Below are 57671 nucleotides of genomic sequence, written 5' to 3' on the forward strand. Positions count from 1 at the left end.
GATTAACCTCAATTTGAAATCGGAAATGATGAAAAGAGTTTTAAAATCATTAAACATCAAAGCTTTTTGGCGCAAAGATTATATTTAAACTTTACATTTTTAGAAGGCAAAGGCAAATAAATTTGCTTCGCAAAGCTTAAAAAAAATATAAAATTTCATCAGCTTCACATACTTTACTTAATTGTTTCAAAACACTACCATTTTATAAACAACAAAGCCTTTCCGAATAAGAAAGGCTTTGTTTATATCTTAAAAAAATTAATCTCTATTTTTCAGAAGAATCCATCCGGATTTTAACTCCAGTTTTTTACTTGCCGGGTTTTCCCATTGTACGCGGTACCAATACGTTCCTGTTGGTAAATTAATACCCTTTAAAGAACCATTCCATCTGGTATTTGATTTGTCTGCTTTAAATAATTCGGCGCCATATCTATCAAATATTGAAGCGGCAAAATTCTTATAGTCTATAATTCCGTTAAAATCAATATAGTCATTCGACCCATCATTATTCGGAGTAATGGCATTATTTAAAACAAAAGTGAAAAACTGTAATGTTGTACTACATTTTGCACCTTGTATTCTTACTACTAAATTATAATTGGTATTTTTCAATACATTATAAAATATATTTGAAGTTTGCCAATTTACACCTCCATCAATAGAATATTCTAAAACTCCACCAGCAGGATTTGAAGCCGAAATGGTAAGCATTTCTTTATCGTAAACTACATTGGTAAACTGTGGAAGATTAGGGTTAATAATCTGTGCGGTAAACAATCTAGAACATGTACCATTGCTTATTTCCACAGAATAAGATCCCGGAACATTCGTCGTGATTGTTTGTGTAGTTGCACCGGTACTCCAAAGATAAGTGTAGTTTGGCCCAGCACCCGCATCCAATGTGGCAGGATCTCCTGCACAAACATTAATATCTGCTAATGTAGAAACAATGGCCGGAACGACCTCAATGGTAATTTTTGCAGGTGTACTTGATACACAACCATTGCCTCCTAATGCAAAAACTTCGTATGTTGTAGTCACTGTCGGAGTTACGATTTGTGTATTTCCGTTTCCGGTAAGACCTGTCCAGTTATAAGTGAATCCCCCGCTTGCTGTTAATGTCACAGACTCACCTGCACAGATTTTTCCTTTAGAAGCTGCTATAAAAGCTATTGGTGGGCCTACAATGATTGTAATTGTTGCCGGAGCTGCAGATACACATCCATTTGCTCCTGTAGCAGTAACAGAATATACTGTTGTAGTTGCTGGTGAAACAACCTGCGTATTGCCTGTACCCGTTAAAGTTGCCCAAGTATAAGTTACTCCACCTGCAGCAGTAAGTGTTACAGATTCACCCGGACATATTTGTGCAAACGTAGAAGTTAGGGTGACTACCGGTAAAACTTTATCTTCAATTACATTTACTGTTGCCGTAAAAGTACATGTTAAATTTCCTGGTTGAGTAACATTTGTTACTGTTAATGTATAAGCTCCTCCTGCATTAACTACAGGGCTTAAAGTATTAGCTCCTGAAACAATGTTTCCTCCTGCGGTTGTCCACAAAATCGTTGATCCTACCGGAACCGTAGATGCAGCAGCAATAAGTGTGATTTGAGGAAGTGCACAAGTAATGGTTTGCGGAGCTGCAATTGTTAGATTGGTAACCGCTGTAGTTAGCAACTGTAAAGTTACCACATAGCTACATCCTCCATTTTTAACTAATACATAAATCGTTTGGTTACCCGCACTTGGGAATGTTGTAGGAGCAGCAATTGTATTTCCATTTCCTGCGTTGGCATCTGCCTGAAGTACATAATAAGCAAAAGTTGCTGTTCCCACTGTAGTCATTTGTGATTGTGCAGACGTTAAATCATAAATAATATTTCCTTGCTGATAACATTTCAGTAGTGTTGCATTCTGTACAGTGATTGGCTGTGAAACCTCAATCGTTATTGTTGCAGGTGCTGCAGAAGTACATCCGTTTGCTCCTTGTGCAATAACCGTATAAGTAGTGGTTGTAGCAGGAGTAACTGTTTGTGTATTTCCTGTTCCGGTAAGCCCCGTCCAAGTATAAGTTGTACCTCCTGCTGCGGTAAGTGTTACCGTTTCACCTGCACAAATCAAAATTTTACTTGCCGTAAGTGTTGTCGTTGGCGGTGTACTATTTCCCGAAACTGTTACATTAGCCGTTCCCGTACAAACAACAGTTCCCGGTTGATATGTATTTGAAATGGTTAAAGTATACGTTCCTGCTGTATTAACAATGGGATTTAGGGTATTTCCACCAGATACGATATTACCTCCTGTAGTTGTCCATGCAAATGTAGACCCTGCCGGATAAACCGATGCCGAAGCATTAAGCGTTACTTGGGGGTTGGTACAGGTTAAAGCTGTTGGTGTTGCAATAGTTGCCGTAATCTGTGGAGCTTTTACCAATTGTAGCTGCGCCACTTTAGAACAGAAACCATTTTTCACCAATACATAAATGGTCTGACCTCCGGCACTTGAAAATGTGGTAGGAGTTCCAATTGTACTTGTATTTCCTGCATTTGCATCTGCCTGATTAACATAGTATGAAAAACTAACTCCCGGAGTCGTACTGATGCTTGCTTCAGCTGATGTTAAATTAAAATTGACATTACCTGGGCCATAACAACTCGTTAATGTTGCGTTTTGCACTGTGGGAGACGTTCCTCCAACAATTGTTATAGTAGCAGACCCTGGACATGAATTCCCAGGAAGAGTCACCTCAACTTTATAAACTCCTGGTTGTGTAGCAGTGTAAGAAGCACTGGTTGCACCAAGAATAACTCCAGTATTAAAATACCAAACATAGGTTGCTCCAGGAACCTGCGTAGAAGCTGTAAAAGTCTGCGGTGCATTATCACAAACATTAATGGATGCAGGAAGCTGTACCCCTCCCGGTCCTAAAATCTGTACCCCGATATCAAAAGAGCCTGCTTCTAAAAAGACTCCTGAATCAAATTGAGAATCCTGATTATCTGCTAAAACCATTTTAAAATGATAAGACTGCCCTGGAACTACTGTCGCTTGTGCTGTCAATGGAATAGTTCTCCCACTAAAATTAGTTTCTATACTGGATGTATTATAGCCTCCAAAATATGGAGCGTTCAAAGCTCCACAAGCCAATGGAAGACCATTGAATCTTGTTGCAGGACGAATGTTTTTAACACTCACAGGACCTGCGCCACCTGGTAGAATAGCTAAGTTTGTATAAGTGGAGCCAGCTGTATTAGGCTTTAATAATAATGCAAAACCATCTGTAAAATCACAAGGATAATTATCAAAATATTCTTCGGATGCAAATAGATAATTAAATTTAATTTCAGGTGCTGTCGGAATAAAGTCAAACTCTATATAACTGGCATCTTTTAACACACTATTAGAAATTCCTAATGCATTTGCTAAATCAATGTCGCCTTGTGTTGGAAGTGCATCACTTAATTCGCCTTGTATAAAAGAATTCCCTGCTTTTCTAGCTTGTCCTGTAGTCAGTACAATACCTTTTGCAAAAGGGAAATTGGTAGTTCCTTTATTGAAAAAGCCCCAACTTCTTGTTTGATCACCTGCTGAGAGATTGGGAGAAACTACTACATTAGAAACATTTGCCGTAGAACAAGCAGAACCTCCGGAAATAAGTACATCTTTTACCAATTGTGTAATATTGAAAGAAGATTCTGGGTAACTTGCTGTATTGACATCAATAAATGCTCCTGCTTTCATCGTGAGATTTGATGGCTTGTTGGTATTCTTACTTATTTTTCTCTGTTGAGAAAAAGTAAAATTACCAAGAAGCATCAAAACAAGAAGCAAATATTGTAATCTACCATTTAACATTTTAAACTATTTTTAACAAAAATACTATTTTTTTTGATTAAAATTTAACCAAAATTCATTTACATTAGTTTTAACACAATTCCATAAAGTTCAGGTTTTCAGTTTCATTCGTTACTAAAACAAAAAAAGACCGACAAAATCGGTCTTTTTAAAATATTTGGATTGAATATTATTCAAAATTCTTAAGTAAAATCCAGCCTGTTTTTAAAGTAAGCTGCTTGCTTGCAGGATCTTCGAATGTTACCTGATACCAGTAAGAAGCAGTCGGCAGTTTTTTACCCTGGAAATAACCATCCCAGAAAGGTCTTGTTTTTTCTGCTTTAAATACTACCTTACCATATCGGTCTGAAATAGCTGCTTGGAATTTATTATAATCACTCACGCCTCTGAAATCAATCATATCATTTACATTATCTCCATTTGGAGTAATTACATTCTGCATGATAAAAGTAAAATACTCTAAAGTTCCAACACAACTGGTTTTTTTCACTCGAACTCTAATAGAGATTATTTTATTGTTCGGAATATTATTAAATACATTAGAACCTTGCCAAGTTACTCCGCCATCTGCAGAATATTCAAGTATACCATTACTCAGATTAGAAGCAGTAACAACCAAAGTACCACTCGGGCTGTAATCTACATTGATGATTTCCGGAACAATCGCCAGTTTTACTTCGGTTGTATATCTTTTAGAACAAACTCCATTGCTAATATCCACAAAATAAATCCCTGGGGTTTCAGCTACAACAGTTTGTGTAGTAGCACCATTACTCCAAATATATGAATAATTGGGCCCTGCCCCTGCATCTAAAGTAATTCTATCTCCTGCGCAAATAAATCCGCCTGAAAGATTAGATGTGATAGCAGGTACAACTTCTACTTTAACCATTGCAGGCTGTAACGATTTACATCCCTGAGCACCAATCGCATATACTGTATAAGTTGTAGTTTGCGTTGGTGAAAGTGTTTGCACTGCAGTAGTTATTGTAGAATTACTCCATTGATAGGTAACTCCTCCTGAAGCAGTTAAAGTAATAGATTCTCCTACACAAATTTTCAATTTTGTAGTGACAAGTTCAGCAACCGGAGTCGCTTCTTTACGCAATGTTAAAGTAACTAGTTTACTACAGAAAGCTCCGTTTGAAACAACAACATGCAAGACTTGACCATCAGTTCCATTATATGAAGCTAAATTTGCATTAGGAATAAAGTTAGCATTTTGAGCCTGAGCATCTGCTTGATCTGTGTAGAAACGAAATACCGCACTCGCTGTTGTACTAATCTGTGGTTTAGCATCATTTAAATTAAAATTACTAACAGTGGGAGTTGTACAAAGTTTTAAAATTGCATTTTGTGCTGTCGGAGTTGTACCTCCTACAATCGTTATTTTTGCTTCAACTGGACAAGTATTTCCAGGAATCGTAACAACTACCGTATAAACTCCCGGTGATGTAGCAATGTAAGTGGCATTTGTTGCTCCCGGTATTAATACACCATCTTTATACCATTGATAAGTTGCTCCTGTAATCCCAGAAAGCTGAGCGACCAAAGTCTGAGGTGCATTATCGCACACATTCAAACTTGCAGGCAATGTAGCTCCAGTTCCATCAACAAGCTTAATTCCTATATCAAAAGATCCTCCTTCAAGAAATACTGCAGAATCAAAAATATTATCTCTAAAATCAGCCAAAACCATTTTAAAATGATAAGCCTGCCCAGGAACAACAGTTGCAATAGCAGTTAATGGCACTGTTCTTCCTTCAAAATTGGTTACTATATTAGAAGCTGAATTGTAACCCCCAAAATAAATTTCATTAGAAGGGCCGCATGTTAAAGGTGTTCCATTTGACTGATTAGCAGGATGTATATTAATCATATTCACAGGGCCAGCTCCACCAGGTAATATTGCAACATTTACATAAGGGCCACCTGAAACAGGTTTAATTAATAATGCAAATACATCTGCAAATTCACAAGGATAAGTACTTGTATATTCTTCTGATGCGAAAAGATAGTTGAATTTCACCTGATTAGAATTCGGTACAAAATCAAATTCCAGCATTACATTATCTCTATAATGATCGCTAGGATCAGTACTAGGATTAGGTACTGCAGCTAAAAGATCCGCATCATCTATTCCTGCTCCTGTAATGGTAGCATTTTGGGCTGATGCTACATTACCCGCCTGTCTTGCATATCCTGTCGTTAAAACGATACCATCAGTAAAAGGAAAGTTTGTAGTCCCCTTGTGAAAGTATCCCCAAAACCTATTATTATTAGTCTCTGATTGAGTGGGAGTAACCGTTACATTAGATACATTAGGTACCGAACAAGTAGTACCTCCACTAATCAAAACATTCTTAACAAGTTGCTCTATAGTGTAAGCAGATGGCGCATATCCTGCAGCATTTACATCAATAAATACTCCTGCTTTTTTATTGGTTTCATCGACTATGTTTTTCGGTGGTTGCCTTTTTTGGGCAGAAGTAGACACCGATATAAACAATACTGCGAAAAGAAAAAGGTAATTTTTTAGTCTATAATTTAACATTTTGTAATTGTTTGCCCAAAAATACCAAATTTATTCGATTTAAAACACACAATAACTCTTATTATTAGCAACAATATATTAATTTACTTAAATTCTAATGAAATTTTAATTTAATTCTAATCTTAAAGCAAAAAAGACCAATCACGAGGATCAGTCTTCTTCTTTATATTTTATTAGAATGTTTTTTCTAAAATCAATCTTTTTTCAATTCATCAATTTTATGTTGAAGCTCAGCGATTTTATCTTTTAAAAACCTGATTTCATTTTTATTCGTATTGACATTGTTTTTAAGAATTACTTTTTTCGCTCTTTCATTATGATCTTCATCATCTTCATCTTCATTAATTTCTTCAATATCTTCCTGAATATCTTCAATATCTTCACTAATTTCTTCTAAGTCTTCACTCATCTCTTCAATATCTTCGCTAATTTCCTCGATATCTTCCTGAATATCTTCAATATCCTCCTGAATATCTTCAATTTTTTCGTGACTTTTATTAACTGACATCTGAATAAGAATGGAAAGATAAATGGCTTCTAATGACAAAACCGTTGTTAAAACAAGCAACATTTTGTCTACATCTACAATACCAAATACTGGTAATAAAAATGAGGTTATAAAAAGTAATGTATGAATAATGAGAGAAGGAATAGAACCAATCCACGAGGTGATTCCATCCGCCATTTTTTCAAGAAATTCTATTTTTTCGTATGATGTTTTCATTATTTTTTGTTTAAAATAATTCTTTCGTTACGCCCAGTCCAAATAAAGCAAAATCGTATTTTGCAGGATCGTTTCCGTCAAATTTTCTGATGACCAGGTCTAATTCTTCAACAGTTTTCCAGTCATTCTGCGTTCTTGAAATCAATCCCAGTTTTCTAGATATATTCCCAGTGTGTACATCTAAAGGAATTGATAAAAATTTCTGGTCAATATTCTCCCAGATTCCAAAATCTACACCACGATTATCTTCCCGAATCATCCATCTCAAAAACATAATAATCCTTTTTGAAGATGAATTTTTGTACGGTGAACTTACATGTTTATGCGTTCTATGTTTTTCAACACCTAAAAATTTTTGTCTGAATCTTTCTATAGAATGATAAAAATTATTTTCATTCTTATAAATTAAAAACAGATTTTCAAGACTTTCATGTTCCTTATAAATTTCATTAAACTGTTTAATAAAATAGGCAAAATCTTCGCCATTAAAAGTTCTGTGAATGCTTTTGTCTTTAATCTTATCTAAATCTTTTTCAGAATAATTCATCACAAAATCATAAGGAGAATTCCCCATGATATCCAATATTTTTTCAGCTGATTTAATAATCGATTTTCTGTTTCCCCAGGAAATCGTTGAAGCCAAAAATCCGGCAATCTCAACATCCTGCTTCAACGAAAAGCGATGCGGAATCTGAATCGGATCATCCTGAATAAATTCAAGATTATTGTAAATATCCGCTTTCTCATCAAGAAATTCTTTTAATTCTGAAAAATTCATCACTCTTTTAAATTTTCACGCACTCCAAAGCCTTTGGAAGATAAGAATTTGGAAAAACAGTTCGCGCTTCATCTGTAAATACCGTCAAATCACCATATCGATTAGAAAAATGTCCTAAAATTAATTTTCCCACTTCTGCTTTTTTAGCTATCGTTGCTGCTTCCAAAGCTGTTGCATGCCCTGTATAATCTGCCATTTCTTTCAAATCGTGCAAAAATGTAGACTCATGATACAGAACCGTTACATTTTTGATAATTGGGATTACAGATTCTAAATATCTTGTATCGCTACAAAATGCATAAGAAACAGACGGAGCCGGAGTGGTTGTAAGAATTTCATTTTTAAGAACATATCCGTCACTCAAAACAAAATCTTTTCCTGCTTTCAAATTATGATAATCACAAGTCTCAATTTCAGAATATTTTGAGACCTCTTCCATATTGATATGTCGCTCTTTTGGCTTTTCTTTAAAAAGATATCCGTTACAGTAAATCCTATGATCCAAAGGAATAGTAAATACTTCTACCCTATTATCTTCATAAATCTTTTCTGAATAATCTTTGCCCAGTTCATGATATACCAACTCAAAACCTCGATGTGTTTCGGTAATGCTAAAAATCGTTTCCAGCATTTTTTTTATTCCTTTCGGACCGTAAACATGCAGTGGAGTTTCTCTTCCCAAAAGTCGAAAAGAAGCTATTAAACCAGGCAGACCAAAACAATGATCGCCATGAAGATGCGATATAAAAATATGATTGATTTTTGAAAATCTTGCCTTTGCTTTTCTCAGTTGTACCTGCGTTCCTTCACCACAATCAATTAGAAAACATCTCTCCTCCATTTCCAGAAGCTGAGCTGTAGGTGAAGTATTAATCGTAGGTATCGCCGAATTAAAGCCTAATATCGTTAAATAAGTACTCAAATCAATAGTTTATTAAAACAAATGTACAACAAAAGGTTGAAGTTGGGGTTAAGACTGAGGTTGTGCCTAAACTTTAAACTAAATTTAAAATAAGAAACAAATTAAGTTTTAACCTACAAAACTTTTGCAACCTTAACCTTAACCTAATCTTTCAAAAAATCAAGAAACATATCTAATGCCTGTTTTCTGTGACTTATTTTATTTTTATCTTCAGGATCCATTTCTGCAAAAGTAATTTTGTATCCTTCAGGCACAAAAATAGGATCGTAACCAAAACCTTGATGTCCTTTATTTTCTGTCAATAAATTTCCGTGCACTCTTCCATCAAAATACTGCGCACCGTTTGCATCATAATAACATAATACCGTGATGAAATAAGCTTTTCTGTTTTCAACATTTTCCATTTCGCTTAAAACTTTTTCAATGTTTTTAGCAAAATCATGATCTCCGGCATATCTTGCGGAAAAAATTCCGGGTCTTCCGTCTAAAGATTCTACGACTAAACCACTGTCGTCTCCCAAACTTGGAATACCTGTTTTTTCGAAGCAATATTTCGCTTTAATCAAAGCATTGGCGTTGAAAGAATCTCCGTCTTCCACAATTTCGTCATGAAGGTCGTAATCGCTAAGACTTTTTACAACAAAACTGTTTCCTAAGATTTGCTGAATTTCTTCTTTTTTATGGAGGTTGTGTGTAGCAACTAATATTTCCATTTTTATTTTTTATATGTTTATTTAAACACAAAATGCACAAATATTATTCTCAGACACACAAAAATCGTTGTATAATTTGCGAGAACATTTGTATAATTTGTATTTTTAAATTGAATTTAAATTTCAGAATAACGTACTTTATTTCTAAATGTGAATAGATAGAAAAACACAGAGAACAATACAATTCCGATTGCCAGAATCATCCATTCTTGCAATTCAAAAGCTTCTGCAAAACTTTCTTTTTGAGTATAAAATATCAAGATTGCTGAGCAAAGATTATTAAAACCATGCAAAAGCATTGGTAAAAGCAGTGATTTTGTTTTATAATACACCAATCCTAAGACCGTTCCCAACAAAGTTGCACCGACAAACTGCCACGGATTTCCGTGTATCACACCAAAAAGAATACTTGCCAAAAGTATCGCTTTCCAAGGTTTCACTCCGTTATTAATCATTCCTTTCTGGATAATTCCGCGGAAAATAATTTCTTCAAAAATCGGTGCCATAATCACTGCTGTAATAACCATCACTACAGGGTCATCGGTAAGACCTGCCATCAGATTTTCAAAAAATTCATAAAAATCTCCAAAAAAAGGTCCGGTAGTAGGTATTTGTGACGTGATAAATTCTCCGACAAACATCATTCCAAGCATCATTGGGAAAATTAATAAATAGGTATAAAAATTAGTTGGCGAAAAGTTGAAATTTAATTTTTTCCCTATTTTTTGACGTACCATTAAAAAATCAAACGCTGCAATCATCATACAGAAAACCACTGCATTGGCAAGCATCATAAACCAAGGCTTCTGCATAAAATCTAATTTAAACATAAATTTTCCTGCAATACCAACAACCCCGACAAACATACTGCCAAAAATATAACCTGCAAAAAGGATGAGACCTCCCATCCAGTCAAATATATATTTTGGGTATTTTGAGTTTTCCATGACCAATGAATTTTAAGAGGAACAAAGATAATTGAAATTATATGAAATGAAAATCCACATAAAAGTTCTGATGTTTTTACAGTATGACAAATCTTATCTTTTTTTTAACCTTTGAGACCAAATGTGAAAAATAATATCGCTGTATCTTTGCAGCTTAATTTTTTTCATCCCATGGACAGTTCAATAAATCCACCCAAAAATATCAATGCTCAACTTATTTCTTATGTATCTTTTACTTTTATAGGATATTTTATTATAGGTCTTTCACTTTCCGTTCTGCCGATATTCATCAGCAAAAGTTTAGGATACAGTCTTTTAGTTGCGGGAATCGTAATTAGTTTACAATATATTTCAACTTTTTTCTTGAGAGCATACTCGGGAAAAGTCATTGATGGAAAAGGTCCGAAACCAGCCGTTTTATTTAGCATGATTGGTTTTTCATTAACCGGAATTTTTCTTATTCTTGCTTACTATTTTAAATTTTCACCAATACTAAGCCTTGCATTTTTGGTTATTACCAGACTTTTAACGGGTTGTGCCGAAGGTATGGTTGGTGCAAGCCCAATTAACTGGGCAATTATGGCTTTAGGCGAAAAACATACAGCAAAAATTATCTCTTACAATGGTGTTGCCTGTTATGGAGCTTTGGCAATCGGAGCTTCTTTAGGAATTGTAATTGAACAGAAATTTGGTCTTTATGGCATTGGAATTCTGTCTATCGTATTGGGAATCATTGGTTTTTTCTATGCTAAAACGAAGGAAAACAAGACCAACACGAATCCACAAGAAAATCAGTCGTTTTGGAAAGTCCTGGGAAAAGTGGCTCCTTTTGGAGTTTGTTTAGCTTTAGGTGGAATCGGTTTCGCAAGCATTTCTACATTTATCACGTTATATTACAATTATTTTCATTGGAATAATGGTGCTTTGTGTTTAAGTATTTTCGGAGGACTATTTGTTGCCGGAAGATTGATTTTCAGCAATGTTATCAATAATTACGGCGGAATAAAAGTTGCGATTGCCTGTCTTTTTGTAGAAACTATCGGTCTTTTAATTATCGCATTTGCAACCAACGCTCAAATGGCATTGGTGGGAGCTGGTGTTACAGGATTAGGATTTTCTTTAATATTTCCGGCTTTAGGGGTGATGGCGATCAAAAGCGTTTCACCATCAAGTCAAGGTTCTGCTTTGGCAGGTTACGGACTTTTTATTGATATTTCTTTAGGTGTTGCAGGTCCGATAATCGGGAGTGTTGCCGATTTTTTCGGAATGCAGTTTATTTTCCCGTTCAGTGCAGCAATGGTTTTCATCGGATTAGGACTGGCTTATTTTCTGAAGAAAAAATCAAACTTAAAGAAATTGAGCGAAGCTTAAGTTTAAACTGAATTGGGTTTAATAAGATTATTATTTTGCTGTATAAACAAAGCAACCGGCTTCGCTTGGATGGTCTAAAACCAAATCTTCAGGGTTTTCATTTTTTAAAATCATTAAAATCATAAAATCTCCTGCAGCTCCCATGATAAAGAAAATCCCGAAGCACAACAGATAAAAATTTCCGGTAACGATTGCCCAAACTGAAGGAAGAAAACCCAGAATAATTGCCGGCATTAGAACTCCAATTCTATAATATTTTAATTTCAAAGCCTCTTTGCAATGACAGTAAGGGGTAAGATATTGCTTCAGAAAACCAAACTTTATTGATTTAAAACCGTTTTTACAAAAAGGTAAAAAAGTAAGTCCATGAATAAACTCATGCAAAACAATTCCCAAAACGATAAAAAACAAGGGGATAAATCCACTTAAAAAAGTATATTTTTCTATAAGCCTCTTAAAAGTTGAACTCAAATGCTCGAAACTGAATTGATATTGCCAAAGAAAAATATAAGGAATTAGAAAAACAACGCACGAATAAAGCAATATTTTCAATGAATAAATATTTGCTTTCTTTAAATCAATTGTCAATTTTTTCTCGGTGTAATTTTCCATCAATCAAACATTTTAGGTCTAAAAATAATTAAATTAAACAAGAAAGGCTGCAAAAAAAAATTGCAGCCTTCTCTATTCTTAATTAAGACTTATTATTGTCCCATTAATTCTCTGATACGTTCCTGCATCAATTCTTGATCTGAAAGTGCATCCCATCCGAAAGTAGCAATCATCCCAATATTTAAAACAAGATAAAGTGCACTAAGTATCAAACCAATAATACAAAGAATTCTTCCTGTATTAAGGTTATTGTAATCAGAATATAAAGTTGGATTACTTTGATAAAGAGCATTGTCTTTTTTGTAAAGTACAAGTCCGATAATTCCAGCAATTAGCCCTAAAACACCGTAACAACAGCACCCGACGATAGAAACAATTCCTAAAACAAGTACTGCCGTAGCATTAGGTAATTTTTGTTGATTCATAATTTGTTTTTTTAATGTTTAGTTTAAATGAATAATAAAATGTTTATAAAAGTAAGAAAAAACCATGATCAGTGAATTAATTATTGCTAAAAAAATTAAAATCTGTCCGTAATTTCTTTTTTTGTCGATAAAATTGATCCCTACAAAGCAGAAAAAAAGCAATAAGGTGTAAACTGCCGGAAACATATGAAAGGCCTCAGAAAATTTTCCCTCAAAAACCATCAATATTGCCCGCTGAGATCCACATCCGAAACACTCGATTCCCAAAAACTTTTTGCTGGGACAAGGAAGCATAAAATCTTCTATATGCATTGCTGTCTTTTAAATTCGTTCCTAAAATTAAGAAGAAATTTTCGCTCTAAGGTATTGATGTGGAAAAAAAGATTCTTCTTTCATTTCAAAAGAACCCTGAACTGCCAAATAAGGGTTTCGCAAAATTTCTCTCGCTACAAATATTAAATCAGCTTCGTTGTTTTGTAAAATTTCTTCTGCCTGTGCGGTATTCGTAATCAACCCTACTGCTCCGGTTTTCACATGTGCCTGATTTTTCACAGTCGAAGAAAACGGTACTTGGTAACCATCAAAAACAGAAATTTTGGCGGCGGGAATATTACCGCCACTTGAAACGTCTACCAAATCAACATGATGGTCTTTTAAAATTTTAGACAACTCTACACTTTCATCAATACCCCAACCATTTTCAGCATATTCCGTTCCTGAAATTCGTACAAATAACGCTACATTCTCATTGAGCTCTTCATTAACAGCATCTACAATTTCCAGTAAAAATCTAATTCTGTTTTCGAAACTTCCACCGTATTCATCGGTTCTCACATTAGAAAGTGGAGACAAAAACTGATGAATTAAATACCCGTGAGCTGCGTGAATTTCAACAACATCAAAACCTGCATTTACTGCTCTTTTTGCTGCATTTTTAAAATTTTGAACCTGCTCTTTTATTTCTTCTATAGTCAAAACGTGCGGAATTCTTTCTGTCGGATGATACGGAATCGCACTTGGTGCAAGTGTTTCCCAACCTTCTTCCAAAGAGATCTGTTTATTTTCCCAGGTAGAACCCTTTCTTCCCGCATGAGCGATCTGAATTCCTATTTTGCTTTCAGAATTTTTATGGACGAATTCTACAATTTTCTGAAGTGCATTTGCTTGCTCGTCATTCCAGATTCCCATGCAATGATTGGTAATTCGACCTTTCGGCTCTACACCGCTTGCTTCTACAATGAGAAGTCCGGTTCCGCCTTGAGCACGGCTTCCGTAATGCACAAAATGAAAATCATTGGCAACCCCATTTTCTGAGGAATACATACACATTGGAGACATTACCCAACGGTTCTTAAGCTCTACATTTCTGAATTTTATTGGAGAATATAACATTGAATTATTTTTTTAAGAACTAAAAATACAAAATTTAGCCTGATTATAGCATATTGTCCACGTCGCTAAAAAGCTTTACTTTTATGCCCCTTTTTTACGAAGAAAGAAAATGAAAAAAGATATAAAAATCAGTTACGAACATTTCAAAGGCAGGAACGAACTTTCAGAGATTGAAAACCGTCTTTTTGAACAGGCAATTCAGGCGAGAGAAAACGCTTACGCACCCTACTCTAATTTTTTTGTAGGTTGTGCAGTTTTGCTGGAGAATGGTGAAGTTTTCTCAGGAAACAATCAGGAAAATGCAGCCTTTCCTTCCGGGCTTTGTGCAGAACGAACCGCTTTGTTCTGGATCGGCGCGAATTTTCCTGACCAAATAGTTAAAAAAATATTTATTGTAGGCGGACCAAAAGAGTTTTCAGAGAAAAACCCTCCAATTCCTCCGTGTGGAGCTTGCCGACAAAGTATTATAGAATACGAGACCAAGCAAAACAAAAATATCGAACTCTATTTTTCTAATCTTAATGATGAAGTGATTAAAGTAGGTTCTATAAAAGATTTGCTTCCTTTTTATTTTGATGGAACATTTTTGTAGAAACCTCCCACGGATTACACAAATCAACACAGATTATTAAAAATATAATCTGTGTTTTTTTTGCCATAAAGAAATGAGTTAAAAGGAAATATAAAGAATGTGAAACTGTTATTTTCTTAACTTTTGGAAATAATAAAGTCTAAAAATCTTTTATTTCTTTTACAGTGAAAATCTTTTAATTTAAATCAATTATAACGGTTTTATCTTAGCTTTAATAAAATTTAATCTTTCTTTTCAAAAAAACTATATTTGCAAAAAATTTTGGTTTCCAATAGATTGGAACTAAGAGGGAATTGGGTGAAACTCCCAAGCTGTCCCCGCAACTGTAAATCGCATTCAAAAATTGTTACAAAAACCACTGCCAAAACGGGAAGGTGTGGCAAAGCGAAAGTCAGGAGACCTGCCGGAATTTTAATATTAATAATAGAATTGCTTTCGGAGGAAAGGCAGATATGATATGATTTTAAAAAGAGCATTTACCCTACTTTCTGTGTCTTCTTGTCTGACAATTTATTATGGTCAGGAAAAAAACATTGACACTGTTTTTGTATTCGACAGTCAAATGAAAAAAGTAAAACTTTTTCATTCTTTGACGACATTATCTCCTGCAGATATTCAAAAAAACTCTTCGAATCTTTCTGAGGTCCTGAGATTTCAATCGCCTGTTTACATTAAAGAAAACGGTCGTGGTGCGGTTTCTTCACCTTCATTTAGAGGAACAACAGCACAACAGACTGCTTTTGTATGGAATGGTATCAATATCAATTCTCCGTTTTTGGGACAGGGTGATATTAATAATATTGCACTTTTCGGATATGACCAAATGGAAATAAAATCTGGTGGCGGAAGTGTCATTTACGGAAGCGGTGCGATTGGAGGAAGTATCCATTTAAATAATGATTTAAGTTTTAACCAAGGTTTTAAAGGATTATTTAATTCTGAAGTTGCTTCTTTCGGAACTTATAATAATTTTTTGAAAGCAGCTTACAGTAACGATAAATTTAGTTTTAAGGCTTCAGGAAATTATTCAATTAGTGAAAATAATTACGAAGTTCCGGAAAAAAATTACATCAATAGAAACGGAAAATTTCACAATACAACCTTTAATATAGGTACAGCATATAAAATTGCAAAAAACCAGACGATTTCTTGGCAAAGTCAGTTTTATGATGCGACTCAGAACTATAGAATTCTTGCGGAAAATGTGGATAAAACCAGCTATCAAGCACAGACTTTTAGAAGTTTAGTTTCTTGGGACATTGATCATTCTAAGCTATCCAACAGTTTAAAAGCAGCCTACACAGAAGATAATTTCAAGTATTTCGGAATTTATAATGCTCCTTTTACGAGTGGTGGAATTAGTAAGAACTACATTTTTAAAAATGATTTCAATTACTTCATTATTCCTAAACTTAATATCAACATCATCGGAGAGTTTCAACAAAATCAGGGAGAAGGTTTAGGAACTTCAGAACTCAAAGATGTCAGTAGAAATGTAGGTTCAGTTGCAGGTTTATTAAGGTATTTCGCAACGCCAAATCTTCGTTTTGAAGCCGGAATCAAGCAGAATTTTATAGAAGACATTAGTTCTCCTCTCCTCTACTCTTTTTCAGGAAAATGGAAAGCCAATAATTGGTATCAGGTTAATTTAAATTTGTCAAAAAACTTCAGATTCCCTTCATTTAATGATCTGTATTGGGAACTTGGAGGAAATGTTAATTTGAAATCAGAAACTTCAGTTCAGGCAGATTTAAATCAGGAATTTAGTTTGAGTGGATTTAAGCTGAGCATAACTCCTTATTATATTAAAATTGATAATATGATTCGTTGGGTTCCGACAGCATTTGGATATTGGGCAGCTTCTAATGTAGAAAAAGTAGAGTCTTATGGTTTGGAATCTCAGCTTAGTTACCAAAAAAGCTTTAATGAAAATCATGCTGTAAAATTCATTGCCGGATATGCTTACACAAAATCTGTTGATTTAGAAAACCAAAAACAACTGATGTACGTTCCGTTGCATAAGTTTACGTCGAATGTAGATTATCAGTACAAGTTTTTGAATTTCTTTGCACAAGGAATGTTTAACGGATTAACGTATACCACTTCCGATGAGAGTAAAAAATATGCAATCTACCCGTATTTTGTAATGAATGCCGGAATTTCTGCCACAATTTTTAAAAAATATACTTTAGGATTTAAGGTTAACAATATTACAGATACTGTTTATGAAACAGTGGAATATTATCCTTTACCTAAAAGAAATTACAGTATTAACGCAACAATAAATTTTTAAATCAATAATATTATGAAATTAAACAGACTCTTACAGTTTATTTTTGGATTCGTTCTTTTATTTTCGATTTCGTGTACATCAGATTACGAAGAAGTTATCCCGGAAATAACCTATCAAAACGGACTTTTCATTACCAATGAAGGTAAATTCCAAACTCCGAATGCAGACGTTACTTTTCTTACAAAAGATTTAAGCTTAATGCAAAATGACATCTACAAAGCAAAAAATAATAACGAAAATTTAGGAGACGTTCTTCAAACAATGGTTTTGAATGGAGATAAAGCTTATCTTTTGTTGAATAACTCTAATAAAATCACTGTTGTAGACCGTGTAACATTCAAAAAAACAGGAGAAATCACAGCTCAGCTAAGCAAGCCTCGTTATATGGCGATTGCAAACGGAAATCTTTACGTTTCAAACGACCAATATGGAGGAGGGAAATATGTAAATGTTTATAAATTATCAGACAACTCTTTTGTAAAGAAAATTGATTTTGCTTCAACAAGTACTGTTGAGAACGTGGTAGAAGCTGGAGGAACAATTTTCGTACAAAATGCTTCTTACGGATTTGGAAATACTTTTACAAAAATCAACACAACAACCAACACGATTGATGGGGCTGCAATCCCGGTTCCAAACGGAAATATTACCAAAACAATCTCATCGAGCGGAAATGTTTACATCATTGCAGGAACTGCTACAGACTCTTACATCTACCAAATTTCACCTGCAGGAGCGATAACAAAAACAACCACCCTTACTGGTATTGGAAATGGTAGAAACTTACAGATTGATGGCGGAAGATATTATTTCAGCTCTTTGAACAAAATCTACTCTATGGATGTGAATGCTACTACAGTTCCAAGTCCACTTTTCAGTACTGCTGAGACCGATCCAAACTTTGCTGTTTACGGATTTAGCGTTATAGACGGAAGAATCTTTGTTTCTGATGTAAAAAAATTCACTGCAGCTAGCGAAATTACAGTTTACACTACTGCCGGAACACCAATTACCAAATTCACAGCAGGAATAGGAGCTACATCGGTTTATAAAAACTATTAATCTCTTATTTTTCAAAAATAAAAAATGCGGTTTCTTTTGAGACCGCATTTTTTTGTTTTATAATATTAAGTTTTAAGCTAAAGTTAATCCAAGTTTCTCAGCTTCTGCAATCACAAAGTTTTTCGCCTCTTCATGATCATTTCCAATCTCGCCTTCCAAAATTGCTTCTTTTACTTTTTCCTTTAAAATCCCAATTTCACGGCCAGGTTTAAGGTTAAACATTTCCATAATTTCTTCTCCCGAGATTGGAGGTTGAAAATTCCTTACTTGGTCTTTTTCCTCAACTTCTTTTATCTTTACCGCAACGTATTGAAAGTTCTTTTTAAACCTCTCTTGCTTTCTCGAATTTTTTGTCGTGATATCAGCTTTACAAAGTGTGAACAATTCTTCTATATTTTCTCCGGCATCGAATAAAAGCCTTCTCAGTGCAGAATCAGATGCATCATCGGTAATCAAAGCAATCGGGCGTGACGACAGCTTCACCATCTTCTGAACGTATTTCATATCAGCATTCAACGGTAATTTCAGCTTTTGAAAAAGTGTTTTTACCATTTTTGAACCTAAAAACTCATGCCCATGAAAAGTCCAGCCTGTTCCTTCGACGAATTTTTTTGTCGGTGCTTTTCCGATGTCGTGAAGCAAAGCTGCCCAGCGAAGCCATAAATTTTCGGTATTTTCAGAAATATTGTCTACCACTTCCAAAGTATGGTAAAAATTATCTTTATGGGTTTGTCCTTCTACTTCTTCTACGCCTTTCAGGTCAATTAACTCAGGAATAATAAGCTTCATTAAGCCCGTTTCTTCCATCAATTTCAAACCAACAGAAGGCTTTTTTGACAACATGATTTTATTAAACTCAACCATGATTCTTTCCATAGAAACGATCTTGATTCTTTCTACTTCTTGTTTAATTGCATTTAAAGAATTTTCTTCAATTGTAAAATTTAAAGTCGATGCAAAACGCACTGCTCTCATCATTCTCAAAGGATCATCGGAATACGTTTGAGCTGGTTCTAATGGCGTTCTCAGAATTTCTTTTTCTAGATCACCAATCCCATCAAAAGGATCTATTAATTCTCCAAAATTATCTTTATTCAAAGAGATCGCCATTGCATTGATGGTAAAATCTCTTCTTTTTTGATCGTCTTCTATTGTTCCACCTTCTACATCGGGTTTACGGCTATCTTCAGTATAACTTTCCTTTCTTGCTCCTACAAACTCCAATTCAAGGTCTTTGTATCTGATCATCGCCGTTCCGTAGGTTTTAAAAACTGAAACTTTCATTTTAGGATCAATTTCTTTCCCCACATTTTGGGCAAGCTCAATTCCACTTTGTTCGGTCACAAAATCAATATCGGTAGATGCTTTTCTTTTCATTAAAAGATCACGCACAAAACCACCCACGATGTACACCGACTGATTGTTTGCCGCTGCCACTTCAGAAATAATTTTGAAAAGTTTTAGATTTTTATTTTGATTGAGGTTGATGAACATTTTTTTAATAGATGTTAGATATTAGATGTTAGATATTAGACTTACAACTATATGCTTTATAATTGTTCACTTATATCTAATGTAAAACCACTAAGAGACCAGATTTTAAGTTTAAAAATTAAATTTCTGACTTATTAATGGTTAAATGATTTTGCAAAGATAAGGATTTACTGAAAAAAGGATTGGTTTAACCCCGAAAGTCACAAAAGATTTCATGAGCCAATTTAAAGTATTCGATTTTGATGCTTTAAATTAAATTCAAAGATTTTTGAAAACCTGTATGATTTGCAGGATAACTTTAACACATTAGTCACAAATTTTTCAGTTTAAATGTTTTAGCATATTTTAGAACACATCAATTTGAAAATCAAAGACTTTCAATATAATTCAAAATTTAAACCTGTGGAAATCTATGATATCTGTGGGAATTAAATCACTCTCTTAAAACTTTTATTCTGTTGTCACTCCAGATTTTAATGACTGAAGATCCTGAATATTTTGAAACCACTTCTCTGTTTTCTTCCACTGCATAATCTACTAAGTCAATAATTTCAGGAGAAATATCAGAAAATTTCAACGGACTTTTATCTCCACTAAAATTAGCTGAAGTTGAAACCAATGGTTTATTTAATTTTGTAATGAGTTTTTTACAGAAATCATTTTTCACCAAACGAATTCCGATACTTCCGTCTTCTGCCAATAATTCTTTCGGCAAACCTTTTGGATTTTCGTAAACGATAGTCACTGGTTTTTCGCTCAAATCGATAATTTCCCACGCCATTTCCGGAACGTCGACCAAATCCTGCAATCTCTTTTCAGACTCCACCAAAATGATCATCGATTTGTTTTTCTCACGCTTCTTGATGTCGAAAATTTTGTTGATAGCGTCAATATTTGTTGCGTCACAACCAATTCCCCAGATGGTGTCTGTTGGATATAAAATTGTTCCGCCGGATTTTAAAATTTGTATGATGTTTTCCATATTCAATAGGGACGAACTTTAGTCCGTCTTCAAAATTAAGCATTCATTCGGCTTTAGCCAAAGCCTATTTAAAATTATATTTCTCGATAAATTCTTGATATTCGTCTGCAAACGATTTTTTCATATGATGTATCTCTTGATTTTTAATATAATTTCGAACTGATTCAATCATAGATTCTGACACGGAAACTGCAAAATATTCATCCTGCCAAGCAAATTTGTCTTTAGTCAATTGATTTTTATTAATCCAAAAAGAAGATTCTCCTTTTATAAGTTGATTTATTTTTTCAATATTTTGATTTGAACCTAAAGAAATTAAACAATGACAATGGTCTGAATAACCATTAATCATATCTAAATAAATTCCTTTGCTAGATGCGTTTTCTTTTATATGTTTCCAAACTTTCACTCGTAATTCTGTCGAGTTTAAAAGTGGAATTCTGTTTAGAGTAGAAAAGACAATATGAACATAAATTTTGATAAAAGATATTTGTGTTATTTTTAACAAAATTATAAAATTTTTAGATATTGGCTAAAGCCAATATAGGAATTTAAAACATAAAACGGGCTAAAACCCGTTTCTATTGATATTAATTAAGTTCTTTGATAAAGAAATATTATTCTCTTTTAAATATTTACAACTTCGGCAAATATCTTTCCTCAATCACATTCAAATGATGAATATTATGTCCGATAATCAATTTCCCGATTGTTTCTGCAGAGATTTGATTACCGTTCGCTGTTCCCATGTTATTTAAAACCGATGGGTTCATTGTTTCCAATAAGATCTGAGAAGATTGTCTCCCCAATTGATATTCCTCTAACAAAGAATTTAAGCTTCTTTCGTTCGCAAAAGAGTTTTGAGCATATAATTCTTCATCAAAACCGGGTAAATTCTTTTCTTCACCTCTTGCAATCGCCAAAGTTCTGTATTGAAAAACCCTTTCCGTATCTGATAGATGAAGAAGCACTTCTTTCAATGTCCATTTTCCTTCTGCATAAGCAAATTTCGATTGCTCTTCAGTTAAAAATGAAAACAAAGAAACGGTTTTCTCGCCTACAGATATAAATTCTTCCAGCCAGTTTTCAGATGGAATTAAATCTAAATATCGTTGAATATATTTTTGAAAATCAGTCATTTTAATATGAGTAATAAGTAATTGGTAATGATTAATAATATAAGCGATAAGTGTTAAATGATTAATGATAATTTCAGAACTGCAAGTATCATTTATGATTTATCAATAATCATTTATAAATCTTTATTTGTCCATTCATAGAAATTTACTTCATCGTAAATTTCAAATCCGCAACTTGGGTACAATTGATTTCCGATGTCGTTGGATTTTCCGGTCTCAAGTAAAATTCCGGAAGCATCGGTAGATTTTGCTAATTGTTTAGCTTCTTCGATCAATTCTTTAGAAAAACCTTTTCCTCTATAATTTTCATTGACATACAAATCATTCAACAACCAATAACGCTTCATTCTTGTTGAAGAAAATAATGGATATAATTGAACAAAACCAACTAGTTCCCTTTCACTTTCAGCAACAAATATTTCAGAATCTTTATTTTCTATTCTTTGTTTTAAAAAATTTTCTGCAGCAGGAATATCAGATTCTTTATGATAGAAAACTCTGTATTGGTCAAATAATTCTGCTAATTGAGGTAAATCCTGAACCGTAGCTTTTCTTGTATTTTTCATGTGAAATTTATTAATGATCATAACTTAAAAACACGTTTAAGCCTACATTGATTATTTTCAAATATGAATCTTTCTTATTATATTTTTTATGTAACCACAAAAGTCACAAACGTTTTTTTAGTGTTTTAATTAATTACTTTCAAAAGCTCAAAAAGCAGAATACAATATTTATTCAACACCAAATTCATACATTTTGTGACCTTTTATTTTCAAAAATTTAAGCTAAAAAAAAGCTTTTGCAACTTTTGTAGTAAGAAATTTAAGAAAAAGCTTTCTCTAAATCTGCAATCAAATCTTCTGCATCTTCGATTCCGACGCTTAAACGAACTAAATCATCGGTAATTCCTAATTCAGCACGTTTTTCAGCAGGAATGGAAGCGTGGGTCATCAAAGCAGGATGATTTGCCAAAGATTCTACTCCACCAAGCGATTCTGCCAATGTGAAAACTCTTACTTTTTCTAAGAATTTAATAGCATCTTCTTTTTTCCCTGATTTGAAAGTGAAAGAAACCATTCCTCCAAAATCTTTCATCTGAGCTTTTGCCAATTCATATTGTGGGTGAGATTCTAATCCTGGGTAAATTACTTGCGCAACTGCAGGATGAGATTCTAGATATTTTGCTACCGCCATTCCGTTTTCAGAATGTCTCTGAACTCTTAAAGCCAAAGTTTTGATACCTCTCAACACTAAATAAGAATCGTGAGGTCCTAAAATTCCGCCACTCGCAAATTGAATGAAATGAAGTTTTTCTCCTAATTCAACATCTTTTGCAATTAAAGCTCCTGCAATTACATCAGAGTGACCTCCTAAATATTTTGTAGCAGAATGCATCACAATATCAGCTCCCAAATCGATTGGTCTTTGAAGATAAGGTGTCGCAAAAGTGTTGTCAACAGCAACTAGAATGTCTTTTCCTTTTGCAATTTCTACAACCGCTTTGATATCTACCAATTTCATCAATGGGTTTGTTGGGGTTTCAACCCAGATCAATTTAGTTTTATCAGTAATTACATCTGCGATTTTTGAAGCATCATCAAAATTCACGAAGGTAAATTTCAATTGATATTTTTCGAAAAGCCTGGTGAACATTCTGTAGGTTCCACCGTATAAATCGTCTACGGCAACAACCTCATCGCCTGGATTTAATAATTTTAAAACACAGTCGATGGCAGCCAAACCAGAACCGAAAGCTAAACCTCTCGCTCCGTTCTCGATGCTTGCCAAAGAGTCTTCCAAAGCCTGTCTTGTAGGGTTTGCCGCTCTTGAATATTCGTATCCTGAATGTACTCCCGGAGATTTTTGTGCGAAAGTAGACGTTAAAAAAACCGGAACATTTACAGAACCAGTTGCAGATTCGTGGTGTTGCCCACCGTGTATAACTTTTGTATTGAAATTCATTTCTAAGTATTTTTTGAAAGAAACTTCAAAGTTAGTAAATATACCTTACCAAGGCAAAGATAAAGCGGAAAGGCAATTACCTTTCCGCTATAAATTATCTTAAAATTTGTTATTTTTTAATAATTTTATAAGACTTCCCTTCTTCTTTTGTTCCTACATTCACTATATAAACACCAGGAGTTAAATGGGAAACATTAATCTTTCCTTCTGCTGAAACGGTTTCCTTTTTTACAACTTTACCATTCATATCAATTATGGCTACATTTGTTTTCTCTTTCAAATTTGAAATGTTAAGAACATCTCTAACTGGATTTGGATAAACATTTGAAGAGGTTTTAAGCTCATTTTCATCTACTGACAAAGAAGAAGGAGTTACTGTAAAATTGGTTACTGAAAAATTCAAATTATTAGGCGATGCCCAAATCCCTACTGCAACATAAATAGTCTGATTAGCAGCCAGATTATTGGTCGTTAAGGTCGCTGTACCTGCTTGTGCATTATATTTCCATGCAACACAGCCATCAATAGAAGTTCCATTGCAGCTTGTAAACATTGCAACTCCTTGATATGGAGTGTGAGTTTGAATTGTAATAGAAATTGATTCACCAGCTACACTTCCTGATGTGTAAGAAAAGAGATAATCTCCGCCAGTAGAAGTAAATACACTTCCATAATATTGACTTCCACTTGCTGTAAGACATTGGCTGCTGAAGCTCGTTACCCAAGATTCCGGAGCTGTACCAGTTCCGGCTGTTGTAATGTTAGCCTCTGTAAATCCATTTGTGATAGGACGAGCGTTTGCACAGCTTCCAAATTGTGCCTTCATGAATCCTGAGCACAAAAAAGCCATAATTGTTAAAAAGTAAAGTTTTCTCATTTTTTTTTAATTTAAGTTAGACTTAAAATTAACAAAAAAAATATTGATAACCAAACAATTATCCTTTTCAACAATTATGGCTTATTAGAACTAAATGTCAATATTTACATTTTTATTGCCGATTTTATTGCAAATTCTTCTGCGATCTGCTCGATCCATTCTGCAACATCATCTTCTCCTGTTGCTCTCTGATAGGTACTTCCCATAGATACTAAGATCTGATGCATAAACATTTTCATTTGGTCAACCGGCATTTCTTTGGTCCAAAGGTCGATCCTTAAAGCTTCTGAAGCTTTTTCGTCCCAAACGGAGATCATTACCGCTTTTGTTTCTTCTTTTTCTACGCCTCCATCCTGAGCATTCCAAGTCATTTTTTCCGGAATGTGGTTTTCATCCAGCTCTACATCTATCGTTATTTGGGTCTTTCTCATTTTTTCTATTTTTCTAATATGTTTAATTGGTTGTTGGGTTTTGGTTGATCGTTGATAGAATAATGAATTATATAATGTTAAAAACTAACAACCATCAACTAAAACCAATCAACAAAATTTACTCTTCTAATTTCGGTTTATATCCTGCTTTATTAAAAACTTCCGTGGCATCCATTTTAAGGAAATCGATCAATTTTGTTTCAGGGTTTTTCTTTAAATATTCTTTACACATTTGCCATCCGATAAACACACCAACCATTGGCGAAGATTCGTTATCAATTTCAGTATAAAATTTTGAAAACGGTCCCGGATTGATAAAACGGTCAACCAAACGGTGATCGTCTCCAAAAATTAAATTATTTTCAACAAAATAATTATAGATATTCGCTTCATTGGCAACAGACCAATCGTATTGCTTTTTATCATAATCCATTTTCAGATAATCGGGGGTTTCGGGAAGAAAAGCTTCCTGAAGCAGCATTATTTTTCCGTTATACACCAAAAGATCAATAAATTTCTGATGATCGGGAGAAAAAGGAACAACCTGTTCTGCAAATATCCTTGAAACTTTAGGAACAATATTATTCGGATTCATCGATTTCTGAAAATAACCTTCCAAACCTTTATAATTAGGATTATTATTTCCCATAAAACCACTTACATCAATAAACAGGAAATTGGTCTTATCATCAAAAAATATAGGATCCTGGATCATCTGTAATGTTGATGAAAACAGATATACTTTCGGCGTTTTAAAATTGGGGAAATAATATTTGATATGCGAAAACAAGTCCTGAAGTTCTTTCTGAAGCTTTGTCTGATCTATTTTTGCAATTGCTTCTTTATAGATCTTCACTTCATCAGCATTCGTTCTGTTTTTAGCAAAATCGGCATCAGAAACCGTTCCCTGAAACCATGGAAACTTAGCTTTAAACTGATCTAAAGGTACATTTACATCGTAAAATTCTTTTGAAATATCAGTAACGTCTACCTTTTCGGCAGGATTTTTTATTTCTACTTTCCAATCAGTTTCCTGCTCTTTTTTACAAGAGTTTAAACTTAAAACTAAAAGGCATGAAAGTGCTGCAATTCTAAAAATCTTCATTATTTTTACATGAAATTTAAGTTTACAAAAATAATGAATTAAACACAATTTAATGATGAAATGCAAAATAATTACTTCCCTTTTTATGATTGCAGTAATTCCCTTTTTCTGGTCACAAAATCTTGTTTTTAAGGATAAAAACTTAGAAAAAGTAGTTGTAGAAAATTTTGATCTAAACAAAGACGGTTTCATTAATAAGCTTGAAGCAGAAAAAGTAGAAAATCTTTTCGCGGTAAAAAAAGGTATTACAATGACCGATGATCTAATGTATTTTAAAAATGCAAAAATGATCCTTCTTGATAATAATACCATCTCAAATATTTCTGTTAAAAACCTGAATAAACTTGAACTCTTTTCTTGTGCAAAATGCAAAACATCGACCTTTACAGCAGAAAATTTAGATTCTTTGCTCTCTCTTTTTCTTGATAACAATCAGATCACAGATATTTCGCTGAGATCGACATCGGGAATTGATCAATTAACTATATCTTTAAATAAATTAAAGGCAATCGATGTAAGCAGTCTTAAGTTTTTAAGGAAATTAAACATCGAGCATAACCAGATCCAAAAACTTGATCTTTCTAAAAATTTAAACTTAGAAAGATTGAATGTTATAGGAAATCCATTGAAAAAAACAGACATCAAAAAAAGCACAAAAAATGTAACAATTTTCGGACTTGAAAAAAAATAAAATATGTACCTAGAAACAAAAAGACTCGTTTTAAGAAAACTCGAAGAGGCAGATCATGAGCGACTTTTCCTCCTCGACTCTAATCAGGAGGTCATGAAATATATCGGAATGCCTACTCTTTCTAAAGTGGAAGAATCGAAAGAAGTGGTAAAAATGATCATACAGCAATATGAAGATAATGGTGTGGGAAGGCTTGCTGTGATCGAAAAAGAGAGCGAACTTCTTATCGGCTGGAGTGGATTGAAACTAAATACTTCCGAAGTTAACGGATATCAAAATTTCTATGAACTTGGCTATCGTTTTTTACCTGAAACATGGGGAAAAGGTTACGCTACAGAATCGGGAAAAGCCTCTTTGGAGTATGGTTTTAATGATTTAAAAGCTGAAGTCATTTACGCCTATGCTCATTGTGAAAATCAGGCTTCAAACCATATTTTAACAAAACTTGGATTTGAAAAGACAGGTGAATTTACCGAACCGGACGGAATCTGTTTATGGTACGAACTTAAAAAAGAAAATTTTAAAATATAAAAATAGACAATGCAGACACAAAAAGTAATCGATCATATCGTACAATGGCTAAAAGATTATGCCGAAAGATCAGGATCTAAGGGTTATGTACTCGGAGTTTCGGGTGGTGTAGATTCCGGAGTGGTTTCTACTTTGGCAGCAATGACAGGTTTGAAAACGTTGTTGATCGAGATGCCAATTCGCCAAAAAGAAGATCAGGTAAACCGCGCTTGGGAACACATGAATGATCTGAAATCTAAATTCCCGAATGTTGAGGCAATGTCAGTGAATCTTACTCCAGCTTTTGAAGAATTGTACAAAACTTTTGATGTACATGATGATGAGTTTCCGAACGAAAAATTGGCTTTTGCCAATACAAGATCACGTTTGAGAATGCTTACTTTGTATTATTACGGGCAAATCAACGGTCTTCTAGTTTGTGGAACAGGAAATAAAGTAGAAGATTTCGGAATCGGTTTTTACACCAAATACGGTGACGGCGGTGTTGATGTCTCCCCTATCGCCGATCTTTACAAAACCGAAGTTTACGCATTGGCAAAAGCTTTAGATCTCGTGAAAAATATTCAGGAAGCGATCCCTACAGATGGACTTTGGGATGCAGAAAGAACAGATGAAATGCAAATCGGAGCCACCTATCCTGAGCTTGAAAAAATTCAGAAAGAATGGGGAACAAAAACTGAAGCCGATTACAACGGAAGAGATTTGGAAGTTTTTAAAATTTTCAGCAGAATGAATAAAGCGGCTCAACACAAGATTAATCCAATCCCTGTTTGTAATATTAATGAGGAATGGAGGAATTAATTAATGTAACAATCTATCAATGTAACAGTTTACTAATTAATTGTTACATTGATACACTGATAAATTGGTAAATTGAATCATATGAATCCTAAAATACGTTCGCTTTTCTTTGCCTGTCTCGGACTTCTTTTCGGAATGTCTGTGATGTTTGTTTATAATAATTTTATTGCAGAGAAAAAGGTTCCAAACAAAACTGAAAATGTTTCGAAAGCTTCAGTAAATCAATCTGACAAACAATCTATTGATGAACTTACTAATGAAAATACTATCATTAATTATGTAAAGCAAAATCACCAACTTCCGAATTATTACATCACGAAAAATGAAGCTAAAAAGCTGGGTTGGAATCCTTCTCAGGGAAATCTTTGTGAAGTTTTGCCCGGAAAAGCAATTGGTGGAGATCATTTTGGAAACCGTGAAGGCAAACTTCCAAAAGATGAAAAATATTTTGAAGCCGATGTTAATTACAGCTGCGGAAACAGAAATAGTGACAGAATTATTTTTACTAAAAACGGCGAGGTGTATTTAACCAAAGATCATTATAAAAGTTTTGAAAAGAAATAATTCGTCATTGTAATCACGGAAAACCCATACCTTTGCAAAGTAAAATTTGAATAAACTATGAGCACAATATACATCGACTTTACAGAAATCGGAGATTACGAAGATTTTTACACTCAGCTTAAAGAAAAAATAAAACTTCCGGAGCATTTCGGTGATAATCTGGATGCACTTTCAGATATAATTTCTGGTGAATTGGAAATGCCACTTCACATAGAGTTTGTTAATTTAAGCGTTGACCAACTTGAACTTTTTGAAGACCTTTTAATCACTTTAGAAGATACAGAAGATGAAGTTGAAGATTTCACTTTCACTTATTTTCTTGAACAATATGAAGATGAGGAAGAAGAAATTGACGAACAATAAATCTCCAATTATAAAAAAACAATCCCCGTAAAAATAAATTTTACGGGGATTTTATATGAGTTAAGTTCAATCTTATCTTCCAATAACCTCAGTGATCGGATTACCCACATTTCCACTTGGAAACTGAATATGCAACAAAGCTGAAACCGTTGGTGCAATATCGGTCATGTGATACTGTTTGTTGCTTTCGCCATGCTTAATTCCCCATCCCATAAAAATCAAAGGAATGTGTGCATCGTAAGAATTCCAAACACTGTGTGTAGTTCCTGTTTTTGAATATGGAGGAAGCATAGAGTCATGAGAAATCAGCTGAATATCACCACTTCTCTGTCTGTTGATTCCGTTGATAATTCTTTGTTTGATCGGCTCAGGAATTGTTGCTTCCTGTACTTCTGTTGTAGAAACTGCGTATAAAACTGTTGGATCTTTTTCCAGTTCGTGGATTGCAAATTCTTTAATATCTTCCAACTCAAGATCGTTATCAGCCATTAATTTTCTGTCGAAATAAATTTGGTAATTATCAACTCCGTTAATTAATTTATCAACTCCAAACTTAGCTTTCAGTTTTTCATTTAAGCTTTTTTCCATTCCTTCGCCAAAAAATCCTGTGTTGATCTTATGTTCTTTCAGGAAACCTACAGAATGTGCTCCACCATGATCTGCAGAAACAAAAACGGTGTATTGGTTCTTCCCAACTTTTCCGTCCAGATATTTGAAAAATTGAGCTAAATCCTGATCCAATCTCAGGTAAACATCTTCTACTTCAATAGAATTCGGACCAAATTTATGTCCTGCATAATCTGTTGAAGCTAAGTTGATGGCTAAAATATCAGTCACTTCATCAGCTCCTAAATTTTCACCTTCTACAGAAGCTTCAGCCAGTTTTAAAGTTAAAGTATTTCCAAAAGGCGTGTAACGAATATTGTCTTTTTTAGTTTTATAATCTTCAGCCAAATTACTGTAAGGGAAAACAGGAGTTTTTGAACTTCCTAAAAGCCCTTCCCAAGGAGAATTGTCTGGCGAACTTTCTGTATATTGATCGATCGGTAATAAAGTATTCCAACCGTTTGCAACCAATTGATCCGGCAAGTTTTGTGAATTGAAAGACTTTACCCATTGAGGCAAATCATTCATATACCAAGTGCTCGTAATAAAATCTCCGGTAGAATCGTCAAACCAATACGCTCCATTTGGAGTATGACCAGCCGGAAGAATTGAAGCTCTGTCTTTCAAAGAAACTCCAACTACTTTTCCCTGAAAATTAGTCGCTAATCTCAGTTCGTCTGTAACAGTTGTAGACCAAAGATTTTTCGGAGAATGACTTCCTACTTTTACATTGGTTGTACCAACAGGCTGTACGTTTTCATCGGTTGTACAGTATACATTTTTACCGGTTTCTTTGTCTGTCCAGTCATTTCCGGCAATCCCATGAATCGCAGGAACCGAGCCTGTATAAATCGAAGTATGCCCTAAAGCTGTGACAGTAGGAACATAAGGAATATGCACATTATTTAAAGAATATCCTTTATTTAAAAGTCTTTTGAAACCATCATTTCCGTATTTGCTGTAATATCGGTAAAGATAATCCCACCTCATTTGATCAATGACCAAACCTACTACCAATTTGGGTCTATCAACCTGATTGTTTTTATTTTTCTGAGCATTGATTGGAATTACAGACAGCAATGCAGCTGCAGCAATTGAAATTTTCCTAAACATTGAATAACTTTTTAGTACCACAAATTTACGGGTTTTGAAAGTTTTGGGGTGTGAAATTTTAATTAAATTTAATGATACACAATTGTTATTTATTAAAGTTCTTTTTGGTTTTTCATCCATAAAATAAATATGATCAATGTTCTGAGGGTAATAAAAGCAAAAGTTTCAACTTATTGATTTTTAACATTTCAATTCACAAATATCTGTTATCTTTAAAAATTACTTGTCATCATGAAAAAAACATCAGTTCTCCTTATCTTTTTTTTGTTTCAACAATACATTTTCGCTCAGAAAGATCAGTATTATGACTTCATCAAAACCTGGAATTTTATTAAATATTATCATCCCGATCTGGCAAGCGGAAAAATTGATGCCGATAGTTTGTTTTTAGTGAATGTGAAAAATATCAGTTCACAAGATGATTTTAATTCTATCGTTGATAAATTAACTGGAAAGCTCAATAAAAAATTTACAGCTTCTGCTCCTTCTGAAACAGCACTGGATGTTTTTACAAAAAATCAAAACTTCAATTGGTTTCAGAAAAACAGAAAAATAAGCTATGAAAATAAAGAGGTACTCAACTCGATTTACGATCACCGTTATAATTTTGAAGACCTGCCAAAAGGGAAATCAGTAAGTGACGAAAAAAAATATCCATTTCCAAAAACTGAAAACCTTCCCATTGAATATCGCTTACTCGCTTTAGCAAAAATACAGGGAGTTGTAGATTACCTTTTTCCTCACAAATATATTATGGATAAAGGTTTTGAGGAATATTTTAAAAGCAGTTTAAATGAAAACTCAAAAGTAACTTCAAGGAAAGATTTTGAGATCATCTTGGCAAAACTCGTTTCTAAAATGAAAGACAGCCATGCTTTTAAATTTTATCGTGAACTCAATTACAGAAACGATTTTTTGTTTAACGCTTCTTATTACTCCCCTTTCGATTATAAAATTGTAAACAATTATCTCTTGGTTACCGACATCGTATTTCCCGAGACCTGTACAAAAGCAAACATCAGAAAAGGAGATCACATCACAGAAATTAACGGTAAAAAAATATCACAGATCATCGATGAGAAAAGCAGGCTACTTTCTGTTTCTAATCGTGAAAAGTTAATATTCGAACTTTCATCCTACCAAAACGATCTTATTTGGTCAGACAATATTCCGCAAAAATCATTAAAGGTAAGATCCGGTAACAAGGCATTTACGACAAATATCGAACTTGTAAACACTTTAGGTAAAACACAGGTCAATGTACTTTCAAATTATATAAACAATAAGAACCAAAAATGGGCGACCCGAGAACTAATAAATAAAGATATTGCCTATTTTAATATTAATAACACGCTACAATTCATCAATGATGTGGATGACGATAAGATTGATGAAAAAATGGAGAGCATTATTCTAGATGCCTCAAAGAAAAAAGCAATGGTTTTTGACATGAGAGGTTATCCGGATTGGGGCGGATTTATTTTTCATTATGTGTACAAGTACTTTTCACCAACTGAAAATTATTTTTATAAATATTATGCTCCAAATCTTAAAAACATAGGCACTTTTGTTTACCTGAAAGATTCTTATCATTACTTCCCTGAAATAAAAGATATGAAGACGATGTCCTACTCCGGTAAAGTTTTCATTATCGTTGATACTGAAACCCGAAGCGCAAGTGAATGGTACACGATGAATTTACAGAAAATCTTCCCTCAGTCAATTACAATAGGTCAACAAACTGCTGGTGCAGATGGTGATGTAGTCAAAGTAGATCTTCCAGGAAATTATCTTTTAGAATTTACCGGAAACGGAATTTTTTATCCCGATAATTCGCAAACCCAACAAACAGGAGTGAGAATTGATGAAGTGATCAAATATAAAGATCAGGATTTTTTAAATAAAAAAGATTTGGAATTTGAGAGAGTTTTAAATGCTTTAAAATAATTTCGACATCATTTCGTTATTTACAATTTAACATAATTTTAAACTTTTTTCATCTTTATTAGCATCAATTTTGCTACCACAAATAGGCAGAATTATATCTCTCAACCTATTGAATATGAAGAATACACTTTTAACAAGTGCTTTGGCTGTGCTTACTTTATGGTCGTGCAATAAAAAAAATCAAAATCAGGATGTTTCTGAAAACGGAGCAAATAAAAATTCCAAAGAACAAAAATATTCTTCTGAAGTAATCTCAGATACAGGTTATAACATCAGTAAAATTCCTGTTACTGATAAATTCCATGGAACTTTTCCTTACTTCCAGCTTCCTCAGGGATATACTTTCACCGATCCAAATTCTTATCATGGAGACGGCCAAACCAAAGATTTTGATAAAGAATATTTCTACGATCACGGTTCATATACCTCGATGGAAGGTAAAACATACAAAGCCGAGATCAGGATCTCTGAAGAGTTTAAAGACAAGAAATTTTCTCCGCTTGAAATCCAGAAAAGTTTTGATGAATTAATTAAAAATGTAGGTGGTGTAAAAATCAATACTGGAGAACCTTTACGAGATGGTGAAGAAGAACGCATAAAAAGAGAAGATCCAGAAGCTTATAACTTAGGTTACATGCACTCCTGCAACAACTGGAAAAATGTAAACACCTACATTATCCGAACTACCGAAAAAACAGTTTTTGTACAATACAATCTCGGCAAAGACCAAACCAGCATCACCGTTTTAGAAGCTAAGCCTTTCGAAAATAAAATGTCAATCGTAGATGAAAAACCTAAAGCAGATACTTTAAATAAAAAGAAAAAATAAGTCTTTAAACATCCAATAAAAACCTCTGTAAGTTTTTGCAGAGGTTTTTTTATGAGCAATCTTTACAAATCCCCGTCAGAATACAATTTACACTTTCAACTAAATAGCCCTTTTCTAAGGAAAACTGAACTTCATTCGGTAAACATTCTATCGTTTCACATTTTGTACATCTGAAATGAAAATGATGATCTGCCAGTTTTTTCTCTTCACATTTTATACAAATAGCAAAATACTGCTTTCCGTCTTCTGCCACGATTCTATGAAGAATTCCGTCTTCACAGAACCGATTGAGAACACGGTAAATTGTAGCACGATCAATACTGATATCAACTTTCTGCATCACTGCATCTGAGCTCATCGCTTTTCGAGAGCCTGCTAGAACATTAAAAACTGCCTCTTTTGTTGGGGTACTTCTTCTTATCATTTTATTAATGCGATTATGTTGCAATAATAAAAATTTATTCTAACTTTGCCAAACTTTTCAAACTAAAATATTTTTTGCAAATCTCTAAAATCAGAAACTATGAATGAAACAGAATACGAAGTAATCATTATTGGCGGAAGTTATTCCGGGCTTTCTGCAGCAATGGCTTTAGGTAGGTCACTAAGAAAAACTTTAGTAATAGACAGCGGAAAACCCTGCAATGAGAAAACTCCACATTCTCATAATTTCTTGACGCAGGACGGAAAATCACCCAAAGAAATCGCAGAAAGTGCGCAAAAACAAGTGAGTGAATATGAAACTGTTCATTTACACAAAGGAAAAGCAATTGATGCTAAAAAAACTGAAAACAGTTTTGAAATCACCACAGAAAAAGGTGAAAAATTTCATTCAAAGAAATTGATTATTGCAACAGGAATTGTAGATGAAATTCCTGACCTCAAAGGTTTCAAAGAATCTTGGGGCATATCTCTGATCCACTGTCCTTATTGTCACGGCTACGAATACAAAGGCAAAAAAACGGCAATTATTGCCAATGGAGATAAAGCTGTACATATTTCTTCACTTGTTAAAAATTTAACCGGGAATGTTACGCTTATCACAAGAGGAGAAGCCAATTTAACCGATGAACAAAGAGAAAAACTGAACCGAAACAATATTCAAATTATTGAAAATGAAATTTCAGAATTAAAGCACCATAAAGGAATTGTTGAAAGCATTATTTTCACAGACGGTACAGAAATAAAATTTGAAGCAGTTTATGGAGCTTTTCCTTTTCATCAGCATTCGGAAATCCCGAAAAATTTAGGCTGTGAGTTTACAGAATTTGGTCACATCAAAACAGATCAGTTTCAGAAAACAAATATTCCCGGCCTTTTTGTCTGTGGTGATAATTCTTCAATGATGCGCTCGGTTTCTAACGCAGTAATGACAGGAAATGTAGCCGGCGCAATGGTGAATATGGAATTGGTGACAGATTGTTTTTAAATAAATGTTAAATCTTATTATCTAAAGATCTACATAGAATATTGAACTTAAAAATTACTTATCTTTAAGTTCAACATTCAAAAAAAATGATGAATAAAGATCTTTGGGAAAAAATTGAGCTGTTTGATTTTGATCAGCCTCCAAGTGAATATGATTTTACATTACGGTTGGCTCATGAAAATTATTGGACTCAAAATTTTACAAAACAGGCGATTTTAGAATATAAAAAATTCATGTATCTAGCTGCAGTTTCAGATATGATGGTTTCACCTTCAGAAATTGTAGATACGGCTTGGCATCAACATCTTATTTTCACCAAATCTTATTCAGAATTTTGTACGATTTTAGGAAAACAAATTCAGCATATTCCTTCCACACACAATAAGGAAGATTTTCAAAAATTTAAACTCGCCAAAGAACGGACGACAAAACTGTATGAAACTCATTTTGGAAAACAACCTGAAAGTATTTGGGATCATGCAAATCCGTATGAAAGTCTGAACCTGAAAAAATCGAACTTTAAACTGAGAACTTCATTAATTGTAGGAATAATTGCATTCATGGTTCTAAGTTTTCCGCTTTATTTTTTATTGAAACCGTTGTATCTCAACATTAAAAATCCTGATTTCATTTTTTTATTTTTAGGATTAATCATAGTTTCTTTCGTGGGATTGGAATGGTATAACCGAAGAAAGTTGGCACAAGCAATCCGTTTATTCGATAAAGACTCTTTTGTATTTGATCTTCAGCCTTATGAATTAATTTATCTTAAAGACCGAAATATTTCTTCTGTAGTCAACGGAACCGTAAATGAATTGATTGATAATGGTTCGATAAAAATAAATGAAGATCAAACGATTAGCACTAACAAATTAACGTTCATACAATCACGAGAACATCAACAGGTTATCGACTTATTAAATGATCTTGGTAAAACTTCTTATCCTAATTTTTTAATTCAGTTGATTACAAAACCTGCGTTTTCAAACATCATTAAATCGATGGATGAGGTTAAAAAATATTTTATCCGGTCAAAAGTTTTCTCCAATTTATTCGTTCTGAATTTCGCTGTTTTTCTATCATTAATCATGTTCGGATTTCTAAGAATTGTCACTGGAATTTTACGCGACAAACCCGTTTTGCTCATAAGTTTTGCTGTTGTTATTTTCATTTTTATGATGATAGGATACTTACTAAAATTAACTAATTTATTTAGTTCTAAAATTTTACCCGACTTATACAAAACCGCTATATTGCCCAAAAAAAACACCGACAACGATTGGCAATGGAGCTATTTCCTTATGGGAACGGCAGTTTTAACCACTTCTTTTGTTCCTTTAACAAATCGATCTGTATCAGTCAATTCGGATGGTGGTTGCGGAACCTCATCTTCATCATCAGACTCATCCTGTGGCGGAAGCTCATGCAGCAGTTGCGGAGGTTGTGGTGGAGATTAATTGAAATTTTAAATATAGAATTGAAAAATTTGACTTAGATTCTTAATTGCTTCCTTACTAGAAAGTGGAAATTGAGGTTAAAGTTTTAAAGTAGTTCTTGATTTAAATCGTCATATAAATTATAGATAGCCTATCAAAGAAAGGTAAATTTACTTTAAGACTTAAAAAAACTAATAATGAAATATTTAAAGATATTCTCAATTGCCTCTTATTCTCTAATCATGTTGATGGGGCAAATGATAGCAATTCCTTTTATTTTTTGGTTGAGTTTTACTGTTTTTGACTTTGGAAACATTGATCAGCTTTTTGCATTTTTAGGTCTTTTAGGAATGATTCTAAGTTTTATAAAAAGTAAACATCCTGTTTTAATTTCGTTAATCAGTTTTGCACTTATGATTTCGGCAGTTGCAAGCCGATTGATGCACGTTTCTAGTGAAGCTTTAAATTATCCAGCTTTTACAATTCCATTTTTTATATTTATTGCAACTCAAATATTATTGACATTCTTAATTATAAATTCTAAAAGGAAAACAAATCTTATAAAATAGAGCTAATAAAAAAAATCCGCATCTTACGATGCGGATCTCATTTATATAAAATCTAATTAATTAGAATTTCAAATCACCATTTACTTCTCTTACTGCTTGTGCAGCTTCAGCAAATTTAGCTTTTTCTTCTTCAGTTAAAGAAATGTTTACAATGCTTTCAACACCGTTTTTCCCGATAATTGCAGGAACACCAAGACAGATATCGCTTTGTCCGTATTCTCCGTCAAGCATTAACGAACAAGGAATCATTTTCTTCTGGTCACAAGCAATTGCCTGAACCATCACAGAAACTGCTGCACCTGGAGCATACCAAGCTGAAGTACCCAATAATTTAGTTAATGTAGCACCACCAACTTTAGTTTCTTCGATTACATATTTTTGTTTTGCTTCGTCAAGGAACTCAGTTACAGGAACTCCGTTTCTTGTTGCTTTGCTCAATAAAGGAAGCATTCCTGTATCACTGTGAGCAGCGATTACCATACCGTCTACATCAGAAATTGGAGCTTCTAAAGCTTCAGCTAATCTGTATTTGAATCTTGCAGAATCTAAAGCACCACCCATACCGATGATCTTGTGCTTAGGAAGACCTGAAGTTTTGTGTACCAAATAAGCCATTGTATCCATTGGGTTAGAAACCACGATGATGATTACTTCCGGAGAATTTTTTACTAAGTTTTCAGTAACTTCTTTTACGATTCCCGCATTGATACCGATTAATTCTTCTCTAGTCATTCCTGGTTTTCTTGGAATACCAGAAGTGATTACTGCTACATGAGAACCTGCTGTTTTGCTGTAATCTCCTGTTGTTCCTGTAATTTTTGTATCAAATCCGTTCAAAGATGCAGTCTGCATCAAGTCCATTGCTTTTCCTTCAGCAAAACCTTCTTTGATATCTACTAAAACTACTTCTGAACAGAAGTCTTTCATTGCGATGTATTCTGCACAACTTGCACCTACAGCGCCTGCACCTACTACAGTTACTTTCATAATATATTGATTTATTGTTTTTAATTGACATTATGGAACTTTACAGTTTCATAATATTACTTTTTATTATTTATTTGTTCGTTTAATTTTTTGCTTCCCAAATGTACAAATTCCCGAAAAATTGAGCAATCTTTCGGGAATTTTAATTCTTATTTAAGGAAATTAATTAACGTTTAGTAAAAACGTGTATAGTTTTTTAGCTCCAGATAATACTTCGTTGTAATTTTCTTCAGCCACTTCAGTGTCTAAAACTTCTTTAAAGTTTTTCCACATTGGTCCTGTATTTTCCTGATAACATCCGAAAAAATTAAATGTTACGTTATCAAAACCTTCCGTTTTAGAAAGCTGTTTTGCAATAACATTTCCACCCAAAGTAGAACCTTCAATGACATACATTGCTCCTAAAGCCTCATGCTCATTCGCCAATTCAAAATCGTGAGAAGCGGTTTGGTTTTCTAAAGCTAAACTTGCCAAATCTTTTTCGATCAAAGGAAGTTTCACTCTTTGGTTCAACTGAAGTTTTTCACTGAATTTGTCCGAAAGACTGTTGAATATTTTGTTTTCACTGTGAAGAAGCATCAAATAATTGGTATTAATGATCTTCTTGTAATCTTCTAAAGTGAAAGTTTTGCTAAAAATTTTATCAGAACTAAATAGTTTTTCAGCAGCATCGTGATACTCGGCTGTATTTTGTTTTAGATATTCAGATACCATATTTTTGTTTTAAAGTTTCACAAATTTAGGTTTTTGAAACGTCAAAATAAAGCAAGTTCCGTCTTTATTACTCTCATAATCTACATTTCCGCCCAATCTATTCATAATTCTGTGAACGATTGAAAGACCTACTCCATTTCCTTTAAACTTTTTAGCATTATCCATTCTGTTGAAAATTTTAAACATTTTATGCTTATTTTCTTCCGGAATACCAATACCGTTATCTTTAATTCTATAGATAATTTGATCTCCGGCTTCTGTACCTTCTATTTCAATAATCGGCTGTTCTTGGTCTGATGAATATTTTACGGCGTTATTGATTATATTTAAAAACACCTGATGAAGCATTGTTTTATCTGCCAAAACTTCCGGACATTCTTTGATCACCACCATACTTTTCTGACTGTCGTACGTGATTTTTGCATTCTCTGTAATTTTTCGAATGGTGAGATTGGTTTCAATGGTTTCAAGCTGTATTTCGCTGTGCTTTGCTCGGCTTAACTGAAGTACATTTTGCATCATTTCTGCCATGTTATCAATCTCGCCGATGATAGAATTGATCTTATTTTTATCCTTGTCTGTAATATCACCTAAAGTATTGAGCAACATCTGCGCATTGAGTTTCATCACCGTAAGCGGCGTTCCCAGATCGTGTGAAATGGTATACGAAAAACTGTCTAGCTCTTCATTTACTTTTTTCAGCTGGTCATTCAGTTTTCTTATGGTAATATACTGTTTGTGAGAAGTTTCAAGAATCAAATCACGTACTAAATTTACTGCAATTACATTTTTCGCACTCCATCTTTTAGAATTTCCTCTGATATTTTCTGTAAAAACCTCAAAAGACTGTCTTGGAGAAATAAACTTAGTCTCAATACCATCTTTAGAAACGACATCAATTGTTTTCTCCGGATTTCCAGCCCAGTTGATATGCTCGTCAAATTCTTTTCTAAACCATATCAAAATTTCTTTTTTACTTCTTTCAATAAAATAAATAATAATTCCAGCGGTTTTTGGATTTAAATTTAATTCATCTCCATGATCTTTCAGAAAACTATTGCTGATGAAAATATTTTGCGACGTATTTTGATAAGCCCAATCAATGATCCTATCAATCGTTTCATTATCGGGAGTTAAACCATCTGTCATGGTTTCTGTATCTGAAATAATTGCCAATCCGTCAGCTTTTGGCATCAATCTCAATTCAGATCTATTAGAATCTAAAGAGTCAAATAAAGTTCCATGTTTTAGGAATTCAGATTTGAGCTGGTTTAGTTTTTCATTTAGATCTAATCGATATTCTAATTCTTTTTTAGCTTTAAAAGAAGAATAAGCATTGGATGCTAAAACCGTGAAAATTCCTGCCTGCACACGATCTTCAAGATCAATATGTTTCGCTTCAGAATTATGACAAGTTACCAATCCCCAAAGTTTATCGTCGATAATAATTGAAATACTGAAACTAGATGAAGCTCCTGAGTTTTTGATGTACTGACCATGTATGGGAGACATTGCTCTGGAAGCCACAAAAGTAAGATCGATATTTTTTCCGCTTCGGCTGAGAATACGCACCGGCTCTGAATAAACATTAGAAAATATTCTTTTTCTTTTCTTTTTATAAAGCTCACGCGCCTGTCTCGGAATATCGTGTTCAGGATAATGAAGTCCTAAATAGCTTTCCAGATGACTGTTTGTTTTTTCTGAAATCACTTTCCCGGAACCATCATTCATAAATTTATAGACCATGATCCGGTCATAATTGATGATATTGGAAACTGTATTGAGCAATTGATCCCAGATTTCCTGTTCGTTATCAATAATATAAAAATTATCATATTTATTGGTAATGCGCTTCTGATGGTTTTCAGAAACTGCTTCAAACTCGAGGAAAATATAATCATTCGCTCTGAAAACCGAAAAATGGTATTGTTTTTCAGCGATTACAATTTTGTCGAAGTAGGTTTCATTTTCTCTTTTTGAAAGAAACCCTGCATCTTTGAAAATGTCTGAATCTAATACTGTTTGAAATACTTCAGGAAACTGCGAAAGCTTTTTTCCAAAAAGATTTTCACAACGTTCTATTTTAAAAATATCCGAGATATTTTCGCTGAAGAAAGCAATGGTAAGAGAAGTTGTCTCGATGCCAATCAAGTATCCGAAACTTTGTATGTAGCCCGGAATATGAATGGGCTCATCATGACATTCAACAAAATTCATAATATGCTAATAAAAATCAAAGATAGCTAAATAATCCGCCAAAACAATCCTCGTGTGGTATGCGAGATTACATATACAACAATTATTAACAATAATTGTGATTTATTAAAATAAATACAGAATTTAATTACTTAAATAATAATCATAATTCACAATTATTAAGAAATTAATTAACATTACAAAAATAATTTATAATATTTATTATTTACTTAACCTCTGTCACTTCCGTCTGCATGCCATTGGTTTTCAACAGATAAATATGTTTTTGTTTTAAAGAATCTAACATCTCAATTTGTGAAATATTTCTTTCACTTACTTTAAAATTTTCTACCGGAACAATTGTTGGAGACTGCACATCATTCGTTACTTTTAACGGAAAAGAGGTTTTCCATTTAATATCATTATTGATATTTTTTATATTGAGTATCGTTCCGCTTCCACCAAGATTCTGAAAATATACAGATGCATTATGATTACTGTAATCATTGCTATCAGAGCCTATCGAAACTTGTAAATAAGGGGTCACAAAATTGTAAACATTTTCAATTCCGTAGCGAATTCCCGGTTCGAAAAACTCTAATGTTCTCACCGGACGGTAAATTTCGTCCTGAGTTTTTGGGAAAATATTCACCAGATTATCTCTTCTGATAATAAATGTTTTTGCTGTATCTTTCTGTTGATCATAAAGATATTTTGCCTGTGCAAAGCTGGATTCTGATAGAGATTCGCCAATAATTCTCTTGATCGTTATTTTGCTGCCTTCAATTTTTTCTATTTTAAAACCATAATTGTTTATGTTTCCGTAATAGCCAACATCATTCACTACAAAAAACTGATTCGTGTTTGGATTTTTAATTTCAGATTCCAAAAAGTTTAGTTTTTCAGACATTGTATTATTAAATTCAATACTGGCTTTATATTCAGTATAAAATCTTTTTCCGAAATACATTACCAAAAGATAAATTGCTAAAACCGGTAAAATCCACAATAATCTATTGGTTTTAAAACCTGTTCTTTTCTCTTTCACCACATACGTTTCAGAAAGCGAATCGTGCCATCCTCTTTTAGAGAAAAAAGAAAGTGCATCGAACGGTATATTTCTACATAAAGTCCTCAAAAATATTGTAGACGAATTGGGAGATTCTGCTTTAGAATTAACAACTCTGGATTCCGTTAAAAACTTTCCGGGTGATGATCCAAAAAGAATCTCTGAAATTGGATAATAAATAAAAATGAATAAGAAAATAATGGTGTACAAAGACCATCTTCCTCTAAAAAATATCTGAAGCGTTTCATTTCCGTTCAAAATACCAGAATCTGCAAGCCAATATCCTAAACTTATAATCACAGGAATAGCAACTAAAGACATCACCGTCAAATCAACAACCCAATGAAAAAATCGCTGCCACTTTCCGGTATCGGTAACAATCGTTTTGTTCTCAGTTATTATTACGTCTATTTCTTTTCCGCTTTTAATCAATTTTAAAACTCGATAACTTACAAACAAAACGCCCATTAAAGCAAGATAACCGATGATTATAGAAAATATTTGCAGAGACGTTACATTCTGCCATTTTGTAAGAAAAAATTTATAAAATGTACTTTGTAAAAGCACAATAATAGCATTAAAAAAAATCACAGAAAATACAAAACCAATGAAACGTGTTTCTTTTCCTTTAGTTTTTATAAACTGCAACGAGCCAATGAACAGCAGCAGATAAAAGACAAAATTCCAAATATCAAGATGCTCAAATCGATTGGTGAAATCTAGATTTAATGTGCTGAATGAAAATAAAATTCGAAAAATTTCAGGAATTGTATTAAACTGCGATGCTCCATTCCATACCCTGTAAAACGAATAAAAGCAACTTAAAATACCAATGAGGGATATTGCCAGCGAACTGATGGCAATAAATCTGTAGTTTTTTTCCATAAAATGATCGAAATTTATTGTAAACTAATCTCTATACTTCTTTATCAAAATAAAGCATATAAAATTTCCCTTTCTCATCCTGCCCTTGCTCAAGCATTTTTCGATCTCCATGAATGTAGATATGAAAATTTTTATCTAATTTAATAATACTTTTGAAATGTCGCTGCGTTTTTTTCACTGCCGCTTCACTGATCGGAAATTCTTCGGCAATATTGATCTGCATTTCCTGTTCGTAATCGGTTTTATAATTATTAAAACTTTCGATTACATGTTCGTCTTTTAAGACTTCAGCAGCAAATTCATCCAGTTTGAACTCTTCTTTTTCTTTAAAGAAATTAATAGATTGGTTTAAAAAGTCAGCCTGATCCGCTTTTGAAACTTCAAATTCCTGCGGAAGCTGTTTCACGATAAAATCTTTGTAAACCATCAAAGCTTCCTGCGTATGAAAATACTCATCATCACGCTGTTTTACCTTCAAGAAATCCTCAAACCAGTAATACATATCTCCGTTTTTGTTGTTGTCAACCACGGAAAGTACATACCCACTTTCTTTATTGTTATTGTAGATCAATGCTGCTTTATCGATTTTTGACAGGCTGATTCCCTGATCTTTTTCAATTTCGAAAGACTCGTTTTTAGGGAATATCTTTAAGAAAGAATCTCTTTTTTCGGTTTTAAAAATCCCTATTTTATCTACTCTTTCATCGCTTTCTCTTTCGTCTTCAAAGAAAACGATAAATAATTCTCCGCCCTGAACTCTCGGATTTTCTGCAGCTTCGAAAAGATGTTTTGCAATATTTTCTGCTTCCCAAAGGAACTTCGCTTTATCATCAAAAATTTCAGATACCGAACTGAAAACCGGATTGTTTACCAAATAAGAATCGCTGTAAAACTGGTAGGTTTCTTCAGTTTTAAAAGAGCCTAAAAAGTAATTTTCAAGCATTTCTACCGTGCCTTCATCCAATTGAAGTTCTTCCTGTGAAAGTATAAGTGATTCTCCGTTGATTTTATTTCCGACTCTGTGAACTACGATTTTTGTAAACATCTCTGATTTTTATGGATTGCAAATATATTTATTCTGAAAATTAAAATCGACTAATTGTATATTTATCTTTAATGAATATCCTTTAAATAGATATATTTAAAACGCAAAGATTTAATAAATGGATAAAGCTCTTTAAGGGGCAAAGATGGCAACAAAAATTGTGAAGATTACAAAAAAAAATGAAGATTTTAAATTTCTTAATTCTAAGAATTTAAAATTTGACTTTAAAAATTTTCATTATATCATTTAAATGTTTCATTACTAAACAATAAAAACCAGTATCAATTAATCCAATTAAAATCAACGAATTACAATTTTAATCACTAAACAAAGAAATAAAAATTCACTAAAATAACTATTAACAATAGGCTTACCAAAAGATTTAAACTTAAAACAAAATTAACATGAAGAGTAGTTTTTTTAACATCTCGATAGAGCAATTGGTACACTTTTAGCTAATACAAGAATGTTTTGAAAAATATTTAAAATGAAGAATATTGAGAAGAAAGTAATTAATGAAAATGGGGCAATTGAACATTTAAAAGTATTCTATCCTTCGTTACAAAAGGAAATCGTGCAACTTTCAGCACAAGATAACTTTGCAGGAATTATTCAGACAACAGTAGATCACCTGAAAAACCTTTTACAGGAATCGAAAATTAACATTGTGAACCACAACATTAAAATGATGGGCTGGATTTATAGAAACGGAACGCAAAACGTAAAACAGATTATTGAAAATCTTTTTGTAAGATCTTTCAAGAGTTTTAAAAAACAAACCGACACTCATCAATGGGAAATGTTATATCAATACATGCCGGTAAGTTTTCAAAAGATCTATGTAAAACAGTCAAAAATGGACGAAATATTATTTAAGAGACACTAAATCAATATTATATAATTACGAAAAAATCCCGGAGCAATTGCGCTTCGGGATTTTCTTTTTATATAAAGATAAAGCTGACTGATATTCATTTTCAAAAATATCAGTCAACTTTTTAAAACATCTTTTAAGGATTTTGATCGTATCCCGCAATCTGGATTTGAGATAAAGGAACTTGGTATAAATAATCGTTGGTTGTAATGGTAAAATTGTAGTTTAAAGCAGCTGCAGCCTGATTGATGACCGCCACTCCAGTATTCCAACGTACCAAATCATGCCAATAAATACCTTCTCCTGCAAACTCTACTCTTCTTTCTTTACGAAGTGCCGTTGTGAAATCTGCTGCAGAAATTGATGTAGAAACAGCCGCAAGACCTGCTCTCTGACGAATTCTATTCAAATAAGGAACAGCTGTACTTGTACTTCCCTGAGTATTTAAAACTTCAGCATACATCAAAAGAACATCTTCGTAACGGATGATCGGGAAATTAATTGGCCAATCGTAACGGTTGGTGATCACTTTTCCGGGCTCACGGAATTTAATGAAATAATTGGCATTGTCTACCAATCCGTTTTGTGCGATGAACTGGGTTTTAACCGTTACCGCTTTTCTTAAATCTCCCGCTTCATAAGAATTAATCAAAGATTGAGAAACTCCTAATTCACCTGAGGTAAATAAACTTCCCTGCGGATTATACAAAGGATCAGCGGTACCAAAATTTGGAGAAACATAGCTCGGCAAATAAGAACCTTGTGACAAACCTCCGCTTATATGCTGGATTTCGAAGATGTGATATTTGTTGTCATTCGTACTTTTAAACAAATCTGCATAGTTCGGTGACCAGGTAACATACTGACCTTCCCCCTGAATGACAGCAAACAAATGATCTTTTGCTTTTGCAACGTAAGAACTGTTATTTAAAGGATAACCCGATCCTGTAAGATAAATTCTACCTAACATTGCGTGAGCTGCAGACTTGGTAATCCTTCCTTTATTAGCTGCATCATGTATATTTTTCAATCCTGCTACAGAAGCCTCAAGTTCTGAAGTAACGAAGTTATAAAGTGTTGCTAGATCTGTTCTTGGTATTGCAGCCGCTTCAGTAGGACTCACGGGTTTTTCGATTAAAGGAACTTTCCCAAAAGAACGCATCAATTCAAAATAAGCATACGCTCTTAAGAAACGGGTTTCTGAACGGTATTGTTCTTTTGTTGCTTCGCTTGCAAAAGGAACATTATCAATTCTTACTAAAATATTATTGGCATACGTGATCATTTGATAGGCATCTTCCCAAAGAACTTCCATCTCTTCTGTGGTAGAATTGTCTTGAAAACGATTGATCGCGTAATAATCTCTGTTTCCGTTTTGTGAAAGTGCGGTATAATTATTAGAACGAACTTCTGATGCTAATAAGTAAAAATTCACATCATAGCCACCTCTCGAAGAAGCATTGATCATCGCCGAATACACTCCCGAAACGGCCTGCTGGATCTGTAATTCTGTAGTGTAAAAAGAGGTTTGGGTAATATTATTTTCAGGTTCAAGCATCAAATCTTCTCGGCTACAACTTATTGTTCCGAATGTTAATGCACCAAAAATCAATACTTTTCCTAAATTTTTCATATTAAATGGTGATCTGGATATATTTATTGTAGTTGTCTTCATTGTAAAAATTTTAGAAATTAAAGTTTAGGCCCATCATATACACTTTTGCATTAGGATATGCTCCGTAATCGGTACCGTCTGACTGTACAGATTCTGGGTTGTAACCACCGTAATAATGATCTTTTCTCCACACATTTTCTAAACTCACATAGAGTCTAAGGTTTGAGACCTTTAATTTGCTTACCAATTCCTGTGGGAAATTATATCCTAAAGTCACATTTTTAAGCTGAATATAAGTGGCATCATATAACCATCTTGTATCTAAAAGACCTCCTGTAGTACCATCTAATCTTGGGGTTTTACCGTCTCCAGGATCTGCATCAGAACGCCAACGGTTTGCCCAGTTCCCCATTACGTTGGTTGTGGTTCCCATTCCAGGGCGATCGATTGCACGACCTAACAAAGCGTAGCTATAACCTCCTTTCTGACCTTGAAAAAATACAGAAAGATCAAATCCTTTGTATGAAAATGTGTTGGTAAATCCCCAATAATAATCAGGAGTGGGACTACCGATGATATGACGGTCGTTTTCGTCAATTTTACCATCACCGTTAAAATCTCTGTACTTCACGTCTCCTGCAATGGCACCAGTTGTTTTCGCAACACCAGTATTATTGATATCTGCACTTGATAAAACCCCGATTGCTTCATAAAGATAAAAAGAGTTCAGTTCTTCACCGACCTGTATAACATTTGTTAAGTTACTAAAACCTGTATAAATAGGCTTGTTGTTATTCCCTAATTGCAATACTTTATTATTATTAAATGCAATATTGGCAGAAGTGTTCCACTTAAATTGACCTGTTAAATTTTTGGTGCTTAATTCAAATTCTAAACCTTTATTCTCCACAGATCCCACGTTTCCAATAATGCTTGGAAAACCAGTTGCTAAAAGTATAGGCTCTTGAAGAAGAAGAGCTTTGGTTTTTTTAGTATAATAATCAACTGAGAGATCAATCCTGTTGAATAGTCCCAATTCAAAACCAAAATCTGATGATTGTGTTTTTTCCCAAGTTAAAATACGATTTTCAATGCTGTTTGGGACTAAACCGTTAGATAAATTGCCTCCAAATGAGTAATTCCCTCCTGCTAATGTTCCAAAAGACTTGTAATCACCAATGGCATTATTTCCGTTTTCTCCCCAACTGTAACGTAGTTTTAAGTTGCTTAACCAAGATTGGTTCTTTAAAAATTCTTCTTTGTCAACCTTCCAAGCTCCACCAAATGCGGCAAAAGTTCCGTAAAGATTATCCCAACCAAATCTGGAAGAACCATCTCTACGAATACTTGCAAATACCATATATTTCTTTTGATAATCGTAATTTACACGCCCAAACAATGAAGTTAACATCCATTCTGAAGCAGTATATTCTGAATTTAACACAGAAGCCGATTGAGTAAAGTTAAATGTTTTCAAATCATCATTAGCAAAACCTTTGTTACGGTTGTATTGACTAGTCGTTCTGGAATTTTCTGCACTATATCCTGCAAGGGCGGCAATACTATGACTTCCGAAAGTCTTTTTATAGTTCAATAAAGCTTCTCCTAAATATCTGTTATAATTTACCGTTCTACGGCTTCCAATACTTACCTGCCCCGGAATATTGGTCACCAAATTGAAGGTTGGAATATAGCCGTTATTGATGTTAAAATTATTAGTCGCCGCTCCTGAAATCTTAAAATTTAAATCTGGTAAAATGTCATAAGACATATACATACTAGATAACATTCTAAACTCGTTGGTGTTATTGGTTGTATTTTCTAAAGTACCAATCGGACTCACGGTAGAACCCGCCCATCTGTATCGTATATTATTCCAGAAGTTGGTATAAAGTCCCGCTCCTAATTCTGCGACCGGAACCATAGAAAGCATTTTGTGTGCTTCATTGTCTTTTCCGTCAACTGCAGCACCGTAGCTTTGTGAGTAACTTGGTCTTAGTGCAATTCCTGCTTTCCATTTACTTGAGATATTAACATCAACAACAGCACTTAAATTGAATCTATTAAAGCCAGTGTTTAAAGCCATACCTTCCTGATCAAAATAGGCTGCAGAAATTGCATATTTTACATTCGGGCTTCCTCCTCTTACCGACAATTGATAATTTTGGATAGCAGCCGGGCGATAAAAAGCATCCTGCCAATCAATATTTGCCACCTGATTAGTTCCCCATCTCGGATCTAGCATATAGTTGATGTTGGCTAAATTGTAATCGATAGTATTGGGTAAATTAAAATATTTTGCTCTTACTTCATAACTGTCGGAAGCCGAATTACCAGGAGCTAAAACCACCCATCTTTTATTGATTGCTTCAGTCGCATAATCAATCCACTCTGAGCTGCTCATGATGTCTAGTTTTTTCTCGATGGTTTGTACTCCATAATATTGAGAAAATGTGAATGAAGGCTTTCCTGAAACTCCTTTTTTGGTGGTAACAATCACAATACCATTAGAACCTCTAGACCCATACATCGCTGTAGATGCCGCATCTTTTAGCACTTCAATCGATTGCACATCGTCAGGAGAAATATTTCCCATGTCGTCGGCAACAATTCCGTCAATAACGTAAAGAGGTGAATTGCTTGCGGTGATAGAAGCAGTACCACGAACTCTGATTTCTAAAGGTTCTCCCGGTTTTCCTGTTGTAGAACGTGTTTTAACACCGGCAATCTGTCCCGTCAAGGCCTGATCTACTCTTGCAATAGGACGATCTTTGAAGCTTTCTGCACTTACTCGCCCTACAGAACCTGTAACTTCACCTTTTTTCTGGGTACCGTAAGCGATTACGACCACTTCCTCAATATCCTTGGTTTTATTAGGTTTTGATTGTATAGTATCTTTTTCCTGTGCGAAGATAAAACCTGTGGTGCTTAACAAAATACCCAAAGTTACTATAGATTTCTTCATTTTATGATTGATTATTAATTTTATACTTTCTCTTAAATTAAAACGTAAGAAAAGTTAAATCTGAAAGACATGATATTTCTCATATTTTTATTTTTATAAAAGTATACTTATCGAAAATTTCAGCTATCCTGCAGTTACCTGCCCAAATATCAAACGATAAAAACATCAAAAAATACCCGCTGTAAAAGTCTTTAAAGCTGAAAAACATCTTAAACTAAGAAAAAAACAGATAAGCGTAGACAAGTAATTCCCTACTTCTATAGTATACTCATTAAACCAAAAACCAGCGGTCTAAAATCAAAAAAAACATTTTACATTATTTAATTATTAATAATACAGATTCAGATTTTTGATACAATTTTTGCACGCAATACCAATATTGGCTTTGTTTTTGCCAAGCAAGATGTATGAAAACAATTTTTATCGTAGAAGATGAGACGGGCATCAGAGATGCATTGCAACTACTCCTGTCATTCGAAAATTATGATGTACGTTCATTTGCCAACGTTGAAGCCTTCAGCAATAGAGATCAATCGGTTGTTCCGGATGTTTTTATATTAGATGTACGACTTCCTGATGGCTCAGGTACTGATTTATGCAATCAAATAAAAGAAAACGAAGCTACTTCAAAGATCCCGGTAATGATTATCAGTGCTCATGCAAAAGCCGAAAATGTGATCAATTCTTGCAATGCGGATGAATTTATTTCTAAACCCTTCGATATCGATGATGTATTAGGGAAAATCGAAAAACTAACGGCTTAATATTTTATCAATTATTATAAATAAAAGCACTCTGAAACATCTGTTTTAGGGTGTTTTGTTTTTAAAAAAGGGAAATTCAACAGTTAAAAAAAATGTGAAATTTTCATTTATCGCTTGTTTTGCTAACTTTTGTATAACTTAATTTCATCATAAGATCTTTTGTCGCTTTTGCGGTTTTAAAAAAAAATTCAATACTTTTGTGTACGCTTTAGGGGTATTCTGAAAAGAATTGAGAGAGTCCCTTTGAACCTGATACGGCTTACACCGACGTAGGGAAAAGCAATATGTCATCTTCTTAAATGATGACTGTTGTTCCGGATTTATCCTAAAGCTTTTATTGATAAAAATAGTAGAATGGAAAATAATCTGTGGAATAACATCATACAAATACGAAACACTTCTCCCCTAGTTCACAATATCACCAATTATGTAGTAATGAACAATACCGCAAATGCAGTTTTGGCAATTGGCGCATCTCCTATAATGGCTCATGCAAAGTCTGAAGTGGAAGAAATGGTGAATATTTCTCACTCATTGGTCATCAATATTGGTACAATCGATGAATATTGGGGAGAATCAATTCTTTTGGCTGCAAAAAAAGCAAATGAATTAAACAAGCCCTGGATATTAGATCCTGTTGGAGCCGGAGCAACATCTTATCGTGATTCGGTTTTAACCAAGCTTCTTTCTTTGAACCCAACGGTGATTAGAGGGAATGCTTCTGAGATTATTGCTCTTTCAAAATCCAGTAATACGATTACAAAAGGAGTCGACAGTACTGCAAAAAGTAATGAAGCGATAGAAGCTGCTAAGATATTGACTCAAAACCACAAATCATTAGTTTGTATTTCAGGAGAAACTGATATTATTATTAGTGAAAATCAAGAGATTCATTTAAAAAATGGTCATCCGATGATGACAAAAGTCACCGGATTAGGTTGTACAGCAACTGCACTGATTGGTTCTTTCATTGGAGTTATTGAAAATAAAACTGAAGCGGTTGTCTCTGCAATGAGTTTACTCGGTATTGCTGGAGAAATAGCTGCAAAACAAAGCGCAGGTCCGGGAAGTTTACAGCTCAATATTACTGATAAGCTGTATAATATTACAGAAGATGAGTTTTATGATCATTTAAAAATGCTAAAACAATGATTTTAAGACCATCATTTCCTTATTCATTGTATTTAGTCATTTCCGAAAAAGATTGTTTAGGAAAAGATATTCTTGAAGTTGCAGAAAGATCGATTCTAGGTGGTGTTGATATTATTCAGTTGCGTGAAAAAAATACCTCAACAGAAGACTTTCTTCGCAAAGCATTCGCATTAAAAGAGATCACCGATAAATATAATATTCCACTTATCATTAATGACCATTTTGAGGTTGCTGAAAAAGTTGGTTCGGCAGGAATTCATGTCGGGAATAATGATAAAGCTCCGTCAAGTCTCAGAAATGAATTGTTCTTTAAAGATAAAATGATTGGATATTCTATTGAATATCTCAGTCAGCTGGAAAATGTAAACACAGAATTGTCAGATTATCTGGGGATCAGTCCGATATTTAACACCAACACCAAAAGAGATACAGTGACTGAATGGGGACTGGAAGGTTTATCAAAAATAAAATCTCTTACAGACAAACCACTCGTTGCCATCGGAAATATCAACTCCTCAAATGCAGCCTCCATTATAAAAGCCGGAGCAGATGCATTAGCTGTTGTATCTGCCATTTGTGCTGCCAAAGATCCTGAAAAAGCAGCCTACGAAATTAAAAATGAAATAGTAAAATGAAAAAATATACTTATCCTACCGTTCTTACGATCGCAGGTTTTGACGGCAGTGGCGGCGCAGGAATACAGGCTGATATCAAAACATTTTCAGCTTTGGGATGTTATGCAACATCGGTACTTACTGCACTTCCGGTTCAAAATACAATGGGTGTCAGAAAAATATACCCCATTCCGATGGAAGCTGTAGCAGAGCAGATAGAAGCTGTACTCGACGATATTTTTCCGGATGCCATTAAAATTGGAATGGTTCATACGTCTCAATTGGTCGAAACTATTGTAAAAACGTTAAGTAAATATCCAAAAATCCCCATCGTATTTGACCCTGTTATGGTTGCCACAAGCGGACATCGCTTGATCGAAGAAGAAACCATTCAAACCATTGTTGAACAATTATTTCCTATCGCAGAAATTATCACCCCGAATATGGATGAAGCTTCTATATTGGCAAAAATGGAGGTTAAAACGTTAGAAGATATGAAAATTGCGGGTGAAAAGATCTTAAAATCAGGCTGTAAAAATATTCTTCTCAAAGGTGGACATCAGGAATTGCAAACTGTTACTTCATTATTGTTTGAAGAAAACGGTAAACGATCTAGTTTTGAAACCATAAAATTTGCAACAAATAACACCCACGGATCCGGCTGTACGCTTTCTTCGGCAATTGCTGCTTTTATTGCACGAGGCGAAGATTTATTTAATTCGGTTGAATTGGCACAACAATATGTTTTTGAAGCTATTAAAAACGGAAAAGATGTTGTCGTCGGAAAAGGAAATGGTCCTCTTAATCACTTTTTTGATCCTCATAAAATAATTAAAAATGAATTGGTCTGAATTAACCTGGAAACAAACTGAAAAGCGCTATCAAGCTATTCTTACCATGCCTTTTGTTTCTCAATTGGCAGATGGAAGTCTTCCGAAAGAAAAATTTCAGTTTTACATGGCTCAGGATTCTTTATATCTCGAGCATTTCGGAAGAGCATTGGCGCTGATTGCAGCAAGAGCGCATGATATTAGTAATACCTTGCAATATCTAAAATATGCAGAAACAGCAATTATTGTAGAAAACGCTCTTCATGAATCGTATTTTAAAGATTTTGGCTTAAAAGATAAAGGTACAATGCAGCCTGTCTGTCATCATTATGTACACTTTCTTAAAAGTACAGCTGCCCTAGATTCCGTAGAAATAGCGATGGCGGCAGTATTGCCATGTTTTTGGATTTATAAAAAAGTAGGAGACCACATTTACAATACCATACAATCTGAAAATAATCCTTACCAAAAATGGATTGAAACGTATGGCGGTGAAGAGTTTGCAGATGCCGTACAACAAGCTATTGCAATCTGTGATGAGGTAGCCGCTTCTACAACTCCTGCGATTAGAGAAAAAATGACAGAAGCATTTCTAACCTCATCCCGAATGGAATATTATTTCTGGGAAGCTGCTTATGACAATAAAACCTGGATTTAAATAAAGGGATAAAGATGTCTGCATTAAATCTGAAAAAGCGGCTTATTGATTTTTAAAGTATTTTTATTTACCGCAAAAGCATCAAAAGAAATGATTGAAAAAATAGAAATTCAAAAGCTTGCAAAACTAAGCATGATTAACATCTATTTTGTAAACTTTTGATTGTCTAAAAACAGCCTATCATCTTTTGATGCTTTTGCGGTTTAAATTATTAAGTATTAAAAAAACAAATAATTCATACCATTTGGACTCAGGTTTTATTATTCATAAAATTTTGGAAATATGAGTGTGGTATCTCTTGGCAATTCATTTATATTTACAGCACAAAAAACTATAATTTAAAAGAGATCTGGTGAATGGATAATTTCTTAAATATTGTAACGGGCATCTCGCTGTTCATTTCACTTTTTTTGGCATTTTTTATGCTCGCTGTTAAAACAAAGCACAAAACCAGCAATCGTCTTTTTGCTTTTTTTTTAATTATTTCTGCTGTTGATATTAGCGAACCATTTATTAGCCTAATTTCAGATGGTCCTTCAAATTTGGGAATGTTGAGAACAACCTTGGCTTTTTTGCAGATTCCCACTTTTTACCTTTATGTTTTATCGGTTTGTTATTCCGATTTTAAGCTGAAACCAAAATATCTCATTCATTTACTGCCATTTTTAGTTTCAAATATTGCTCTTATTCCCCGATTTTATAGTGTAGATGTTGCTTCAAAGCTCGATTTCATCGTCAATCGCCAAAATATGATAGAGTTGCAGTTGACTCATTGGTTGTTTCATCTTCAGGTTCTGATATATTTTACGGCAATTTTTCTATTGTTGAGAAGAGCAAAAAAACTTTATCTGGAAAATAATTCAGGCGGAAATCTTAATTCTTATCAATGGTTGTTTCAGCTTACCAGCGTTTTGACGGCTCTTTATCTGATTGTTATTTTCAAAAATATTTTCAAATTTTCTGATTATCCTTACATTTCGGATTGGATTAAGATAGCAATTCTCTTGTCGCAACCTTTTATCACTTGTTGGTATCTGTATAAAGCACTCAATAATCCTGGACTTTTCAGAAATATTGATTCAAAAATGAAGCTAGTTTCCGATTTTCCTTTGGAAGAAAAAACAATAGAGCCGGAAACATTAAATGAAGATTTATTAAAGCTTAAAAATTACATGACTGATGAAAAGCCTTTTCTTAATCCGGACTTAAAGATTCAGGATATTTCAAAAGAAATCAATGTTCCCGTTCGCGAATTATCTGTTTTAATTAATCATCAATTAGGGCAGCATTTTTATGATTTCGTCAATACGTACCGAATTGAAAATGCCATGGAAATTCTAAAAGATTCATCAAAATCGAAGGTTACCATTCTCGAAATTTTGTATGAAGTTGGTTTTAATTCCAAATCTTCTTTCAATACAGCTTTTAAAAAACAAACCGGAAATACTCCGACAGCCTATCGTAAAGCAGTGTAAAACAACCGTTTGTAATTACTCGTACTTTCTAATTTATTACTCATACCAATTTTTTTATCGAAATAAGGCCGAATACATTTATTCGGTCGTATAAGATTCTGCTCTTCCACATCTTTGTATCGAAATATTTATCAAACCTTAAATAACGATACAATGAAAATATCATTCACTTTCTTAGCTGTAGCATTATTAATCTGCAACTTTACTTTTGGACAGGATTTCACAAAAAAAATCGATTCAATTATTAAAGACAATTATCAAAAAAATCCTGACGTTGGTATCAGCGTTGGATTTATTAATAACAACAAAGAATTCTACACATCGTATGGCAAACTGAGTAAAGAAAGTACAACGAATATTGATAAAAATTCGATTTTCGAAATCGCTTCTATTACTAAATTATTAACTGGAAATATGATTGCGCAAGCGGCAGTTGAAAAGAAACTGAAACTGGATGATTATATCGACAGTTACCTGCCAAAACAATATGTTCTACAGAAAAATCTTCAGAATAAAATTAAAATTTCAGACTTGGCATCACATCAATCGGGATTACCTGACATTGATTTCCAAAAATTAATAGAAGTCAATTCGCAACAACCGGTAAACAGCGTTACAGTGCAATCATTAGCAACGATGATCAATAACTGCACAGACCTTATTGATTATGGAAGTTTTCGATATTCCACCGTCAATTTTACGCTACTTGGACAGATTTTAGAGAAAGTATATGGCAAAAGTTATGACGAGATTATTCGCGAAAAAATATTGAAGCCTACAAAAATGAACCAAACTTTAACAAAAGATTTCAAGGTGAAAAACATCACAACAGGCTATAATCCCGATGGTGGAGCTCAAGAGTTTTTCTTATGGAATGTTACTGCACCGGCAGGATTGGTAAAGTCTAACACTTCTGATATGGTTAAATATATGAAAGTCCTTTTAAACAGCGGAAATCAAATATCAGATGCCGCATTAATTGCAGAAAAAGTTTATTATAAAGATGCTAAACGAGAAATGGGATTGGGATTCAACATCAATACAAAAGACGGAGACACCATTTATCTAAAATCCGGAGATTCTATGGGACAATCATCAATTATCTGTTACAATAGAGCCAAAAACTGGGGAATTATCATTCTTTTAAATAAAAGAGATTCGAAAATGAGACAGAATCTGTTGAACGTGATCTATGAAAATATCTTGAAATAAATTTTTATCTAAACCTTAAATAACAATACAATGAAAACAATATTGAACATCAGTTTCTTCTTATTATTAATGGCAAGCTTCCAGGTTTTTGCTCAGAAAAAAGACTATAAATTTCTTACCGACAGTTTGAAAATTGAAGAACAGTTAGGAAAATATAAACTTCCGGGATTTAGCGTAGTTGTTTTTGAAAATTATAAAATTGTTTACACCAAACAATTTGGTCAGAAGTCAGCAAATTCTCCTGAAAAGATAGATGAAAATACGGCGTTTTCTACGGCTTCTATTTCCAAACCGATCACTGCACTTCTTTGTTTTATTTTGGAAGAAAAAGGTTTAATTAATCTAAATGAACCGATTGACAAATCTCTAAAGAGATGGCACTTGCCAAAAAGTAAATTCACGGAAAACAAAGCTCCGACCTGGAAACAGTTTCTAAATCATACTGCAGGAACTACCCAAAGCGGTTTTGAAGACCATTACGAAGGTGAAAAAATCCCTACATTGGAAGAAAGTCTTTTGGGAAAAATCCCGAGATATGATAAAGAAATTGAATTCACCTTTGAGCCGGGAACCGATTGGCAATACAGCGGTGGTGGCTATACAATCATTCAAATGGCATTGGAAGATACTTTCAACAAACCGATTGCAGAGCTTGCAAAAGAATACATCTTTTCTCCGCTTGGATTAAAAAACACAACAATGATTCAACCTAATGAAAAAGGATTTCTAACGAATGTTGCATCAGTTCATGACAAAGACGGAAAAGTAATAAAAACAGGTCTGCCAATTACACCACAAGTTGGAGCATCAGGATTATGGTCTACCCCAACTGATTTAGCTAAAATTGCTATCGAAATGCAAAATGCTTTGCGTAATAAAAACAACAAAGTAATTTCTCACAATGTAGCCAAAAAAGTAACGGCAGTAACGGCTTTAAAAAACGCAGTTGGCGGATGGAGCTACGGATGGCAAAAATCTTTTGGATACAATAATTATGATTGGTTTACTTGTAATGGTTCAAATACAGGAGTTGGCGGAACCGTTATGGGAACAATGAAAGACGGAAATGGTTTTGCATTTCTTGCCAATGGAGAAAAACCAAATCGTTTTCCTGTGATGGGAGCAACACAAAAAACAATCTTATCTGTAATGAATTGGGAAGGAAAAACAATGAATGAAAAAACTCAGGAAATCCCTGCAAGTCTAAAAAAGCAACTTATCGGAACGTATGATGATTTTCTTTTCGCACAAGGAATGGAAACCAAAATAGTAGAAAAAAACAACCGTCTTTATGTAGAGTCAGAACTTTTAGACCATTTTAAAGGAAAAAATGATAATGAACTGGTTTATCTAAAAAATGGATTGTTTAGAATGACAGATTATCCTAACCTATTAAAATTTGATTTTAAAGATGGAAAAGCAAATTTTGTTACTCTAAAAAGAGATGATTTGACTACCACAGTTTCAATGGCTGCTAAAACAAACTAATATTTTAAGAGAA

Annotated in this window: 52 protein-coding genes and 2 riboswitches; of the genes, 23 read left to right on the top strand and 29 right to left on the bottom strand. The window is 33.8% G+C overall.

The features are described 5' to 3' along the window. Positions 1-258: 258 nt before the first annotated feature. The 7 genes from AB671_RS07075 to AB671_RS07105 form a co-directional block, all read right to left on the bottom strand. Positions 259-3858 carry a choice-of-anchor L domain-containing protein gene (locus AB671_RS07075; RefSeq protein ID WP_066676293.1) on the bottom strand — a complete coding sequence of 1200 codons (3600 nt, stop codon included), beginning with the start codon at positions 3856-3858 and terminating at the stop codon, positions 259-261. A gap of 169 nt (positions 3859-4027) precedes the next feature. Further along, positions 4028-6412: a choice-of-anchor L domain-containing protein gene (locus AB671_RS07080; protein ID WP_066676291.1), complete on the bottom strand. Its 2385-nt coding sequence runs from the start codon at positions 6410-6412 to the stop codon at positions 4028-4030. A gap of 193 nt (positions 6413-6605) precedes the next feature. Beyond that, a complete protein-coding gene (locus AB671_RS07085; RefSeq protein WP_066676290.1) occupies positions 6606-7136 on the bottom strand; it encodes a DUF1003 domain-containing protein in 531 nt (176 codons plus the stop codon). A gap of 10 nt (positions 7137-7146) precedes the next feature. Further along, positions 7147-7914 (bottom strand): TIGR02757 family protein, encoded by a 768-nt coding sequence (locus AB671_RS07090; protein WP_066676288.1) that lies wholly within the window; start codon positions 7912-7914, stop codon positions 7147-7149. 7 nt (positions 7915-7921) lie between these two features. After that, positions 7922-8836, bottom strand: coding sequence for a ribonuclease Z (locus tag AB671_RS07095; protein WP_066676286.1), 915 nt, complete (start codon positions 8834-8836; stop codon positions 7922-7924). Between the two features lie 143 nt (positions 8837-8979). After that, complete coding sequence (gene rdgB, locus AB671_RS07100; protein ID WP_066676284.1) at positions 8980-9555, bottom strand: RdgB/HAM1 family non-canonical purine NTP pyrophosphatase; 576 nt, start codon at positions 9553-9555, stop codon at positions 8980-8982. A gap of 110 nt (positions 9556-9665) precedes the next feature. Next, positions 9666-10496, bottom strand: a complete 831-nt coding sequence (locus AB671_RS07105) for a CPBP family intramembrane glutamic endopeptidase (RefSeq protein ID WP_066676281.1) — start codon at positions 10494-10496, stop codon at positions 9666-9668. A gap of 171 nt (positions 10497-10667) precedes the next feature. On the opposite strand from AB671_RS07105, the gene AB671_RS07110 reads away from it, so the two are divergent. Beyond that, complete coding sequence (locus AB671_RS07110; RefSeq protein ID WP_066676280.1) at positions 10668-11867, top strand: MFS transporter; 1200 nt, start codon at positions 10668-10670, stop codon at positions 11865-11867. A 30-nt stretch (positions 11868-11897) separates the two neighbouring features. Here AB671_RS07110 and AB671_RS07115 read toward each other — a convergent pair whose 3' ends face one another. The 4 genes from AB671_RS07115 to namA all read right to left on the bottom strand — a co-directional run bounded on the left by AB671_RS07115 (position 11898) and on the right by namA (position 14296). Beyond that, positions 11898-12479, bottom strand: coding sequence for a DUF3267 domain-containing protein (locus tag AB671_RS07115; RefSeq protein WP_066676277.1), 582 nt, complete (start codon positions 12477-12479; stop codon positions 11898-11900). 92 nt (positions 12480-12571) lie between these two features. Further along, positions 12572-12904: a CCC motif membrane protein gene (locus AB671_RS07120; protein ID WP_066676275.1), complete on the bottom strand. Its 333-nt coding sequence runs from the start codon at positions 12902-12904 to the stop codon at positions 12572-12574. Positions 12905-12922: 18 nt separating this feature from the next. After that, the gene (locus tag AB671_RS07125) at positions 12923-13216 is read right to left on the bottom strand and encodes a DUF2752 domain-containing protein (RefSeq protein ID WP_066676273.1); all 294 of its coding nucleotides are present in this window, start codon (positions 13214-13216) and stop codon (positions 12923-12925) included. Between the two features lie 27 nt (positions 13217-13243). Beyond that, the gene (gene namA, locus AB671_RS07130) at positions 13244-14296 is read right to left on the bottom strand and encodes an NADPH dehydrogenase NamA (RefSeq protein WP_066676271.1); all 1053 of its coding nucleotides are present in this window, start codon (positions 14294-14296) and stop codon (positions 13244-13246) included. Between the two features lie 109 nt (positions 14297-14405). Here namA and AB671_RS07135 point away from each other — a divergent pair, with 109 nt between their 5' ends. From AB671_RS07135 to AB671_RS07145, 3 genes are all read left to right on the top strand, one after another. After that, positions 14406-14888, top strand: a complete 483-nt coding sequence (locus AB671_RS07135; RefSeq protein ID WP_066676269.1) for a cytidine deaminase — start codon at positions 14406-14408, stop codon at positions 14886-14888. Between the two features lie 245 nt (positions 14889-15133). Continuing rightward, positions 15134-15311: riboswitch (cobalamin riboswitch) on the top strand. Positions 15312-15345: 34 nt separating this feature from the next. Continuing rightward, on the top strand, positions 15346-17181 hold the full coding sequence (locus tag AB671_RS07140; protein WP_066676267.1) for a TonB-dependent receptor plug domain-containing protein: 1836 nt from the start codon (positions 15346-15348) through the stop codon (positions 17179-17181). Between the two features lie 12 nt (positions 17182-17193). Continuing rightward, complete coding sequence (locus AB671_RS07145; protein ID WP_066676265.1) at positions 17194-18243, top strand: DUF5074 domain-containing protein; 1050 nt, start codon at positions 17194-17196, stop codon at positions 18241-18243. Positions 18244-18315: 72 nt separating this feature from the next. On the opposite strand, the gene AB671_RS07150 is transcribed toward AB671_RS07145, so the two are convergent. The 9 genes from AB671_RS07150 to AB671_RS07190 form a co-directional block, all read right to left on the bottom strand. Then, the gene (locus tag AB671_RS07150; protein WP_066676262.1) at positions 18316-19737 is read right to left on the bottom strand and encodes a CCA tRNA nucleotidyltransferase; all 1422 of its coding nucleotides are present in this window, start codon (positions 19735-19737) and stop codon (positions 18316-18318) included. 433 nt (positions 19738-20170) lie between these two features. Then, the gene (locus tag AB671_RS07155; RefSeq protein WP_066676260.1) at positions 20171-20719 is read right to left on the bottom strand and encodes an L-threonylcarbamoyladenylate synthase; all 549 of its coding nucleotides are present in this window, start codon (positions 20717-20719) and stop codon (positions 20171-20173) included. 64 nt (positions 20720-20783) lie between these two features. Further along, the gene (tnpA, locus tag AB671_RS07160; RefSeq protein ID WP_317040111.1) at positions 20784-21227 is read right to left on the bottom strand and encodes an IS200/IS605 family transposase; all 444 of its coding nucleotides are present in this window, start codon (positions 21225-21227) and stop codon (positions 20784-20786) included. 127 nt (positions 21228-21354) lie between these two features. Continuing rightward, positions 21355-21858 (bottom strand): DinB family protein, encoded by a 504-nt coding sequence (locus AB671_RS07165; RefSeq protein ID WP_066676258.1) that lies wholly within the window; start codon positions 21856-21858, stop codon positions 21355-21357. A 113-nt stretch (positions 21859-21971) separates the two neighbouring features. Then, a complete protein-coding gene (locus AB671_RS07170; protein ID WP_066676354.1) occupies positions 21972-22424 on the bottom strand; it encodes a GNAT family N-acetyltransferase in 453 nt (150 codons plus the stop codon). Between the two features lie 259 nt (positions 22425-22683). After that, positions 22684-23823, bottom strand: coding sequence for a cystathionine gamma-synthase (locus AB671_RS07175; protein WP_066676256.1), 1140 nt, complete (start codon positions 23821-23823; stop codon positions 22684-22686). A gap of 109 nt (positions 23824-23932) precedes the next feature. Next, positions 23933-24700 (bottom strand): T9SS type A sorting domain-containing protein, encoded by a 768-nt coding sequence (locus AB671_RS07180; RefSeq protein WP_066676255.1) that lies wholly within the window; start codon positions 24698-24700, stop codon positions 23933-23935. 104 nt (positions 24701-24804) lie between these two features. Then, positions 24805-25131, bottom strand: coding sequence for a gliding motility protein GldC (gene gldC, locus AB671_RS07185; RefSeq protein WP_066676254.1), 327 nt, complete (start codon positions 25129-25131; stop codon positions 24805-24807). 118 nt (positions 25132-25249) lie between these two features. After that, positions 25250-26236, bottom strand: coding sequence for a gliding motility protein GldB (locus tag AB671_RS07190; protein WP_066676253.1), 987 nt, complete (start codon positions 26234-26236; stop codon positions 25250-25252). Positions 26237-26288: 52 nt separating this feature from the next. Here AB671_RS07190 and AB671_RS07195 point away from each other — a divergent pair, with 52 nt between their 5' ends. The 5 genes from AB671_RS07195 to AB671_RS07215 all read left to right on the top strand — a co-directional run bounded on the left by AB671_RS07195 (position 26289) and on the right by AB671_RS07215 (position 29186). Beyond that, complete coding sequence (locus tag AB671_RS07195) at positions 26289-26927, top strand: hypothetical protein (protein ID WP_066676252.1); 639 nt, start codon at positions 26289-26291, stop codon at positions 26925-26927. A 3-nt stretch (positions 26928-26930) separates the two neighbouring features. Then, positions 26931-27458: a GNAT family N-acetyltransferase gene (locus AB671_RS07200; RefSeq protein ID WP_066676250.1), complete on the top strand. Its 528-nt coding sequence runs from the start codon at positions 26931-26933 to the stop codon at positions 27456-27458. Positions 27459-27467: 9 nt separating this feature from the next. Further along, positions 27468-28259 carry an NAD(+) synthase gene (gene nadE, locus AB671_RS07205; RefSeq protein ID WP_066676248.1) on the top strand — a complete coding sequence of 264 codons (792 nt, stop codon included), beginning with the start codon at positions 27468-27470 and terminating at the stop codon, positions 28257-28259. A gap of 81 nt (positions 28260-28340) precedes the next feature. Continuing rightward, on the top strand, positions 28341-28823 hold the full coding sequence (locus tag AB671_RS07210; protein ID WP_066676246.1) for a ribonuclease domain-containing protein: 483 nt from the start codon (positions 28341-28343) through the stop codon (positions 28821-28823). Positions 28824-28880: 57 nt separating this feature from the next. Further along, positions 28881-29186 carry a barstar family protein gene (locus AB671_RS07215; protein WP_066676244.1) on the top strand — a complete coding sequence of 102 codons (306 nt, stop codon included), beginning with the start codon at positions 28881-28883 and terminating at the stop codon, positions 29184-29186. 72 nt (positions 29187-29258) lie between these two features. On the opposite strand, the gene pafA is transcribed toward AB671_RS07215, so the two are convergent. Then, positions 29259-30905 carry an alkaline phosphatase PafA gene (gene pafA, locus AB671_RS07220; protein ID WP_066676353.1) on the bottom strand — a complete coding sequence of 549 codons (1647 nt, stop codon included), beginning with the start codon at positions 30903-30905 and terminating at the stop codon, positions 29259-29261. A 231-nt stretch (positions 30906-31136) separates the two neighbouring features. Here pafA and AB671_RS07225 point away from each other — a divergent pair, with 231 nt between their 5' ends. After that, a complete protein-coding gene (locus AB671_RS07225) occupies positions 31137-32852 on the top strand; it encodes a S41 family peptidase (protein ID WP_066676242.1) in 1716 nt (571 codons plus the stop codon). Between the two features lie 115 nt (positions 32853-32967). Beyond that, complete coding sequence (locus AB671_RS07230; RefSeq protein ID WP_066676239.1) at positions 32968-33681, top strand: hypothetical protein; 714 nt, start codon at positions 32968-32970, stop codon at positions 33679-33681. 49 nt (positions 33682-33730) lie between these two features. Here the strand turns inward: AB671_RS07230 and AB671_RS07235 are convergent, their stop codons facing one another. Next, positions 33731-34105 carry a Fur family transcriptional regulator gene (locus AB671_RS07235; RefSeq protein WP_066676237.1) on the bottom strand — a complete coding sequence of 125 codons (375 nt, stop codon included), beginning with the start codon at positions 34103-34105 and terminating at the stop codon, positions 33731-33733. 99 nt (positions 34106-34204) lie between these two features. On the opposite strand from AB671_RS07235, the gene AB671_RS07240 reads away from it, so the two are divergent. From AB671_RS07240 to AB671_RS07250, 3 genes are all read left to right on the top strand, one after another. Further along, the gene (locus AB671_RS07240) at positions 34205-35110 is read left to right on the top strand and encodes an NAD(P)/FAD-dependent oxidoreductase (RefSeq protein WP_066676236.1); all 906 of its coding nucleotides are present in this window, start codon (positions 34205-34207) and stop codon (positions 35108-35110) included. An 86-nt stretch (positions 35111-35196) separates the two neighbouring features. Continuing rightward, positions 35197-36567 carry a glycine-rich domain-containing protein gene (locus AB671_RS07245; protein WP_082987256.1) on the top strand — a complete coding sequence of 457 codons (1371 nt, stop codon included), beginning with the start codon at positions 35197-35199 and terminating at the stop codon, positions 36565-36567. Positions 36568-36743: 176 nt separating this feature from the next. Next, complete coding sequence (locus tag AB671_RS07250) at positions 36744-37115, top strand: hypothetical protein (protein ID WP_082987257.1); 372 nt, start codon at positions 36744-36746, stop codon at positions 37113-37115. 60 nt (positions 37116-37175) lie between these two features. Here the strand turns inward: AB671_RS07250 and AB671_RS07255 are convergent, their stop codons facing one another. The 5 genes from AB671_RS07255 to AB671_RS07275 form a co-directional block, all read right to left on the bottom strand. Continuing rightward, positions 37176-38102 carry a malate dehydrogenase gene (locus AB671_RS07255; RefSeq protein WP_066676234.1) on the bottom strand — a complete coding sequence of 309 codons (927 nt, stop codon included), beginning with the start codon at positions 38100-38102 and terminating at the stop codon, positions 37176-37178. Positions 38103-38264: 162 nt separating this feature from the next. Continuing rightward, the gene (locus AB671_RS07260; protein ID WP_066676232.1) at positions 38265-38816 is read right to left on the bottom strand and encodes a biliverdin-producing heme oxygenase; all 552 of its coding nucleotides are present in this window, start codon (positions 38814-38816) and stop codon (positions 38265-38267) included. Positions 38817-38825: 9 nt separating this feature from the next. Beyond that, positions 38826-41033: an ATP-binding protein gene (locus AB671_RS07265; protein WP_066676230.1), complete on the bottom strand. Its 2208-nt coding sequence runs from the start codon at positions 41031-41033 to the stop codon at positions 38826-38828. Positions 41034-41238: 205 nt separating this feature from the next. Further along, on the bottom strand, positions 41239-42966 hold the full coding sequence (locus AB671_RS07270; protein WP_066676228.1) for an RDD family protein: 1728 nt from the start codon (positions 42964-42966) through the stop codon (positions 41239-41241). A 31-nt stretch (positions 42967-42997) separates the two neighbouring features. Next, a complete protein-coding gene (locus AB671_RS07275; protein WP_066676226.1) occupies positions 42998-44011 on the bottom strand; it encodes a nucleoid-associated protein in 1014 nt (337 codons plus the stop codon). Positions 44012-44498: 487 nt separating this feature from the next. Here AB671_RS07275 and AB671_RS07280 point away from each other — a divergent pair, with 487 nt between their 5' ends. Then, positions 44499-44897 (top strand): hypothetical protein, encoded by a 399-nt coding sequence (locus tag AB671_RS07280; protein ID WP_066676224.1) that lies wholly within the window; start codon positions 44499-44501, stop codon positions 44895-44897. Positions 44898-45021: 124 nt separating this feature from the next. Here AB671_RS07280 and AB671_RS07285 read toward each other — a convergent pair whose 3' ends face one another. Next, positions 45022-46560: a RagB/SusD family nutrient uptake outer membrane protein gene (locus tag AB671_RS07285; protein ID WP_082987258.1), complete on the bottom strand. Its 1539-nt coding sequence runs from the start codon at positions 46558-46560 to the stop codon at positions 45022-45024. Positions 46561-46570: 10 nt separating this feature from the next. Beyond that, complete coding sequence (locus tag AB671_RS07290; protein WP_066676220.1) at positions 46571-49465, bottom strand: SusC/RagA family TonB-linked outer membrane protein; 2895 nt, start codon at positions 49463-49465, stop codon at positions 46571-46573. A 407-nt stretch (positions 49466-49872) separates the two neighbouring features. On the opposite strand from AB671_RS07290, the gene AB671_RS07295 reads away from it, so the two are divergent. The 8 genes from AB671_RS07295 (at position 49873) to AB671_RS07330 (ending at position 57658) form a co-directional block, all read left to right on the top strand. Further along, positions 49873-50229 (top strand): response regulator, encoded by a 357-nt coding sequence (locus AB671_RS07295; protein ID WP_066676218.1) that lies wholly within the window; start codon positions 49873-49875, stop codon positions 50227-50229. 200 nt (positions 50230-50429) lie between these two features. Then, positions 50430-50522: riboswitch (TPP riboswitch) on the top strand. Between the two features lie 61 nt (positions 50523-50583). Next, positions 50584-51381, top strand: coding sequence for a hydroxyethylthiazole kinase (gene thiM, locus AB671_RS07300; protein WP_066676216.1), 798 nt, complete (start codon positions 50584-50586; stop codon positions 51379-51381). Beyond that, complete coding sequence (thiE, locus tag AB671_RS07305; protein ID WP_066676211.1) at positions 51378-52016, top strand: thiamine phosphate synthase; 639 nt, start codon at positions 51378-51380, stop codon at positions 52014-52016. Before thiM ends, thiE begins: the two co-directional genes overlap by 4 nt. Continuing rightward, positions 52013-52846 carry a bifunctional hydroxymethylpyrimidine kinase/phosphomethylpyrimidine kinase gene (gene thiD / locus AB671_RS07310; RefSeq protein WP_066676210.1) on the top strand — a complete coding sequence of 278 codons (834 nt, stop codon included), beginning with the start codon at positions 52013-52015 and terminating at the stop codon, positions 52844-52846. The genes thiE and thiD overlap by 4 nt, the downstream gene beginning before the upstream one ends. After that, on the top strand, positions 52833-53483 hold the full coding sequence (gene tenA / locus AB671_RS07315) for a thiaminase II (RefSeq protein WP_066676209.1): 651 nt from the start codon (positions 52833-52835) through the stop codon (positions 53481-53483). Before thiD ends, tenA begins: the two co-directional genes overlap by 14 nt. Positions 53484-53839: 356 nt before the next feature. After that, a complete protein-coding gene (locus AB671_RS07320) occupies positions 53840-54958 on the top strand; it encodes a helix-turn-helix domain-containing protein (protein WP_066676208.1) in 1119 nt (372 codons plus the stop codon). Between the two features lie 153 nt (positions 54959-55111). Continuing rightward, complete coding sequence (locus tag AB671_RS07325; protein WP_066676207.1) at positions 55112-56170, top strand: serine hydrolase domain-containing protein; 1059 nt, start codon at positions 55112-55114, stop codon at positions 56168-56170. A gap of 30 nt (positions 56171-56200) precedes the next feature. Continuing rightward, positions 56201-57658 carry a serine hydrolase domain-containing protein gene (locus AB671_RS07330; RefSeq protein ID WP_066676206.1) on the top strand — a complete coding sequence of 486 codons (1458 nt, stop codon included), beginning with the start codon at positions 56201-56203 and terminating at the stop codon, positions 57656-57658. Positions 57659-57671: the final 13 nt, after the last annotated feature.

It is taken from the genome of Chryseobacterium sp. BGARF1 (assembly GCF_001677955.1).
Taxonomy (GTDB): Bacteria; Bacteroidota; Bacteroidia; order Flavobacteriales; family Weeksellaceae; genus Chryseobacterium.

Coding starts and splice junctions, on each gene's coding strand:
- AB671_RS07085 (WP_066676290.1), bottom strand. CDS start 7,136: ATGAAAACATCATACGAAAAAATAGAATTTCTTGAAAAAATGGCGGAT.
- AB671_RS07280 (WP_066676224.1), top strand. CDS start 44,499: ATGAAGAATATTGAGAAGAAAGTAATTAATGAAAATGGGGCAATTGAA.
- AB671_RS07290 (WP_066676220.1), bottom strand. CDS start 49,465: ATGAAGAAATCTATAGTAACTTTGGGTATTTTGTTAAGCACCACAGGT.
- thiD (WP_066676210.1), top strand. CDS start 52,013: ATGAAAAAATATACTTATCCTACCGTTCTTACGATCGCAGGTTTTGAC.
- AB671_RS07325 (WP_066676207.1), top strand. CDS start 55,112: ATGAAAATATCATTCACTTTCTTAGCTGTAGCATTATTAATCTGCAAC.
- AB671_RS07140 (WP_066676267.1), top strand. CDS start 15,346: ATGATTTTAAAAAGAGCATTTACCCTACTTTCTGTGTCTTCTTGTCTG.
- AB671_RS07265 (WP_066676230.1), bottom strand. CDS start 41,033: ATGAATTTTGTTGAATGTCATGATGAGCCCATTCATATTCCGGGCTAC.
- AB671_RS07080 (WP_066676291.1), bottom strand. CDS start 6,412: ATGTTAAATTATAGACTAAAAAATTACCTTTTTCTTTTCGCAGTATTG.
- AB671_RS07275 (WP_066676226.1), bottom strand. CDS start 44,011: ATGTTTACAAAAATCGTAGTTCACAGAGTCGGAAATAAAATCAACGGA.
- AB671_RS07090 (WP_066676288.1), bottom strand. CDS start 7,914: ATGAATTTTTCAGAATTAAAAGAATTTCTTGATGAGAAAGCGGATATT.
- AB671_RS07230 (WP_066676239.1), top strand. CDS start 32,968: ATGAAGAATACACTTTTAACAAGTGCTTTGGCTGTGCTTACTTTATGG.
- AB671_RS07075 (WP_066676293.1), bottom strand. CDS start 3,858: ATGTTAAATGGTAGATTACAATATTTGCTTCTTGTTTTGATGCTTCTT.
- AB671_RS07200 (WP_066676250.1), top strand. CDS start 26,931: ATGTACCTAGAAACAAAAAGACTCGTTTTAAGAAAACTCGAAGAGGCA.
- AB671_RS07235 (WP_066676237.1), bottom strand. CDS start 34,105: ATGATAAGAAGAAGTACCCCAACAAAAGAGGCAGTTTTTAATGTTCTA.
- AB671_RS07250 (WP_082987257.1), top strand. CDS start 36,744: ATGAAATATTTAAAGATATTCTCAATTGCCTCTTATTCTCTAATCATG.
- AB671_RS07285 (WP_082987258.1), bottom strand. CDS start 46,560: ATGAAGACAACTACAATAAATATATCCAGATCACCATTTAATATGAAA.
- AB671_RS07145 (WP_066676265.1), top strand. CDS start 17,194: ATGAAATTAAACAGACTCTTACAGTTTATTTTTGGATTCGTTCTTTTA.
- pafA (WP_066676353.1), bottom strand. CDS start 30,905: ATGTTTAGGAAAATTTCAATTGCTGCAGCTGCATTGCTGTCTGTAATT.
- AB671_RS07115 (WP_066676277.1), bottom strand. CDS start 12,479: ATGGAAAATTACACCGAGAAAAAATTGACAATTGATTTAAAGAAAGCA.
- namA (WP_066676271.1), bottom strand. CDS start 14,296: ATGTTATATTCTCCAATAAAATTCAGAAATGTAGAGCTTAAGAACCGT.
- thiE (WP_066676211.1), top strand. CDS start 51,378: ATGATTTTAAGACCATCATTTCCTTATTCATTGTATTTAGTCATTTCC.
- AB671_RS07330 (WP_066676206.1), top strand. CDS start 56,201: ATGAAAACAATATTGAACATCAGTTTCTTCTTATTATTAATGGCAAGC.
- AB671_RS07170 (WP_066676354.1), bottom strand. CDS start 22,424: ATGAAAAATACAAGAAAAGCTACGGTTCAGGATTTACCTCAATTAGCA.
- AB671_RS07110 (WP_066676280.1), top strand. CDS start 10,668: ATGGACAGTTCAATAAATCCACCCAAAAATATCAATGCTCAACTTATT.
- AB671_RS07165 (WP_066676258.1), bottom strand. CDS start 21,858: ATGACTGATTTTCAAAAATATATTCAACGATATTTAGATTTAATTCCA.
- AB671_RS07195 (WP_066676252.1), top strand. CDS start 26,289: ATGATGAAATGCAAAATAATTACTTCCCTTTTTATGATTGCAGTAATT.
- AB671_RS07190 (WP_066676253.1), bottom strand. CDS start 26,236: ATGAAGATTTTTAGAATTGCAGCACTTTCATGCCTTTTAGTTTTAAGT.
- AB671_RS07150 (WP_066676262.1), bottom strand. CDS start 19,737: ATGTTCATCAACCTCAATCAAAATAAAAATCTAAAACTTTTCAAAATT.
- gldC (WP_066676254.1), bottom strand. CDS start 25,131: ATGAGAAAGACCCAAATAACGATAGATGTAGAGCTGGATGAAAACCAC.
- AB671_RS07155 (WP_066676260.1), bottom strand. CDS start 20,719: ATGGAAAACATCATACAAATTTTAAAATCCGGCGGAACAATTTTATAT.
- AB671_RS07270 (WP_066676228.1), bottom strand. CDS start 42,966: ATGGAAAAAAACTACAGATTTATTGCCATCAGTTCGCTGGCAATATCC.
- tenA (WP_066676209.1), top strand. CDS start 52,833: ATGAATTGGTCTGAATTAACCTGGAAACAAACTGAAAAGCGCTATCAA.
- AB671_RS07240 (WP_066676236.1), top strand. CDS start 34,205: ATGAATGAAACAGAATACGAAGTAATCATTATTGGCGGAAGTTATTCC.
- AB671_RS07245 (WP_082987256.1), top strand. CDS start 35,197: ATGATGAATAAAGATCTTTGGGAAAAAATTGAGCTGTTTGATTTTGAT.
- AB671_RS07260 (WP_066676232.1), bottom strand. CDS start 38,816: ATGGTATCTGAATATCTAAAACAAAATACAGCCGAGTATCACGATGCT.
- thiM (WP_066676216.1), top strand. CDS start 50,584: ATGGAAAATAATCTGTGGAATAACATCATACAAATACGAAACACTTCT.
- AB671_RS07125 (WP_066676273.1), bottom strand. CDS start 13,216: ATGCATATAGAAGATTTTATGCTTCCTTGTCCCAGCAAAAAGTTTTTG.
- AB671_RS07215 (WP_066676244.1), top strand. CDS start 28,881: ATGAGCACAATATACATCGACTTTACAGAAATCGGAGATTACGAAGAT.
- AB671_RS07210 (WP_066676246.1), top strand. CDS start 28,341: ATGAATCCTAAAATACGTTCGCTTTTCTTTGCCTGTCTCGGACTTCTT.
- AB671_RS07180 (WP_066676255.1), bottom strand. CDS start 24,700: ATGAGAAAACTTTACTTTTTAACAATTATGGCTTTTTTGTGCTCAGGA.
- AB671_RS07175 (WP_066676256.1), bottom strand. CDS start 23,823: ATGAATTTCAATACAAAAGTTATACACGGTGGGCAACACCACGAATCT.
- AB671_RS07255 (WP_066676234.1), bottom strand. CDS start 38,102: ATGAAAGTAACTGTAGTAGGTGCAGGCGCTGTAGGTGCAAGTTGTGCA.
- AB671_RS07135 (WP_066676269.1), top strand. CDS start 14,406: ATGAAAAAAGATATAAAAATCAGTTACGAACATTTCAAAGGCAGGAAC.
- AB671_RS07320 (WP_066676208.1), top strand. CDS start 53,840: ATGGATAATTTCTTAAATATTGTAACGGGCATCTCGCTGTTCATTTCA.
- AB671_RS07225 (WP_066676242.1), top strand. CDS start 31,137: ATGAAAAAAACATCAGTTCTCCTTATCTTTTTTTTGTTTCAACAATAC.
- AB671_RS07120 (WP_066676275.1), bottom strand. CDS start 12,904: ATGAATCAACAAAAATTACCTAATGCTACGGCAGTACTTGTTTTAGGA.
- AB671_RS07295 (WP_066676218.1), top strand. CDS start 49,873: ATGAAAACAATTTTTATCGTAGAAGATGAGACGGGCATCAGAGATGCA.
- nadE (WP_066676248.1), top strand. CDS start 27,468: ATGCAGACACAAAAAGTAATCGATCATATCGTACAATGGCTAAAAGAT.
- AB671_RS07105 (WP_066676281.1), bottom strand. CDS start 10,496: ATGGAAAACTCAAAATACCCAAAATATATATTTGACTGGATGGGAGGT.